We start from the raw sequence: 57,671 nt of genomic DNA on the forward strand, positions 1-57,671 counted from the left end.
TACTTTTCACAAATTCGGCGTCTGCCAACTGAGTGCGAACGAATTCTTCGTCACGTTCTGCCAATAATACTTTACCAATCGCAGTCGTATGCAGAGGATTTCTTCGACCAACGCGTGAGTGCATGCGCAGGGCGAAGCTAGAATCGATTTTGTGTATGTAGATGATAGAGCCATGGTCCAACGCACCTAAGTGAATGGTTTCATTGGTCTCTTCTGAAATCACACGCATCTCTTTCTCGGCGATTGTGATCATATCAACCCACTCGAGTGACTTTGAGCCAAGCTCAAACATCTTTAATGTAAGTGAATATCGGTCAGCTTCGCCTTGTTGAGATACATAGCCAAGCATTTTCATTGTTTGTAGAAAGCGGTAGGTAGTGGCTTTAGACATCATTAGACGTTGTGAAAGGTCTGATACGCCTATTTCCTTCTGTTCCCCCAGAGATTCAAGAATATTAAAAACTTTTAATACCGATGAAACGGCTTCTGGTTGGGTGGACTTCTCCATTTTTCTTCCTTTGGGCTATCTAATATCAAGACAAAATACCACTTTTCGTAATTTCTAAAAAGCCTTTTCAAAAAAATAAAAAACGAGAACGATCAACTTCAAAGTTTTAACTTAATTAGAAATTATTTTTGAAATGTCGTTTCAAAAATAATTGTCAGCAACGAATTTATGTTTTATTGTATGACTAAATCGAGTGGGCGACATTACAGAAATGCCACAACACTAAACGTAATTGAGGAAGCGAACATGATGTTAGAGTCATTCAATCTGGAAGGTAAAGTAGCGATAGTGACGGGTTGTGATACCGGCCTTGGTCAAGGTATGGCAATTGGTTTAGCTGAAGCTGGATGTAAAGTGGTTGGCGTAAATCGTGTTGAGCCAACAGATACCATTGAAAAAATGAATGCAGCGGGTCATACGTTTTTAGACGTACGTGCTGATCTTCTAAAGCAGGAAGATATTCCTGGAATTATAGATAAAGCGCTGACTGAGTTTGGTCACATCGACATCCTTGTTAATAATGCCGGCATTATTCGCCGAGAAGACGCGATTGAGTTTTCTGAGCAAAACTGGGATGACGTAATGAACATCAATACTAAGACCGTTTTCTTTATGTCTCAGTCGGTTGCGAAGCAGTTTAAAGCGCAAGGCACTGGCGGCAAGATCATTAATATTGCATCAATGCTCTCTTTCCAAGGTGGTATTCGTGTTCCTTCGTATACTGCGTCTAAGAGTGCTGTAATGGGTATTACCCGTGCGATGGCGAACGAATGGGCACGCGATAATATCAACGTCAATGCGATAGCCCCCGGTTATATGGAAACGAACAATACTCAAGCATTGCGCGAAGATGCAGATCGCAATCAAGCGATTCTTGAACGTATTCCTGCCGAACGCTGGGGTACACCGAAAGATGTGGCTGGCCCATGTGTGTTCTTAGCCTCATCAGCATCGGATTACATCAACGGCTACACCATTGCTGTTGACGGTGGTTGGTTAGCTCGCTAACGACTTTTGTAATATAAGATGGTTAACGAGATCGTTGCACAAGCTGTAGGGCTACTAAGTTTCCTTCTGGGCCTTTCGACCTTTTACCAGAAGGACGACAAAAAGCTCAAAGTGGTCATGTTGATGTTGAACGTTAACCATCTTATCCACTTTTTATTATTGGGTTCTATTACATCGGCAATCGGTGCTTTGATTTCAGCACTCAGAACTTGCACTGCTATGTACACCAAATCGCTGTGGGCTGCAGGGTTCTTTATTGCCCTCGCAGTTGGTAGCGGAATCGGTTTTGCTCAGCATTGGTATCAACTTCTGCCTTTAGCCGGAACGATTATTGGAACGTACTCAATATTAAGATTGAATGGTATTGCACTAAGAGTCGGCTTTTTATTGGGAGCTGCATGCTGGCTAACTAATAATCTGATTATTGGTTCAATTGGTGGCTCGCTGATGGAAATATCAGTGATAGGGATTAACCTCGTTACTATTTTTCGTCTATACCAAGATAACGCCAAGTGCAAAATTACGCCGCAACAACAGGAATAAAAACGACATGTTTGTGTATAACGAAGACGTGAAAATGGAAGATCTTGGTGCGGGAGTTTCCCGCAAGGTGCTTGCTCATAGCGAGAACGTGATGGCTGTAGAAGTTCATTTCGAAACAGGCGCAGTTGGTGCGTTGCATACCCATCCTCATGAGCAGCTCACATACGTTTTGTCGGGAGCCTTTGAGTTCACGATTGGCGATGTAACGAAAGTGGTGCGCGCAGGCGACACTATGTACAAAGAGCCGGGTATCGAACATGGCTGTGTTTGCCTAGAAGCCGGCGTATTAATTGATAACTTTACGCCAATGCGTAAAGACTTTGTTTAAGCTCTAAATTTTTTAGAGCGAACATTTGAGCACTAATTTTTAAATTTGCAGTAATGCTGCGGGAGAAAGTAAATGAAAATCGCATTAATGATGGAAAATAGTCAAGCAGGCAAAAATGCAATGGTATCAGCTGAACTAGAGTCAGTTGCTGGTGGTTTTGGTCACGATGTTTTCAACTTAGGAATGACAGACGAGAATGATCACCACTTAACGTATATTCATCTAGGTATTATAGCGAGCATTCTGATTAACTCAAAGGCTGTTGACTTTGTTGTGACAGGATGTGGCACTGGCCAAGGTGCTTTGATGTCGCTGAACTTACATCCAGGCGTGGTTTGTGGTTACTGTTTAGAGCCTTCTGATGCGTTCTTGTTTAACCAAATCAACAACGGTAATGCTATCGCGCTCGCTTTTGCGAAAGGTTTTGGTTGGGCTGGTGAACTGAACGTTCGTTACATCTTTGAAAAAGCCTTCACGGGTGAGCGTGGTCAAGGTTACCCATTAGAGCGAGCTGAACCTCAACAGCGCAATGCTGCACTTCTTAATGAGGTGAAAGCGGCAGTGGTGAAGGATAACTTTATTGATTCACTGCGCGCAATCGACCAAGATCTTGTGAAGACTGCTGTGGGTAGCCCTCGCTTCCAACAGTGTTTCTTTGACAACTGCCAAAATCAAGAAATTGCGGATTACGTTCGTTCACTTCTGGACTAATTCTACCGCTTGATTTGAGAGAGCCAGCCCTATGAGAGGCTGGCTTTTTTTTGGTTCATCGCGGATTAGCGGGAACTAAAAACAAAAACGGTAGTAAGTGATATGGTTTAGTCGCCAAACAAAAATCATACACAAACTACCGTTTCTATGCCGAATCATACTTTCCTATCTTCATTCTGGGAAGGCTTTCAAATAGTAAAGTCTCTCCAGACAGCATCACTTATTACCCTGACTCTTAAACCTAGCTCTGAGGCTAAATGCCTTTGTGGTCTTGAGGCCGAGGCTATCCATGAGTATCAATGGCGTCACGTAAAGGATGCCATGTTGCTCGGTGTGCCTGTTGAACTTTCCGTTCAAACTCGAAGGATTAAGTGTCGTGACTGCGGCATAAAAACAGAATCTCTCTCTTGGTTAGAGCCTTATGCTCGTATAACAAAGCGCCTAAAAAGCTATATAGAACAACTGCTACCCCTGCTTCCCATTAAGCATATATCCCAAATTACGGGCGTTCATTGGCACACCATTAAAGAAATAGATAAACGCCGACTTCGACAAGTGGTGCCGCCAGTGAAATGGGGTGAGCTAAAGCAGCTCGTGATGGATGAGTTCGCCATCTTTAAAGGGCATCGATATGCCACCGTCATCGCTGATGCGAAGACTCATCAAGTCATTTGGGTTGGATTAGGCCGCAGCCGCAAGGACATACGGCCGTTCTTCGAGCAGCTAGGCGAGAATGGGGTAAATATCGAAGCAGTAGCGATGGACATGAATACGGCTTTTGACCTTGAAGTTCAAGCGCACTGCCCGAACGCAAAAATCGTTTACGACTTATTCCATGTTGTTGCTAAGTTCGGTCGCGAGGTGATGGATAGAGTCAGAGTCGACCAAGCCAACAAACTCAAGCAAGATAAAAAAGCGAGGCAATGGGTGAAGCGCTCACGGTGGGTACTGCTGAAAAATAGAGGCAACTTAAATACACGTCAAGATAGCTATCTTACTGAAATATTGAATATCAATAAGGACTTAATGACCACTTATATACTCGGAGCCCAACTCAAAGAGCTTTGGTATTGTGAATCCGAAGGGCACGCGAAGGGGCTCTGGGACACGTGGTGGGAACAAGTGCAAGAGAGTGGAATTAAGCCATTGAAAGAGTTCGCACGAAAACTGAGTCCTTATCTTCACGGCATTATCGCATCGGCAAGTTATCCGTTGAACACCTGCACACTGGAAGGGATAAACAACAAGATAAAGTTAATCAAGCGAATGGGGTATGGGTATCGAGATACAGACTACTTCTTCTTGAAGATAAAAGCGGCTTTCCCCGGAAAGCCGCGATGAACCTTTTTTTTATCAGGTGTTTGGCTAATTCGTGGCTAATGTTTGGGAAATGGCAAAGTATTAGACGCACGAATAATAGCTTTGTACGCCCATCTAGGCTCGTATTTTTGTCGCCTTAACTCAAGGTTTCGGGATCAATTTGTGGCTGCTTGATCCACTATGTATCCAAATATTGATCAGTGATCTCTAGAACACAAAAAAACGTCGCTCTCGATAATTCAAACTCGATCTAATTTGTATGACTTTTACATTGTTTAGATCACAAAAACCATAGAACACCCTTAAATAAAATGTCGTTAATGTAATAATGAAACGGTATTTTAAAAATTAAATCATTCAAACAGAACAATAATGAAAAGGGGTTCGTAATGAATATCGACATGCTCGTTGTTGGTGTCTACTTTATCTTTATGATAGCGATTGGCGTCATCTTCAAACGTTTTGCAGGCAGCTCTACCAGTGATTACTTTCGTGGAGGAGGCAAGATGTTGTGGTGGATGGTTGGCTCTACCGCATTCATGACGCAGTTTAGTGCTTGGACATTTACTGGCGCTGCGGGTAAAGCTTTTACCGATGGGTTCCCAATCATGGTTATTTTCATGGCGAACGCATTTGGCTTTCTACTTTCGTGGTTGTTCTTTTCATACCGCTTTCGACAAATGCGTGTTGTTACACCTATTGAAGGTGTGCGTCGTCGCTTCGGTGCAACGAATGAACAAGTGTTTACGTGGGCGACAATGCCGACAAGTGTGGTTTACACCGGTATTTGGCTAAATGGTCTCGCACTCTTCGTTAGTGCTGTGTTTAAAGTGGATATCGAAACCACGATCGTTGTGACTGGCTTGATTGTTCTCTTCATTTCAGTACTGGGCGGAGCATGGGGGGTTGTTGCTTCAGACTTTGTACAAATGGTTGTGATCATGGCGGTGACGGTGGTTTGTGCTGTGGCTGCATTGGCAAAAATTGGTGGTCCAGCGAATCTTATCGAGCAATTCCCTGCCGACAGTGTCATGGGCTCTGATATGAACTATCCATTGCTGTTCGTATCTTGGTTTATCTTCATGTTCGTTAAGCAGCTGCAAAACATCAACAACATGCAAGATTCATATCGTTTCTTAACGGCGAAAGATTCTGTTAACGCACGTAAAGCGGCACTCCTTGCGTTTGTATTGATGCTGGTAGGACCTGCAATTTGGTTCTTACCACCTTGGGTAACGGCAATTATCTATCCTGAAGCGGCAACTGTACACGCGGCTGAACTTGGTAGTAAAGCAGCTGATGCAGTCTACTTAGTGTTTGTCGAAAACGTCATGCCGGTTGGTATGGTGGGACTGCTTATGTCGGCTGTATTTGCAGCAACAATGTCTTCAATGGATTCAGGTCTAAACCGAAATTCAGGTGTGTTCGTGCGTAACTTTTACGCACCAATCATAGACAAAAACGCGGATGACAAGAAGCTGATGCGAGTGAGTCAATTCATGACTATGGTCTTCGGCATATTGATCATCATGGTGGCTCTGTTCATTAACTCTCTTCGTGGCTTGAGCCTTTTCGACGCAATGATGTACGTAAGTACTCTGTTACAGATGCCAATTCTAGTGCCGTTATTCTTCGGTATGTTTATTAAGAAAACGCCCGACTGGGCAGCTTGGGCCACATTGGCTGTGGGCATGCTGGTGTCTTACATCGTGAGTTTTGTGCTTACAGCAGACGTTGTTGCCAATTTATTAAACTTAGAGGTTCCGTTCACGGGACGTGAAGCGAGTGACCTAAAAGTTCTGCTTGGGGTTATTGGGCACCTTGTGATCACGGGTGGTTTCTTCTGTCTAACAACTAAGTTCTACAAAGAGCCAGTGGGCAAACGAAATACAGAACTTAAAGAGTTTTGGAGTGATGTTGCGACTCCTGTTATCGAAGAGGAAGGACAAGATGAAATGGATCGCCAACAACGCGATATGCTAGGCAAGCTCATTCTGGTTTTCGGTGCACTTGTAACGGCGATGGTACTAATCCCGAACCCGTTCTGGGGTCGCATGGCCTTTGTCTTCTGTGGGGCGGTAATTGTGACTGTGGGTTCTCTGTTATTAAAGAGTGCGAGAAAAACGCCTCGTTTAGAAATGTCTACATCCAAGTAATCAGCAACAACTAGTTAGATAAAAGTAACACGAGTATAGGTCAGAGAGAGTGTCTCTCTGGCCTATATGAACCACCTCGTAGAGGGGCTTTAGGAAACAATTTCATGACTGAGTTTTTCCCTAAAGTTTATCAATACAGTTTTTTATAAGAGTTTGAATTATGTCTTCATACATACATAAAGATTTTCTATTGCAGGGGGACACTGCCAAGCGTTTATATCACGATTACGCGGCAGGGCTTCCCATTATTGATTATCACAACCATTTAGAGGCCAAAGAGATTTATGACAACCATCAATACGACAATATTGCTCAGGCTTGGTTGAGTTGCGATCACTACTTGTGGCGTGCATTACGAAGTAACGGAGTCGATGAGCATTACATCACAGGTGATGCGAGTGATTATGAAAAGTTTCAAAAGTGGTGTGAGACCATGCCGTATCTGATCGGCAATCCGCTGTATCACTGGTGTCACTTGGAGCTTAAGAAATACTTCGATCTCGATTTACTACTCAACTCAGAGAATTGCGAGGTTATTTGGCAACACTGTAATCAAAAACTCAGCCAAGAGTCTCACCGATTCCAAGCTCTGCTTAAAGAGAGTCGAGTCGATACCTTGTGCACCACTGATGATCCACTGAGTGATTTGAGCTATCACGATAAGCTCAATCGTTCAGAATTTACTGTACAAGTCTTACCGACATTCCGTGCTGACAGCCTGATTGAAATAGAGAATCAAAATAGCTTTTTAAAGGTGCTTAATTTACTGGCTTCGATCACCGACACTGATGTGGTAGATTTTGCAACCTACGCTAAAGCAATTACCTTTCGCGTGGATTATTTTGCACAGCACAACTGTTGTTTATCTGATTTAGGGTTAAAAGTTGTGGACTTTTCACACTATCACCCTGACGTACTTGATCAAGCTATAGCAAAGGTCAAACGTGGTGATGCGTTGAATAGTGAAGAAATTTCGCAGTTTAAGACGGCCGTTTTTGAAGTGCTTGGCAAGGCTTATCATAAGCACGGTTGGTCGATGCAAATTCACATTGGAGTTTTAACAAATGTGAATAAGCGCCGCTTTGATGAGTTAGGTGGCGGTACGGGGTTCAGTGTTATCAGTGACAACCCAATTGCAGAAAACCTGAGTCATTTATTGAGTTTGTTAGATCAAGACCGCCAACTCCCTCAGACCATCGTATATAGCCTTAACCCGAAAGATAGCCCAGTGCTTGGGTCAATCATAGGCGCCTTTCAAGACAGTGATGAGCAGCCCGGTAAAGTGCAGCTTGGTTCTGCGTGGTGGTTTAACGATCATAAGGCGGGTATGGAAAAACAACTTCAAGATCTAGCAAATTTAGGGGCGCTAGGACGCTTTGTCGGAATGTTAACCGACTCTCGCAGCGTATTGTCACTCTCTCGTCATGACTATTTTCGTCGCATTCTATGTAACTTACTCGGTAAGTGGGTCGATGACGGGGAATTACCGAATGATGAGCCTTTGCTTAAACAGAGTGTCGAGAATATCTGTTATCAAAACGCCAAACAATACTTCAATTTTCATCCATCTAAAGATTTAGTATAGGTATCCATTATGCTGCAGTTTACCTCTCAGGAAATGGCGGTCATTCGTCAAAATGCCAGCCAAGAGATCATCGAACAAATTATTCAAGATAATCAGGTTGTGCTTACTTCAGACACTCTCGTTCCACCTGATGCCCGCGCAACATGGAATTTATATTATTTTTGCCCCACGCATGGGGTTCGCTTAAGTTGGGATAGAGACCGACCCACTGAACATGTATGCCCTGTTGATGGCGAGGTGCTTACTGGGGAACCTTATGACGGAGCATGGTGGCGTTGGCTTAATGGGCTCAATTCGAAAGCGTGTAATGACCTAGGCTTGCTTTGGCACATTACTCAAGACCGCAAATACTTCGAAAAAGTTCGTGAGATCTTATTGGGTTATGCTGAATACTACCCGAATTACGAAGAACACGGCGGTATTCCATATAACGGTCCAGGAAAAGCAAATGCGCAGACTCTTTGCGAAGCGAATTGCAATATTGATTTTGCCCGAGGCTATGATTTCGTTAAAGAGCAGTTGAATACCGAAGAGCAATTGTTTATTGAACAGCGCTTGTTACGCGAAGGCGCTGAGTTCCTGATGCAACATCGAGCTGATCAATTGCATAACCATGAAATGAAAATTTCTGCGACTATTGGTGTGATAGGCTTGATACTTGGTGACCGAAAATTCATCGACTTTGCGGTGAGCACGCCTTATGGCTTGAAGTATCAGTTAGAGTATGGTGTAAAGGGGGAGGGCTTATGGTTTGAAGGTTCTATCCATTATCATTACTACGCTTTACAAGCACTTCTGAATTTCGAAAAAATGGCATGTAAAACAGAGTACTCACTACAATCGGTACCAAACTTCCATACCATGTTGGCGTTCCCGCTCAAGCTACTCATAAATACGGGTGACTTTCCACGTCTGAACGACTGTATTGCGGGTCAAGAGAAGTTAACTCATAGCCACTTGTTCGAATTCGGGTATCGCGAGTTTCGAGACCCTTTATTTGCATCGGCGTTGCAGAGCATCTATCAAGATAAGCCACGCAACAATATCGACGCACTGTTGTACGGTGTTGATGCATTACCTGTGGCAGAGCTGCTCATGTGCCAGTCTATTCATGCAGAACAATCAGGCGTCACGATCATGCACGATCGAGAGCACGATAACATGCTATTAATTAAGCACTCTCCGTATGGTGGTGAGCATGATCACTATGATCGACTAGGGATGATCGTTACTCGAAATGGTAAAGAAATTTTGCCTGACTTGGGAACAACAGGGTACGGTGCTGAACTGCATTATGGGTATTATAAAAATACGGTGACGCACAACACCTTGGCGGTGAATCAGAAGAATCAACCGCCAGCCAACCCTCAGGTGAATACGTTTGTAAAAGAACAGTCCTACGCATGGTTAGACACACAAACAGATTGGTGTGGGGAGTTACCGACGGTCGATAGCCATACTATTGTTCAGTGGGATTTAGCCGCGTACAAAGACGTTGTGTTTCGTCGTCAAATTCTGTGGTTAGGGGATGTGGCGATTGAATTCAATACAGCGGTAAATCCTCACCAACAACAATTGGATTTGGTCTGGCATATCAGAGGACAACACTGTGCTTTGGCACAGGCACAAGGTTGCGACAATCCACTAGATGGGCCTTTAACAAGAATGACGAGTTGCCATGAGATACCACTTAAAGAGTCCATCGATTTACGTTATTCGATTGATGGGCAAACCGAGTTTAATCAGCAGCTGATAACGGATAGTTCAGCAACTTTGTTGTTGGGGTATGCGCCAGACAACCCTGCAACTAGTGATTTAGCTTACACGATTTTGCGTAGCCAAGAAGCGGTTCTTAAAGTTGCCACGGTACATAATTTGACGCAAAACGATGAGGTTCGAGTTTATGATATCGAGTGGCGATCGGACGTTATCAATTTAAGGTTGGTAAGAAATAGAGTGGCACAATCTATTTCAATTAACCAAGAAACGGGTGTTACTTTATTCGTTTGATCGAACAACAGTATTAATGAAATATAACTCGCTGAATTTCACGAGTTCACCCCAAAATAAAAATCCCCTCAAGAACCTTTCTTGAGGGGATTTTTTATCAGTCGGTGATTAACTTGTTAGCTGTTAGCCATCTACTCTTCACTTTCAGCCTCTTTAGAAACGTTCGCTCTCATGTCTTTCTTCAGCCAGTTATCGAGTACATGTTGCAGTGCTTTCAAAGAGGTTGGCTTCTCTAGGCGACCATCCATCAGTTTGCTGATCATATCTAACTCGTGTTGTCCCGACTCCCCAGACAAAGCAATGATGGGTGTTTGAGGTGAACGCGCCTTGATGATCTGGCTTGCGTCAAAGCCATTCATTATTGGCATTTGTACGTCCATTAAGATCAAATCAACTTTGTGTGATCTGAACAGATCGACAGCATTTCCCCCGTTTTTGGCTTGCAAGCTATTTACGCCAAGTCGGCTCAGGTACATCTGAACAAGTGTGCGTTGTACCTCTTTGTCATCAACGATGAGCACGGTGGGGGCGAGATGGTCTAATTGTTCTTGAACGCTACTTGGAGCATGTTGACTCGTTTGTAAACCTGCCTGTATATCCGCTTTGGTTTTATCTTCAGTCGTTGATTGGCTTTGTTTCCAATCATTGAAATCAGGCGTACGAAGCGCGTCTGCTTTGGGCGCATTAGGTACCACTGGGAAATACAGGTGGAATTCAGTAAATTCATCCAGTTTAGAGTGGCACTCAACTCGACCGCCAAATGAGCGCATTACGCGTTGGCAATAACCTAATCCTAAGCCGCTACCACCACTTTTTTGATACGAGAAAAAGTCATCGAAAATCTTATGAGCAATGGTTTCGTCAATGCCCGGACCTGTGTCTCGGAATATGAGAATGTTCTCGTACGATCCGGTTTTAGTGCTGATCTCAATTTGGCTCTCTGGATAAGAATCAAAGTAATAGATCGCATTACGTATCAGGTTGAAAATGACAAAATTGAATAAGGTCTCATTGAGTTTTGCGACAAAATCAGCATGTTGTGGTAAACGAATTCGTTCAATAATCTTCTCGTTTTCAAAACCGTATTGGCTTACTGCTTGATCCACAGCTTTGTGAATAGAGGTCATCGCAACCGGCCCATGCTCCGGTGAGCTGTCACTGACCTCACGCAAGATGATGTCAATCAATTGTCGCCCACGTTGAATGGCAGCTTGGCCGTTCTCAATATCAAGCAGTATCTGTTTTGCTGGTGCTTGGTTATCAATGTGCTGCTTTAGTACTTCAAAATGCAATTGTACTTGAGCGAGCGGGTTACGCATCTCATGAGCAATTGAGTTCGCTAGTGCTCGGCTTTGACGAATGCGTCTATCAGCTTCGATGGTACTTTGCACACGAGTTAACAGGGTTTGCAGTGCCAAGATCTCTTCATTAGAAAACATTTGGTCGTTGCTCTTGTGTGATGATATCAATAAGTGCGAGACAGACAGCCCTTGACCAAACAAAGGCATAACTAAGGCTGTGTTATTTGAGCTCATCTTGTCATAAAGCGCCTTGATCGAGCTTTTCGTGGGCTCTGCGTAATCTAACTCTTCAGAAAGTTCATCGAATAACAAAACGGACTTATTTGTTGAAAGGTAGTCTTCGTAGAAGGTCTCGTTGTAGTTGCTGTTAACGAGGCGCAATTTGTCTTCTGGAATTTGCAGTAGGTTACCCAAGCGACGCATCGCGTCATCAATAGATAGTTTGAAGTCTTCTTCTAAAGCAAGGATTTGCTGTACAGGCGTTTTCTTGTTTCTGTAAACCAATAAAGAGGCGTAATGGCTCACGCGTTTGTAGAGTACATGCCAAGTGATGCCGATAAGCGCACAGATAGGTATTGCGATTAGCCATTGGTTGTTGTCGGTCAATGGGATGAATATTGCGCCGAAAGGTATCACTAAAATTGCACACACCAATAGCGCGTTAAGGCTCATATAAGCTAGGTATTTAACACTGTAGAAGCGAGAGGTCAGCAGGGCATAACCAACGAACAGCATCTCACTAATAGACAATGCTGGTGGTAACCAGGTTAGTGAGAAATCATGCATGAAGTATGTCATGCCAAGGTGAATGGTTGCGGTAGAAAGCATGAAAACTAAGATGCCCGCAATCATGTAACTGGTTTTGGCGAGTATTAGTTTGCTGCTATTAGCTCGCATGGCCACAAGGTTGGTTAAGGTCAGGACAACAAAGCTCACCAGCCCGATAAAGAAATATGGCGTATGAGGACCAAACTCAATAACGAATTGGCTTGGGCCGACAATGTCGACGTGTTCAACGGTTAACCCCGGACTTAAATTAATAAAGAGGGCATAGACTGATGAGCCGACAAAAATAGCCTGTTGCCATATGTGTACTTTACCATTGCGTTGCTCGGCTGCGAGCTGACACGAGAAGTAGTAGGCAAATGCAAACGCAAAGAAAGAGGCGAGATTGGCAAATTTTGCCGCCAACACCGCGGCCGAAGCGCCAAGCTCCGGTAATAAGTCGGTATGGAAATACGCGTTGCTGCTGATCCACGCAACAATGCAAACCGAGTAAGCAATGTAAGGCACATGGTGCGTGCCCGCGATGGCTTCATTTTTTTGCTTCAGACGATAGTAATAGTAGAGTAACCACATTACTACGATTGCTGCCGTCATAAGAAGCGTTATTGCTTTGGCATAGATGATCGCCTCTAGGCCGAAATCAAACATGTTCATCTCTTTTTACCGAACTTAGTTTTTCTATCGAGTTTACTTTTTCTGCTGAGCCTAGCTTTCTACTCTCACGTACTGCGCGTTTGTAGCGACGAAAATCGGTGTTATTAAATACTTTGACCATCACTTCGAAATTCCACAATCCACGATAAATGGTTGTACCGTCATCATTTAACTCGCAATATCCGGAATGGAAATACGCTTTGGGATCGGTAGCTTGATAAAACTGGAGCATGAAAGGCTGCTCGATAATGGTGAAGCCGATTTTGTACCCTACTTGGTGCAATACACTCATTAGTTCTTTTTGGGCGAGATAGAGGAAATAGAGTCTTTGTTGAGTATTACCGCTTACTGTCAGGCGGAGCACTTCACATATGGCACTTTTGTCAGACAATTGTAACTGAAACTTATTATCAAATTCTAGGAGAGAATGACATTTTGACAGTGTAGACGGTGTGAATATCTGTAACTCAGCGAAATCATCGTAACCATGATCGGGTAAACAGTATTGCCACTGTTCATTGCTGAACGGTGGCGCGTAACTTAACCAAGTTTCATTCTTAGACCAATCTTGAATCAGCGCAGAGGAAACCAGTGTCGGAAAGGCTTCATCAACGGGATGTTTGAGTAGAATAAAATGCTTACCTGCCTGGGAAAGGTGTAATAAAGGCAGCATCTCAAACCATTTTTCACCCTTGATGAACACCTCAAGATTGCTTAAAGCAATGGCATCGCTGATTGACATTCCTTGTGGGTGACAGGGTGTTTGCACTACAAGTTGAGCATCTTCGATGTGTTCAACGATTGCACCGTAGTAGGCACTATCTTTAATGGGCAGATCGACAGGAGAAGGGGACTTGGTGTTCAATGGCGATTTTGCTTTGATCGCAGCAATTTCGCACTCACACCAGAAATCTAGCCAATGCATATAGCACTGTCCTGCGGCCTGCTCTAGAAGAGCAACCTCTGTAGATAGTGTAGTTGGATAGCGCAGAATCAGATCGCGGTAGTCCATCACCTCAAACAATACCGAATAGCTTTTGTTTTGATGCTCAGGGAAAAGCAATTCTAATTGGCTTCTACGATATTCAGTCACGCTTTGGAAAAGAGCAGTGCGCTCTTGTGGCTGATAAGTACTGATAACGAGCTCTATCAGCGCTCGCTGTTTTTTTTCGATAGACAGACTGCTAGCCAACAGTGAGCCTAAAGACGACGTTATTTTCATTTGATTAACCGAACCTAGCCTAGGTTTATATAATTATTTTTATTCGATTTGCACTGTCTACAGGACACAAATTTTTTAGTATTTTTTTGAGTCATGTTACTTGGAGCGAGTCTGTCGTAACGTTACTTGAGCCTATGAATTGAGAGATAAGTTGCATAATTGGTCGCAAGTTTACTACTTGCGGTCATCCTTAACAACATAGCCTTGCCATATCTAAATCAATTAATGATCAAATAAACTACCTTATTATCAGTAGCTTGTATTGTTCGATAGTGTTTTGAGCTTATGAGTTCTTGTCGAGCATAAACCTTTGAATTTATAAAATAACGCAAAATATCTATTTTTTGAACCAACCTCATAAATCATAAGCAACTGAATTCACCTTGTTAATCGTAAGGAATATAACGGCGACCCAAAATATATAATTAACTAATGAGTGTTGTATGTCTCATACCTGTTTATTCCCACGTCATCGTTTGGCGATCGCTTGTGTGCTTGCTGGTGTTTCCAGTTTCTCTTTTGCCGAAAATCAATGTGATGTTTCTGATCTTAAGTTGGCCTCTGATCTCGCTCTTTCCGTCTCTACGGCGGACTACAGTCGCTATGGTTCTTGGTTCTCTGCATCTGAGAATGCATTAAACAATATTTATAGTGAAGCGAGCTTAAGCCGCATTCAAGCCACGCTGAGCCTAGAAATTGCCCGTTATCGAGGTGAAGAAGAACAAGCTCGTAAACTAGAAAACCTTGGCGAGTTTGTTCGTGCGGCTTATTACGTTCGCTATAACGCGCAAGCACAAGACTTCAGTGAAGCGTTGAGCCAGCGGTTTGCTCAGTCAACCATTGCCTTCTTAGCTAATCCTACTGCGCTAGACCAAGGTCGTGAACAAGTTGGAGCAATGAAAAGCCTGACGCTAATGGTTGATAACGTAAAGCAACTGCCACTCACAATGGATGCACAACTTGCGGCACTGAGCCACTTCAATAGAGAGACCGCGCAAGACTCACAATGGGTCGACGGGCTAAACAATCTGTTTCGAGCAATGGCAGGTCATGCGGCTAGAGATGATTTTTATGATTACATGGCAAGCAATTCTCAACATATTGATACACTTGCAGCGTTCGCTCGTGATAACTCATGGGCACTGGATACTGATGCCGGCTTTCTTGTTTATAACGCAGTCCGTGAAACAGGTCGCTTACTTGCAAGCCCAAACAAAGAAACTAAAGACAAAGCGTTGCGAGTTATGCAGCAAGTGATGGCACAAAACCCGCTTGGCAGTGAGCACGACAAACTTTGGTTAGCAGCGGTTGAGATGATGGGGTATTACGCTCCTGAAGGCTTAAACGGATTGGATCTTGAGCAAGCAAAACGTGATTTAGCGATGCGTGTTCTTCCTAATCGTCATGAATGCCAAGGGCCTGCAATTATCCGCTCACAAGATTTAACGCAAGCACAAGCGATGGAAGCTTGTAATGTGTTGGCCGTTAAAGAGGCCGATTTCCACCAGGTCGCGAATACGGGTCAACAACCTGTCGCCGACGATAACAACAACCGAGTTGAAGTGGCGGTGTTTGGCAGCAAAGGCAGTTATATCGATTACTCGTCGTTCCTGTTTGGTAATACCACAGACAACGGCGGTCAGTACTTAGAGGGTAACCCTGCAGAGGTGAGGAACGTGGCGCGTTTCGTTGCTTACCGTTACGCCAATGGCGATGACCTCTCTATTCTTAATCTTGAACATGAATACACTCATTACCTCGATGCGCGCTTTAACCAATACGGCTCCTTTAGCGACAACTTGGCACACGGTTATGTGGTGTGGTGGTTAGAAGGTTTTGCCGAATTCATGCATTACAAGCAAGGCTACGATGCTGCGGTAAGCTTGATTAACAGCGGGAAGATGAGCCTATCGGATGTGCTTGCGACCACCTACTCTCATGATTCCAACCGTATTTATCGCTGGGGCTACTTGGCGGTGCGCTTTATGATGGAAGAACATCCTCAAGAGGTGCAGAGCTTATTGACACTGTCTCGTACTGGTCAGTTTGCCGAATGGGCGCAGCAAGTGAAAGTCCTTGGGCAACAATACAATGGTGAGTTTGAGCGTTGGTTAGAATCTGTCTCAACCGAGCCTGAGATACCAAACCCGGATCCGAACCCAGGAGAGCCAACTGATCAAGTCACTGTACTTGTCTCAAACCAAGATGTGCTGTTAACCGGCACGGCTTATAGCGAACAGCTTTTCTACATTGATGTACCAGAGAACACCACGCATTTTGAGGTTTCGATTGAAGGTAATGCTCTGGGCCAAAGCCAAGGTGATGCTGACCTCTATATGAGTTACAGCAAAGAGGCGCATTATTACGACTTCGAGTTTAGCCAATACGGCAACGGCAGCAATGAGCATGTGACGTTTGAACCAGAGGCATCAGGTTATATCAAACCGGGACGCTACTACATGAGTATTGCGGGGCGTACCGATTTCAATGATGTGACACTGTTGGCTTCGTTAGAAACAGAAACGCCAACACAACCAACACAAGAACAAGATGATTTAACGCCTGTAGTATTGGAATCCGGTCAGGCCCAAGTATTGACTGTGCACCAACGACGTTATGCAGCAGTCTATGTACCACAGGGCGTACATGAGGTTCGAGTGTGGTTGAACGATAAGAATACAGAGCAACCAAATCGAGGCAACGTCGATCTGTTCGCCAGTCACTCATATTGGCCAACGGCAGGACAACATGACTATGCGTCTGATTACCGTGGTAGCAATGAGTACCTACAAATCCCTGTAACAGAAGAAGGCTATGTGCACTTCTTGCTCAGTGCAGAACAGCAAGGGGATGATGTCGAAATGTTGGTGTACTTTCATTAAGACACTAACCTCAATGGCTTTTTATCATCAATGATATTTAAGCCATTGAGATAAAAAGCTGAGCATGAGTGCTCGGCTTTGTTTTTCTGACAGTGTTCTGTGTTTAGGGGATCGTTACAGCATAATTTCTGATGAAGTGATGACATTCGAGGTTTAAGCTTGTCTGCATATGAAACATCATTGTGGGTAACGCCTCGTGAATGACAGAGGTAGAGAGAATTTATGAAGAAAGTACGATTAACATCATTACTTGGAGTAGCAACCTTGTTTAGTGTCGCTGTGTTAGCAGGATGCAGTCAGCAATCTGAGGTTCCAGCTCGATCACAAGAGAATGCGAATCCGATTTGTAGCACTAAAAATCTGACGGGTGGTTGGTCGCAAAGTGATATCACACCACAAGCTAAGCAAGCGTTAGACGTCGTTCTTGGCCAAATGGACACCTCTGCTAAGCTCAAACAGATCTTGAGTGTTCGAACTCAGGTCGTCGCCGGTTTGAACTATGCTATCGAGTTTGAAATGGATAATGGTGAGGTGTGGAATACCGTCGTTTATCGTTCGCTACAAGGTGATATCGAAATGATGCAAGCTGCGCAGCAAGGCCGTCTGTGTCTATAGTATAGATATTTTCAATACCTATATTTTTAGGTAACTTATTTTTGTATACAGAAAGTAGAAATGGCTCCGTATTGGGAGCCATTTTTAATTCTAATTAAGGTCGGTTGATTGAACGGTATTAGCTGGTCAGTTCAGGTTCCAATAACTCTTGAACACAAGCTCGGCTGATGTTTTCATCAATGTAGGCCATCCCAAGTTTATTCAGATAGTCCATGCGATCGGCAGTGCGAAGCTCGATGTCGGGGCCTGCAATGTTGTTCTCTTGATAGATCTCGGTGAGGTGAGACATGAATTGCTCGCCAACACTCATCATCAACAGGCTCATTGCGCCTACATCCGGTCTGACTTTTGCTTGTTGTTTGTCAGATAGATTGACGGCTAACACGATAGGTTGCTCTTCACCCTCAAAACGAGTGCTGCGCTCGCGAATGGTTTGCTGAGCCCAGTAATACGCCAGTTCTTTACTCTGAGTTAAAAAGACGGGTTCAACGGATTCTGTGTAGTTGTTGCCAATGGTCGCCATGGTTTTTGAAGCCGCTTCGTTGAGCGCTTTGTCTCCAGAGCGCTTTAGCCCTTGACCTTGAATAGACGCAAGTAAAGCTGAAGATGTGCCGTGATACCAAGTATCACCCGTTGCGAAACCATTTTCTGATAACAGTGTTTTTGCATCTTGTAAGTGTGTCGGTATTGAAGTCATAGGCACTCTCAATCAAAAGGAATATCAACGAATAGGAATCTGAGCAAATATGTACACAGTTAGCTTAAACAGAAGTTGTTCGGTTAACCGTGGTGTGGAACACAAATCTGAGGCTTTGAGATAAAGCTGGCAGTAGTAGCTTTATCTCAAAGCCTTCCCCCGGATCTTACCTAAGTAAGAGAGAAGGGCGGGGGAGGCTTTAGTCTTAGCGATTAATCAAAAGTGTTAGCGACTAATCAAAAGTGCTAGCGATTAATCAAATTGATTCGATGTATTCGCTTCACCTGCTGCTTTTAGTGCATTCTCACCAGCAAAGTACTCTTTGTGGTCATCACCCATGTCTGAACCAGACATGTTTTGGTGTTTAACACATGCAATGCCTTGGCGGATTTCTTTACGTTGAACATTCGCCACGTAACCCAACATGCCTTGGTCACCGAAGTACTCTTTCGCAAGGTTGTCAGTAGACAGCGCTGCAGTGTGGTATGTAGGTAGTGTAATCAAGTGGTGGAAAATACCCGCTTCACGTGATGCATCGGCTTGGAATGTACGAATCTTCTCGTCAGCGCTTGCAGACAGTTCCGTTTCATCGTATTCCGCACTCATTAGGCTTGCACGGTCGTAAGCTGATACATCTTTACCTGCTGCTGCCAGTGCATCGTATGCTTGCTGACGGAAGTTTAGCGTCCAGTTGAATGATGGAGAGTTGTTGTATACCAGCTTAGCGTTAGGGTGAACTTCACGTACGCCGTCCATCATCTCTTTGATTTGACCGATGTGTGGTTTCTCAGTCTCAATCCAAAGAAGGTCAGCACCCGCGTTGATTGCTTCAATACAGTCGAATACGCAGCGGTCTTCACCTGTACCTTCGCGGAATTGGTATAAGCCTGAAGGCAGACGCTTAGGACGAACTAGCTTGCCGTCGCGGTTGAAGCAAACATCACCTTCAGCCATATCTGCAACATCGATCTCTTCAACATCTAGGTATGAGTTGTAGATGTCACCTTGGTCGCCAGGTTCTTTCACTACTGCGATTTCTTTTGTTAGACCAGCACCTTGTGAATCGGTACGAGCAACAATAACGCCGTTGTCGATGCCTAGTTCAAGGAAAGCGTAACGAAGTGCGCGAAGTTTTGCGTGGAAGTCAGCATGCGGAACCGTTACTTTGCCGTCTTGGTGACCACATTGCTTCTCATCGGCTACTTGGTTTTCGATTTGTAGACAACATGCACCCGCTTCAATCATCTGCTTAGCCATTAGGTAAGTCGCTTCTGCGTTACCGAAACCTGCATCGATATCGGCAATGATTGGCACTACGTGTGTTACGTGGTTGTCGATTTTGTCTTGGATTCGGTCTTGTAGATTCACATCGCCAGCTTCACGTGCCGCATCTAGTTGACGGAATAAGCCACCTAGTTCACGAGCATCTGCTTGGCGTAGGAAGGTGTATAGCTCTTCTACTAGGCCAGCAACTGACGTTTTCTCATGCATAGATTGGTCTGGAAGTGGACCGAAGTCAGAGCGAAGTGCCGCGACCATCCAACCTGAAAGGTATAGGTAACGACGGTCTGTCTTGCCATCAAAGTGCTTTTTAATCGAAATCAGCTTTTGTTGGCCGATGAAACCATGCCAGCAACCCAGAGACTGAGTGTATTGAGAGCTGTCTTCATCGTAAGCCGCCATGTCTGCACGCATAATATCTGCCGTGTATTGCGCAATATCCAGACCTGTTTTGAATTTGTTTTGAGCTCGCATACGGGCTGCAGATTCTGGGTTAATTGCATCCCATGGAGCACCAGCAGCGCTTTTTGCAACTTCAATCTTTTCGATATCTTGTGTAATTTGCGACATAACTATTCCTTAGTTTCACGTGGACATGTTGGCCAATTTGGCGAGGTCATTTGATTTGGATTAAATCTAACCATGGACAAAGAATAACCATGTATGTGATAATTTTGTTAATTTATAGTTATTATATTCGGTATTTTTCTTATGAATATTGCTCGTGTAGACCTTAATTTACTTGTGTATTTAGACATGTTGCTACGTGAAAGAAACGTAACGCGTGCAGCAAATCAACTGGGTATTACTCAGCCAGCCATGAGTAATGGCCTACGCCGATTGCGTGATTTGTTTGAAGATCCGCTATTGGTGAGAACAAGTGAAGGGATGATACCGACCGAACGAGCACATAAGTTGCAGCCACTGATTCGAAACATCTTGGTTAATGTAGAGAAGACACTGCAGCCGACCACGGAATTTAATGCAGAAGACAGTGAACGGGTGTTTCGTATCATGGCGAGTGATTATGCTGAGTCGACCATTATTCAACCTCTTTTGAAAAGGTTAAGCGAGATTGCGCCGAAAATACGACTGGATATCATGACGCCAAGTGACGTGAGTTATCAGGATGTAGAGCAAGGCACTGTTGATATTATTATCAACCGTTTTGACGATATTCCTCAGTCGTTTCACCAGATGAGCCTTTGGCACGACGGGTTTTCTTGTCTATTTAGTTGTGACAACCCAATAGCCGACAACTTCGATATTTTGTCTTATCTAAAGGCGCAACATATCTGGGTAAGCAAGACAGGTATGGGAACCGGAGTTGGGATCAACCCAAGCGAAGCACAAAAGCTGGGTTGGATAGATGAAGCACTAATGCGTATTGGTAAAACACGCAATATTACGGTGTTTACTCGACACTACTTGTCGGCGATTTTGTTCGCTCAACAGAAAAATTTGATTCTTACCATTCCAACCAAAGCTGCACAGTTGCAGCGTAATAATCCTAGGTTGTTGATCAAACCTGCGCCATTTGCGATTGAACCCTTTGAGGTGAAGATGGCATGGAGCCCATTGTTACAAACCAATCCAGACCATCAGTGGATGCGTCGATTGATTAAAAGTGTTGCCAATGAAATAGAGAGTGGTGTGACGGAATAACACAGTTTTTATGGTATTTTTTGTATGAATATCCAGTATAAATGGCATAAATTAGCTAAATTCATGCCTGTTAAGTAAGTTTAAGCTAGTAACGTAAATTTGAGCTAGGAACGTAAATTTAAGCCAGTTACGTAGAATTATTGAGTAGTCATCAGTTAGTTTGAGAGAGATTTTATGAGCAGTCGTATTCAACAGGGAAGCTTGAACATTGATAGCACCCTCTACCAATTAATTAATGAGCAGGTCATTCCTGGAACGGGCATTATCGCAGAAGACTTTTGGCAATCTTTTGCAGATATCCTTGCAGACTTGGCTCCAAAGAATCGCGCATTGCTTATTAAGCGTGAAGACCTTCAACATCAAATTGACGTTTGGCACCAAGAGCGTGCGGGACAAACGCTAGATGCGGCAGAGTACAAACAATTCTTACAGCAGATTGGCTACTTAGTCCCTGAGGGCGAAGACTTTCAAGTAACCACCGCAAGCGTTGAACCTGAAATTGCAACACAAGCGGGCCCGCAACTCGTTGTGCCTATTATGAATGCACGTTTTGCACTTAACGCGGCTAATGCGCGTTGGGGCAGTTTATATGATGCGCTCTACGGCACCGATGTCATCAGCGAAAATGATGGTGCAGAAAAAGGGGGCAGCTTTAACCCTGTACGTGGCGCTAAAGTAGTGAGCTACGCTCGAGGTTTCCTTGATGACGCAGCGCCTCTCAACGGTGTCTCCCATAAAGACGTAACCAAATACAGCATCAGTAACGTCAGCATTGGCAATACATTGACAGCGACCTTAGATAACGGCGAAGAAGTCACTCTAATTGATCGCAACCAGTTCATTGGTTACCAAGGTGATGCAAGTGCACCTTCAAGCATTCTGCTTAAGCACAACAACCTACATATTGAAATTCAAATTGACCCGAGCGCGCCAATTGGCAGCGTTGATGTAGCTGGTATTAAAGATGTGCTGGTGGAATCGGCTCTCACCACCATTATGGATTGCGAAGACTCGGTAGCTGCCGTTGATGGTGAAGACAAAGCATTGGCTTACCGTAACTGGTTAGGCTTAATGAAAGGTGACTTACAAGAGTCGCTAGAGAAAAATGGCAAAACCATTGTTCGTAACCTCAACCCAGATCGTCAATACACCAGTGTGACGGGGGGCGAGATCTCGCTTAAAGGTCGCAGCATGTTGTTCATACGCAATGTGGGTCATCTGATGACCAACCCTGCCATTATTGATGCTGACGGTAACGAAGTCCCTGAAGGCATTATGGATGGCATGGTCACCTCTCTAATCGCAATGCACGATTTAAAAGGGAACAGTGCTTACCAAAACTCGACCGCGAACAGCATCAACATCGTGAAACCTAAGATGCATGGACCAGAAGAAGTCGCGTTCACCAATGAGCTGTTTGGCCGTATTGAAGATGCATTAGGGCTAGACCGATTCACGATTAAAGTCGGTATCATGGACGAAGAGCGTCGTACTTCAGTTAACCTCAAAGAATGTATTCGCGCCGCCAAAGACCGTGTTGTATTTATTAATACCGGTTTCTTAGACCGAACCGGTGATGAAATTCATACCAGTATGGAAGCTGGCCCGTTTGCGCCTAAAACACAGCTGAAAACCATGACTTGGATTGGTGCATACGAAGATCAGAACGTTGATCTTGGCTTAGCTTGTGGCCTGCAAGGTAAAGCCCAGATTGGTAAAGGTATGTGGCCAGAGCCAGACAATATGGCGAAGATGATGGACGCGAAAATCGGACATCCACAAGCGGGCGCAAATACTGCTTGGGTTCCTTCTCCAACTGCCGCGACTCTGCATGCCTTGCACTATCACAAGGTGAGTGTACCAAGCCGCCAGAAAGAGCTTCGTGAGCGTGTGAGAGCAAATGTTGACGATATTCTTACTATCCCATTGCTAGGTAATCAAAAGCTGACCGCTCAAGATATCCAAAACGAATTGGACAACAATACGCAAGGTATTCTTGGTTATGTAGTGCGTTGGATTGACCAAGGCGTCGGGTGTTCTAAGGTGCCAGATATTAACGATGTAGGTTTGATGGAAGACCGCGCTACGCTGCGTATTTCGAGCCAACACATTGCGAACTGGTTACGTCATGGGATTTGTAATGAAGCCCAAGTAATGAAAACCATGAAGCGCATGGCCGCAGTGGTTGATGAGCAAAATGCTAGCGACCCGAGCTACCGCAATATGGCACCTGACTTTGAAAACAGCATCGCATTTTCAGCAGCGTGTCAGTTGGTATTCGAAGGCTGCGCTCAACCTAGTGGTTACACCGAGCCAGTGCTGCATGCTATGCGTCTAAAACTGAAAGCGCAGGGATAGAGAAGCAACCCAATAACAAAAACAGAGAATGTAAAATACTAAAAAAAAGAAACCCCCTTTAACCGAGCCCAAGGTGCCGCGCTTTTATAGCGCGGCTTTTTTTTGGTTCATCGCGGATTAGCGGGAACTAAAAACAAAAACGGTAGTAAGTGATATGGTTTAGTCGCCAAACAAAAATCATACACAAACTACCGTTTCTATGCCGAATCATACTTTCCTATCTTCATTCTGGGAAGGCTTTCAAATAGTAAAGTCTCTCCAGACTGCATCACTTATTACCCTGACTCTTAAACCTAGCTCTGAGGCTAAATGCCTTTGTGGTCTTGAGGCCGAGGCTATCCATGAGTATCAATGGCGTCACGTAAAGGATGCCATGTTGCTCGGTGTGCCTGTTGAACTTTCCGTTCAAACTCGAAGGATTAAGTGTCGTGACTGCGGCATAAAAACAGAATCTCTCTCTTGGTTAGAGCCTTATGCTCGTATAACAAAGCGCCTAAAAAGCTATATAGAACAACTGCTACCCCTGCTTCCCATTAAGCATATATCCCAAATTACGGGCGTTCATTGGCACACCATTAAAGAAATAGATAAACGCCGACTTCGACAAGTGGTGCCGCCAGTGAAATGGGGTGAGCTAAAGCAGCTCGTGATGGATGAGTTCGCCATCTTTAAAGGGCATCGATATGCCACCGTCATCGCTGATGCGAAGACTCATCAAGTCATTTGGGTTGGATTAGGCCGCAGCCGCAAGGACATACGGCCGTTCTTCGAGCAGCTAGGCGAGAATGGGGTAAATATCGAAGCAGTAGCGATGGACATGAATACGGCTTTTGACCTTGAAGTTCAAGCGCACTGCCCGAACGCAAAAATCGTTTACGACTTATTCCATGTTGTTGCTAAGTTCGGTCGCGAGGTGATGGATAGAGTCAGAGTCGACCAAGCCAACAAACTCAAGCAAGATAAAAAAGCGAGGCAATGGGTGAAGCGCTCACGGTGGGTACTGCTGAAAAATAGAGGCAACTTAAATACACGTCAAGATAGCTATCTTACTGAAATATTGAATATCAATAAGGACTTAATGACCACTTATATACTCGGAGCCCAACTCAAAGAGCTTTGGTATTGTGAATCCGAAGGGCACGCGAAGGGGCTCTGGGACACGTGGTGGGAACAAGTGCAAGAGAGTGGAATTAAGCCATTGAAAGAGTTCGCACGAAAACTGAGTCCTTATCTTCACGGCATTATCGCATCGGCAAGTTATCCGTTGAACACCTGCACACTGGAAGGGATAAACAACAAGATAAAGTTAATCAAGCGAATGGGGTATGGGTATCGAGATACAGACTACTTCTTCTTGAAGATAAAAGCGGCTTTCCCCGGAAAGCCGCGATGAACCTTTTTTTTGATTCATTTTTGTGGTGGGAAAGGTGGAGAGTGGGGCAGGTTATTGATCACTAAGACTTAATTATTTCCGAGCCCTAATCACTGCCAGAACCTAGTTACTACCAAAACACAGATATTTAATGTCCATGTACTCATCGATGCCTTCTTTGGCACCTTCACGGCCAATACCTGATTGCTTAACACCACCGAAAGGGGCGACTTCGGTAGAGATCAATCCATCATTGATGCCGACCATTCCGTACTCAAGCGCTTCTGCGATTTTCCATACACGGTGGATATTCTGGCTATAGAAGTACGACGCTAATCCATAAATGGTGTCATTTGCCATCTCAATAAGCTCTTCGTCTGTCTCGAATCGCATCACAGGAGCGACAGGACCAAAGATCTCTTGCTGAACAATGTCCATGCTGTGTTTTACATCTTTAAGAACAACGGGCTGAAGGAAGAGTCCATCAAGTTGTTGAAGTGGCGTCACAGGTTTAGCACCTTGTTCAATAGCTCGATTTATCAATCCTTGAATGTTTTGCTTAGCACCTCCATTGATAACAGGGCCAACCGTTACACCCTCATCTAAGCCGTTGCCAATCTTAAGTTGCTGTACCGCTTGGTCGAACTTAGCCACAAACTCATCGTGTACTTTACTGTGTACGTAGAATCGGTTTGCACATACACAGGTTTGCCCTGCATTACGGAATTTTGAAGCCATTGCGCCTTGAACTGCAGCGTCGATATCTGCATCGTCAAACACGATAAACGGTGCGTTGCCGCCCAGTTCCATTGAAGTACGCTTAATGCCTTTCGCCGCTTGAGCCATCAAGATACTGCCGACTCGGGTAGAACCAGTAAAAGAGATTTTTTTAATCAGTGGGTGTGAGGTGAAAAGACCACCCACTTGCTCTGGGCTTTCACCGAGTACGACTTGAAGTAGATCTTTAGGGATGCCCGCTTGATAAGCCAGTTCAACCACAGCAAATGCAGAAAGCGGTGTCTCATCTGACGGCTTCACGACAAAGCTACAACCCGCGGCTAAGGCAGGTGCGGCTTTACGCGTGATCATCGCCGTTGGAAAGTTCCATGGGGTAATGGCACAAGCCACTCCAATAGGTTGCTTGATCGTAACTAAGCGTTTACCCGCGACTGTACTCGGGATTGAATCGCCATAGGTTCGCTTCGCTTCTTCAGCGAACCATTCTATAAAACTCGCACCATAAACAATCTCACCTTTTGCTTCGGCTAACGGTTTACCTTGTTCAATTGTCATTAGCCGAGCAAGATCATCTGTGTTTTCAAGGATCAGTTGATGCCAGCGATGAAGTAATGCGGCGCGAGATTTAGCAGGTACTTGAGCCCACTCTTTTTGTGCCATGTGAGCGCGTTCGATAGCACTTGTTAATTCAGACTCAGATAAAATAGGTGCGTGCCCTACGAGTTCCCCAGTTGCCGGGTTTGTTACCGAAACAGCGTTTGTTGGTTCTGTCACCATAAAAGAGAGTAAGTGCTTGTTGTTAATGCTTAGCATCGTGTTTCCTTTGTCGTGATTACTTTATTATGTTGCTGTTTATGATAAATGCGGGCGTTAAAATGATTTCGACCAAACATCGTTTGGCCGAATACAGTGACAACGGGGCAACTGGCTTCAATATGTACTTAAAGCCAGAACCTACTGTTAAGCTGAAACTATCAAAACTAACCCCAATTATCAGATTCTATTTTTGCGAGCGCTTTTGCTGCTTTTTGAAGCGCCGGTAAGAATTTAATCGCTTCATCTGGTCTTAATCGAATGACAGGTGCTTGTATTGCGAGGCCGAGGTTTGATTGACCCGTAGATGACGGGATCAGCACGGCGATACAGACTAAGCCCGGCAAAAACTCTTCGTCATCAATCGCAAAGCCTTGGATTTTCGCTTCTTCGATGTCTTTCTCTAATGTCGAATAGTCGGTAATGGTATTTACGGTGTATTGAGTCAATGGCACGTTTTCAATCAGTCTTCGACGCTGTGACTTAGACATGTGCGCTAAAAACAATTTTCCGCTTGCTGAGCAATGCACTGGGACGCGAGAGCCTGGGTGTAGGTGAAAACGAAGGGGCGCTTCGGTTTCTGCACGATCAAGATAGATGATCTCGCCACTTGATAGTGCCGTTAGGTTACAGCTTTCACCAACTTCTGCTCGAAGGTTTTCAAGAATAGTGCGTCGGGCACTGTGCATGGTGCTATTCAACAGTAGGTTTTCGGCAAGCTTTCTGAGTCGAATACCAGAGCTGTAGTGTTTCTCATCGCCGTCTCTTTGAATGATGCCTGCTGCTTCTAACTGCTGAAGCATTCGGTGCAGGGTCGGTTTTGGCAGTCCAGTTTCTTCGACTAATCCCTGAAGAGAAACAAACTCGTCTTTTTGCGCTATCACCTCTAATAGTGCAAAAAGTCGGAGAGTCGGTGTATCCCCTTGAACTTGTGGTGTTTCTGTTTGCATATAATGATCCATCCTTGCGATATGTCTATGCCTAAGAGTGTACATATCAAATCATTATTCTTCAATTATCTGAATAAAATTTGACCTTTTTTATTATTTCAATAATATAAATGTAAATTATGGAACAATTAATCTCAATAAATGGAATTTTAAAATGAAGGCGATTGAACGGATTATTGATAGAGCTCACTTAGATCGTAAGCGAGTGGTTTTGAGTGAAGCTGAGGACCCGCGAGTACTAGCAGCCGCAAGAATGGCGATAGACAAACAGCTCGCTCACATCACATTAGTCGGTGATGAACCGGCGATCATCGCTGCTGCAGAATTGCATCACATTGATCTGGTAGGCATTCATATTGTTTCCCCACAGGCGTCATCACTCAAAGAAGTGCTCGCTGAGCGGTTGTATACGCTAAGAAAAGCGAAAGGTATGACTCACGACGACGCGTTAGAGTTGGTTCTAGACCCACTCGCTTTTGCCAATTTGATGGTCAGAGAGGGGCTGGTCGATGGCACAGTTAATGGTGCGGTTTATACCACGTCTGATGTGGTGCGAGCTGCGCTTCAGATTATCGGCCCCGCGCCAGACAGTGAATTGGTGTCTAGCTTCTTTCTGATGATGTTGTGTGAGCCTTTCCATAATCTCAAAGGTGGCATGATTTTCAGTGACTGTGGTTTGGTGATTAACCCCAATGAAACCGAGCTGGCATCGATTGCCGTAGCGGCATCAAACAGTGCTCAAACACTGCTGATGGAAGAACCTAAAGTCGCAATGTTGTCATTTTCTACCAACGGCAGCGCTAAACACGAATCGGTCGATAAGGTTCGTAATGCCGCTCAGTTAGTGAAGCAACGCTGTCCTGGAATAGCTGTCGATCAGGATGTTCAACTCGATGCCGCGATTGTGACTGAGATTGCCGCGAAAAAGTTGCCAGATTCAGAGGTGAAAGGTCAATCGAACGTGTTGATATTCCCCAATTTAGAAGCAGGCAATATTGGTTATAAGCTTGCGGAAAGGTTAGGTGGGGCAGTTGCGATTGGACCGTTATTACAAGGCCTGAATCAACCTGCCAATGATCTATCGAGAGGGTGTAGCGCGCAAGATATCTTTAATGTGATCGCGGTGACCGCGGTACAAGCGCAGCAAGGGAAAGTGTCTGATTCTAACGCTGATATTGATATTGATATTGATACTGAAGCTGATGTTGAAGAAAGAGAAGAGTCGACGTTTGATTTTAGGTATTAACATTTAGCTCCCGAAGTTAATACTGAATCTTGCACTCAAAATAAAACCCTAAACAACTTAATTAGGATTGCTGATGGAGTTACCTGTTTTACTCGCCATTCTTGCCACCATCGCGGTGGGTACCTATTTCCAAACCGTCACGGGGTTTGGTCTTGGGATCATTGTAATTGGTTTAACGGTTAGCCTTAATTTGGTTTCTTTACCCGTGATTGCCGCTGTGGTTAGCATCGTGACCTTGTTCAATTGCTTGGTCGCGTTGATGGGTAAGCCACTGCTTGGGGAGCTCAAAATTCTGGTGGTGTTAGTCATCGGTATTATTCCCGGTGTATCGATGGGGGTGTACTTGCTGGATGAGTTAAGCGATTCGGCAACGCATATTCTCCGAGGACTATTGGGTGCGATGGTGCTATTCGCAGGTTTGAGCTTTATGTTCAAACCTAAAACCAGAAAGGATCGTTCGGCAACGGTATCATTCCTTATATCAGGATTTAGCTCTGGTTTAGCGGGCGGGTTATTTGGGATGGCGGGCCCTCCGATTGTTTATCATCTCTATCGGCAACCTTTTACACTCGATCTGGTGCGAAGCACACTGCTGATGGTGTTCGCTTGTACGTCGATGTCGCGTACTGTCAATGTCTACGTTGCAGGCGACATGGAACCGAGCATACTGTGGCTATCCGCTATTGCTGTCCCCTTGGTGGCGCTTGTCACGATGTTTGCTCGGCGCTTTCCACCGCCGTTGTCTAATGACCAATTAAGAAAGCTGGTGTTTACGGTGCTGATGTTGATTGGTGGGTATCTGATGGCTGTGTCTGCATGGTCGTTGCTTGCTGTCTTTTAGTTGCTTGCTATCTCTTAGTTGCTCGCTATTTCCTAGTTACTTGTTATCTCTTAGCTGCTGCTATCTCTTAAGAATATCCTCTAGAAAAGGCTAGCGGCCTGCTAGCCAATACTTCACTGCTCCCCGAAATTTCACTTCTCATTGAGTGCACGTATAAACAAAAAGCCTAGCGCTTTAGCATTTCAAATACGTTCTTACATAACCCGAACAGGCAGCTCTCCTGCACATCTAAGGTGATGTTACTGCGGTAGTACGGGCTTAAATCGACGCCCATCCCTACGCCATGAATCTCAATACCGTTTTTGGTCGACTCACGTTCAATGACTTGTTTGAGGTGGTTATCCAAATAGAACTGATCGTTGGCGGTGCTGGTGGCGGTATCCATTGGGCAGCCGTCTGAGAACACGATCAAAACCTTTCGTTGAGCAGCGTGCTGTTGCAACCGCTGGCTCGCGAACTGTACCGCTTCGCCATCAATCCCTTCTTTAAAGACGTCTGCTTTACGAAGACTCGCAATGCCAAGGCGAGATCGTCTCCAATGCGTATCAAAATCCTTAAACACGATGTGCCGAACTTCGTTCAAGCGGCCTGGGTGCTTTGGTTGGCCTTGTTTAAGCCACTGTCGATAGACCTTGCCACCATTCCAGTTGTTGGTAGTAAAGCCAATGATCTCAAATGGGATATCAGCCAATCCTACAGATTTGAGAATGGTGTCCATCAACAAACTTAGCTTGTGACTGTGCTTTTGCATTGAACCTGAACAATCCATCAAAAACGTGATAGCACATTGATGAGATGCACCGATGTCAGGTTGATAAAAGACAGTGCGATCCAATGGCGACGTGATGAGCTTGGTTATGGTGGTGGTGTTAACAATGCCTTCTTCTAAATGGTCCTGACGTCGGTTCCTCTGTGGCGTGGCAACAAAACTAGTGAGCATAGCGGCCAAACGGCGAGTGTTTACTTGTCTCGCCATGATGTCATCGGTGAGTTTCTGTCTCAGTTCGAGTAATAGGGCGCGCCTGACGAGTTTGTCTGCGGCGATGACTTGATCAAATTCTGAATTAAAGACCTGATAATTCGCGCCCGAAAGCTCGAAGACCTTGCTACTGCCCGTGATGTCAGTATCGACGTCTTGATCTTGAATGTCGCCATCAACGATAAGGGCAAGTTGCGCAAGGATCTTGATGTCTTCTTCAACGGTTGGCGTGGGCGAGTTATCGCTCTCTTGCTCTTGGTTGATGAGCTCTTGTGCAAGGGCTGCCAACTCGTTGGCGCAGTGTGCAAACAGTTGTTGGTCGGCTCGATGTTGCTTTAAACGTTTTAGGCTGTGCCCAAAAGTAGGCACGATGCCGGCGCGAGTCGATTCAATGGTTTCAGTGATAGGCTCAGAAACGGGAACACCAGTTAAACGGGTGTGGATGACTTGCATCAGAGTAAACAGCAACATGCCTATTCGTGATTCGGTAAAGCCATTCTGATGGTACTGGTCGCTCCAATACGCAAAGTTGAATTGAATACTCTTAGTGACGCCTTTTAGGTAAGACGGGACTTGTGATTCGATTCGTACCTGTTCGCAGAAATCATATAACAGACGTTCGACTTCGTTTTTCGGTCGCAATGAGTAATGAAGAACAGCATCTGAAAGCAAGAGTCGTAATGCCGATGAATCGATCTTGCCTTGCATCGAAAGCTTGCTGTTCTTCAACTCATGGCGAGAAACAAAGGTGAGATCGTTAGTATGTGCAGACTGATAATAACAAGGGCTATTGCCTTTATAGAGACGCTCTCCCCGATAATTCAGACTCAACTCGCCACTGATTGCTCTGGCGACAGACACACCAATATCGAGGATCTTTTTCTGCTGGGAAGAAACATTGGCCATGGTTTACGACTCCGAGTGCGAATAGTTTTGAGTATGCGTTTCCAAGGCTTCACCAAAGCAACGGAAATAGTATTCGCTAACCAGTTCTTTCTCTTCGTCTTCACAGCGATTCAAGAATGACAACCTAAATGCGGTGGCTACATCATCGAATATTTGGATGTTTTCGGCCCAAGTGAGCACCGTTCGCGGAGACATCACCGTTGAAAGGTCGCCAGCCCGAAACCCGTTACGCGTTAATCCTGCGGTAGCGATCATTTTCTCAACCAGTTGTCGGCCACTTTCATTATTTAGATCTGGAAGCTTGGATAACACGATCTTAGTTTCATGCTGTGGATCTAAATAGTTAAGCGTGGCGATGATGTTCCATCTATCTAATTGACTGTGGTTAAGCACTTGAGTGCCAGAATACAAACCTGAGAAGTTACCCAAGCCAAGCGTGTTACAGGTAGCAAACAGGCGGAAAGAAGGGTGAGGTGTGATCACTCGGTTTTGTTCTAAAGAGGTGTATTTTCCGTCTTGCTCTAATAGCTGTTGAATCACAAACATCACGTCAGGGCGACCAGCGTCGTACTCATCTAAAACCAGTGCGATGGGTTGTTGAATGCTCTGAGGAAGAATGCCTTCTTTAAACTCTGTTACCTGCATTCCGTCTTTAATGACGATGCTATCTTTACCTATGAAATCCAAGCGACTTAAGTGTCCGTCTAGATTGATCCGCAAGCATGGCCAGTTCAATCTCGCGGCAATTTGCTCAATGTGAGACGACTTGCCCGTCCCATGTGTTCCTTGAATCAATGTGCGACGATTGGAGGTGAACCCCGCCAATATAGCCAGCGTCACTTCAGGGTCAAAACAGTAATTAGGATCGACTTTCGGCACATATTCGCCCGCATGTTCAAATGCCATCACGGTTAGATTGCTGTCGATCCCAAAGCGTTCTCTCACACTTACTGGTTGCGTTGGTATCAATTCCGCCTCTTTCATCATATTTCCCTCTATATAGCTCATCACTTGTCGCTGCTATCGCGATATGACATCGATTATTAACAGCTCCTCTTAAATTAATGGTACTTTTTGTACGAAAAACTACCAATAATGTGATCCAGTTTTATTAATTAGAATGAATTGTTCCAATTTAATATAAAAAGTTGACGCGCAAAAATTCTACTACTAAGGTGAAAATGAATTCGAAAAAGAGACAATTCATTCCGAAAAATGAAATTTTGGTTAACTCAAGGAGAATGGAAGAATGAGCGAGCAAGAAAAACGTACGGTTGTTTCCGGCACAGTAACAATGACACCATCAGAAGCGTTCGTTGAAACTATGGTTGCTAATGATGTTACCGACATGTTCGGCATCATGGGGTCAGCATTTATGGACGCAATGGATATCTTTGCTCCTGCTGGCATTCGATTGGTCCCAGTGGTACACGAGCAAGGTGCTGCTCACATGGCAGATGGTTACTCTCGTGTATCTGGTCGCCACGGCGTAGTTATCGGGCAAAATGGCCCAGGTATTAGTAACTGTGTGACTGCGATTGCAGCGGCGTTCTGGGCACATAGCCCGGTCGTCATTGTGACGCCAGAGACAGGCACTAAAACAATGGGCTTAGGTGGTTTCCAAGAGTGTAACCAGCTTCCAATGTTCCAAGAGTTCACTAAGTATCAAGGACACGTAACGCACCCAGACCGTATGGCGGAATACACGGGTCGATGCTTTGACCGCGCGATGAGCGAAATGGGTCCGACTCAACTGAATATTCCACGTGATTACTTCTACGGCGAAACTCAAACCGAGATCCCTAAACCTGCGCGTTTAGACCGTGGTCCAGGTGGTGAGAAATCTCTGAATGAAGCAGCAGACCTGATAGCTGAAGCGAAATTCCCAGTCATCATTTCTGGTGGTGGTGTGGTAATGGCTGATGCAGTTCAAGAGTGCGCGGCATTGGCAGAACGACTAGGCGCACCCGTAGTAAACAGCTACCTACACAATGACTCTTTCCCTGCGAGTCACCCATTATGGTGTGGTCCTTTAGGCTACCAAGGTTCGAAAGCAGCAATGAAATTGATGGCTCAAGCGGATGTGGTTATCGCTTTGGGTACACGTCTTGGTCCATTTGGTACCTTGCCTCAACATGGCATGGACTACTGGCCGAAGAACGCGAAAATCATTCAGATTGATGCCGACAACAAGATGCTTGGCCTCGTTAAAAAGATCTCTGTTGGTATCTGTGGCGATGCGAAAGCAGCTGCGGTTGCTCTATCTGAAAGATTGGAAGGCCGTGCACTGTTGTGTGATGACAACAAAGGCGCTCGTCAAGATACAGTAGCAACAGAGAAAGCACTGTGGGAAAAAGAGCTTGATGAGTGGACACACGAACGTGACTCGTTCAGCTTGGATATGATTGAAGAAAACTCACACGAGACTCCGTTCTCTGGTGGCGAATATCTACACCCACGTCAAGTACTGCGTGAGCTAGAAAAAGCGATGCCTGAAGACGTAATGGTCTCGACGGATATCGGTAATATCAACTCAGTGGCAAACAGCTACTTACGCTTTGAAAAACCACGTAGCTTCTTTGCTGCAATGAGTTTCGGTAACTGTGGTTATGCGTTCCCGACCATCATTGGTGCGAAAGCTGCGGCACCTCATCGTCCCGCTATTTCTTATGCAGGCGATGGTGCGTGGGGCATGAGCTTGATGGAAACCATGACATGTGTTCGCCATAACATTCCAGTGACAGCCGTGGTATTCCACAACCGTCAATGGGGTGCTGAGAAGAAGAACCAAGTCGACTTCTACAACCGACGCTTTGTTGCTGGTGAACTTGAAAACCAAAGTTTTGCAGAAATCGCAAGAGCTATGGGCGCTGAAGGTATCACGGTTGATAAGCTAGAAGATGTAGGTCCAACCCTGCAAAAAGCCATCGACATGCAGATGAACGAAGGCAAAACAACCATCATTGAAATCATGTGTACTCAGGAATTAGGCGACCCGTTCCGCCGAGATGCACTATCAACACCGGTTCGTTTCCTAGATAAATACAAAGATTACGTATAAGTCATAGGAAGTTTGTCCGGCCATCGCATTATAAAGAGCGTGGTCGGGCAATATTAACGGGTATTGGCAAAGTGCTTAAGTGAAGAACGTAAACGCTTAGTTCAATAATTTCTACTTAAACATTAGAACACTAATTAAATGTTCCATCGGTACATAAGTGGTTCTAGCTATATAAATTTTGTCACTCATTATTATTGTTCGATCCTTAACTAATGGATCCATAAATGGTCATTTTTGACGAATATATATACCTATTATCATTTTTCAATAATTACAACGATACCAATTGAACCATTGATTAACGTGATTATTAATGCTTTAACTTTACCGAATATAAATTAAGTGATTTATTGTATGAATGTTGTGAAAAATAAACGTTATATAAACTCACTCGACGAGCTGTATGAAATAATCGATTCACTCATTGCTGAGTGTAGTGGGTATCGTGATTTGATTTATAACGTGTGTAATTATGAAAATAATAACTTGATGCCAAGCTTAGGTCGCTCAAATCGAAAGAATATTCGCCGTGTCGAACAAGAACTTCTCTCGACCGTGAGAGTTTATGGCGGGCATTCGTTGAGTGCACACGAGATAAACGATTGGTTATTGATGTGTTTAGCCAAGAAGCAGGGGTTTCCAACCCGTTTACTTGAGTGGACAGATAACCTAATTAATGCGCTGTGGTCTGTATGTCATAGCCAAAGTAAAGACTGTATCAATATTATTAAAGCCATTGATTATCATAAGGTTAGTGTTTTTAACTCACCCTGTGACTTCAATAAGACTCAGATATTCAATGTGGCTGATTGTGATCAGCAAGAGCAACGAAAAGATAAGTGGTATTCCATTCACCCATTTAAGGAAGGTGGCAATGATGCCATTCAGCCTTTGTACGATGAGAAAGAATATTCAAACGGTCTAGTGTCCGTTCATATTCTTCCATCAGCGAAAGTAAACCTGATAAAGGAATTAATCTCCATGAATGTTTTAAATGAACCGACAGAATATATTGAAGAGACACTGGCTGATTTAAAAAATGAAGCCCATGTAGATAGCAATCAAGCAATGAATAAAGGTGAGAGTAATATCGAATTACAAGTTAATACTCATGATCGCCAGCTTGAGCAGTATGGCCGAAAGTACCATCAAGATTTTGATTTCGACTAAAGTCTAATATTTCTACTGATTTTATTTAGAGCTCATATAAATCTAGTGATTACGAGATAAATAAAATTAGAACACCAATTGATTTATAAAAAGATGAAATCTGTGAGCTTAAAGATTGTTTATAAAGTAACTCGAAGTTAGAGTGACGAATCTTGTTATCAAGTTGTTAAATTTTCACAGATCTAGTTTAAACACTCTAATAAAAAGTGGCGCAAAGCTACTGAAATTTAAACCAATAACGAAAACATAAAGGATTCTGGAATATGAATATGCAAACCAATGCAGCGACATTCGTGCTGGAAAACCAAGTCGACACCGCCTTTTTACAGTCTTTTAGTGATGCATGGAATAACCATGATATTGAAGCGCTAATGTCGTTTATGACCGAAGACTGTGTCTTCCACACCGTGGCAGGAGAAGGCGAACTTGGCAACACTATCGAAGGGTACGAAGCCGTTCGCAATAGCTTTGAATTGGTTTGACAGAACTTTCCAGATGCAGCCTGGAGCGACCCTGTCCACTTTGTGTGTGGCGACCGCGCGGTGAGTGAATCAACGTTCTCTGCGACTAACCCTGATGGCACTGTCATCGAAGCTCGTATGGTTGATGTGTTTACCCTGAAAGAGGGAAAAATCAGCGTAAAAAATGCCTTCCGTAAAACACGACCTCTTTTGACTCCTAACAACACTCCCAAGAGCTAGACACGAAACCACAACCCGTTCACGTGTTATGACTAGGAGAGTCGAATTATGAGTTTAGTAATGGAACAACCGGCAGCCGATGTGCCGCCAAAGGTGAAAAGCACCCAAGCAAAAGAAAGCACCCAAGCACAAGATAAATACGATCCAAAATACGATCCACTTAAAGACAAGAGCCCAGGTCACGGTAAGGAATACGCCCCGACTTATTGGGTAGATACCGCAGGCGCGCCACCTGAAGATGATGGCCCAATTACATCGGATATGGATGTCGATGTAGCGATAATCGGTTCAGGCTACACAGGCTTAAGCACCGCGATACACCTTGCTGAAATGTACGGTATTAAAGCGACTGTGATTGAAGCTAACCGTATGAGTTGGGGTTGCAGTACCCGAAATGGTGGTCAGGCTCAGTGTGCGTCAGGACGTTTGAAGCGCTCTCAGTGGATTGAACGCTGGGGACTCGAAACCGCACTGAAAATGCACCGTGAATGCGTCGATGGTATGAACACCTTTAAGTCTCTGATCAAAGACATTGATTGTGACCCACAGCCGGGCGGCCACTTATACGTTGCCCATCGTCCCAAAGTGATGGCAACACTCGAGAAAGAAGCCAAGTTGCTGCGTGACACCTTCGATTACGATGCGCAGATCTTAGATGCAGAAACCGTAAAACGTGATTACGTTGGTGACCAAGAAGCGGCAGGCGCAATGCATGAGCCAGAAGGTATTGGCATCCATGCAGGGAAATTGGCGTTTGGTTATCTAAGAAAGGCGAGAGCACTCGGCGTAAAAGTTCACCCAGCAAGCCCTGTGATGGGTTGGGAAACACGCAACGGTGTGCACTACCTAAAAACACCAGGTGGTGTGGTTAAGGCTCGTTCTGTCGGTGTTTGTACCGGTGGTTACACCAGCCAAGGTTTGCATTCAGAGCTTAAGAATCGCCTATTACCCGTACTTTCTAACTCGATGGTGACGCGTCCGTTAACTCAAGACGAAATCGCAGCGTGTAACTTCAAAACCAATCAGGTGATTACTGATACCAGAATTTTGCGTCATTACTACCGTTTGTTACCCGATAACCGAGTGCAGATAGGTACACGGAGTGCCATCAGTGGCAAGAACGCACCTGAAAAGAAATACGAAGATATGTTGAGATCGGATTTAACCCGAAAATTCCCTTCTCTCGATCAGATCAAAATCGATTATTCATGGTGGGGTTGGGTTGATGTTAGCCACGACATGATGCCAAGAATCTATCAGCCGAATCCAAAGCAATCCATATTCTACGCACTAGGGTATGGCGGCAATGGTGTGATGTACTCCGCTCAAGCAGGCAAGCGCCTTGCTCAGTGGATCGCAGGTGAAGGTCATAAGCTTGACTTGCCAATATTTGAATCAAAACTTCCGTTCCCCAACGTGAGGGAAGTGGTGGAATCTGAGATGTTTGCACCATTTCGAAGGGTAGGGCAACAGTTCCTTTATCAGTGGTATTCGTTAAAGGATGAAGTGCTTTAACTACTCGAACATTGTTTCCAAAATAGGGAAATAGAACTACGACCAGGAAAGTTGTACCAGGTCACCTTGTGAGCAAAGTACAGGCAGGACGTCTGTATGATATAAAAGGTTAAGACTATGAAATTTATTAAAAATAAAATTATTGCTGGCGTCACAATTGTAGCAACAGCGATGCTATCTCATGCCGCGGCAGCAGCAAATTTTAAAATGGCTATCGGCGATGCTGCTGGTGGTACTCAATGGGAATTAGCGACATCATTTTCTGAATTGATGGAGCAAAAAACAGACGGCAAAGTCAAAATCGACCTGTTCCCGAATGGTCAATTGGGCAATGAGCAAGATACCGTCAACGACGCGGCAATCGGCCTTCTCGACTTCTCTGTATTGGCGATCAACAACGTGACGCCTTTCTCTCCAACGGTTGGTCTACTGACCATGCCTTATGTTATTCAAAGTGCAGAAGAAGCGGTGCTATTAACTCAAGGCCAAGTCGGTCAAGACCTTGTCGACAATACTATCCGTGACGCAGGCGTTCGCATCGTAGGTTGGGCTTATTCTGGTTTTAGGGTTCTGACTAACTCGAAAAAAGCCGTAGCTTCGCCAGCAGACCTTAAAGGGTTAGTGATTCGCGTCCCTCGTAACGAAATTATGATTGCTTCGTACCAAGCATGGGGTGTAAACCCAACACCAATGGCATGGTCAGAAACCTTTACTGGATTGCAACAAGGTGTGGTTGATGGTCAAGATAACCCATACATCACTGTTCATGCGATGAAGTTTAATGAAGTGCAAAAGTACGTCACAAACCTTCGTTATATCTTCTCTCTTGAGCCGCTTATCGTCAGTGAAACAGTCTTCCAACAACAAACGCCTGAAATGCAAAAGATCATTCTTGAAGCGGGTCAGGAAGCGACAGAGCACAGCTTTGCATACTTAGAAAATACTGAAAACAAGATCCGTGAAGAATTGCAAGCAAAAGGCATGGTCTTCACTGACCCAGCAGACAACGAGCAAGAGTGGATCAGTAGGGTCACTAAGTCAGTTTGGCCTAAGTTCTATTCAAGCATTGGAGGTAAAGACAAGCTAGACGACGTTCTTGAGTTACTAGGTAGAAAGTAACGATTAGATTCGCCCTATCTGCTGTTCTTCGCGACTTAATCACCTCGCGATAGAACGGTTAGATAGGGCATTTACATGGCTTTACTCGTTGATCTGTCCAGTACCTGATCTTTTTAGTACCGCGAGCGACTGGTTGTCATGTGGAAATCAACATTGGAGGTTATATGTCAGTCGCTAAAACAATAAAAAAGCACCTTAACAACATTGAGGAATATACATGTTGTCTGTTGCTAGCAAGCTTTGTCCTATTGCTGTTCACACAAATCCTTACTCGTCAGCTTTTCGATTACTCCATACCTTGGGGTGATGAAGTCGCTACTTACATGTTTGTTTGGTTTGCCTATTTAGGGGCGGTTGTTGCGGCAAAAATGTCAGCCCATAACCGAGTCAGTTTTCATTTCAAGTTCTTCCCCCCGATTGTTCAGACCGTCTGTGAAACCATCGCTGACTTCTTATGGCTGCTGTTTAACGGCTACTTTGTTTATCTCAGCTACGATTTCGTGTTCAACAAAATGAATTTGTTCTGGAAGTCTCAGACGACAGGCATCCCAATGAAATACTTCTATATGATTTTGCCGATCGCATTTTCTCTAATGATGCTGCGCATTATCTGGAACAACTACGAGCGCTTATTTAAGGGCGCTAAGAACGAAGATCCTGAAGTCAAAGAACTGCGCAAAATGACGGCACAAAAGTCATCACAGTAGTCGTCACAGAGAATAGCCGTAATAGAGAGATGTAATAATGGAATCCTATTTAACTCTAATTTTATTTGGTGGCTTCTTAACCCTGTTAATTCTGGGTGCACCAATCACCGTATCACTGGCCGGCGCTTCAATGGCGGCCTATATGTTGCTCGACAAAAATCCCATCGCTTTAGTACAAATCGCGTTTACTTCGGTGGGTAACTTCCCGTTAATGGCGCTGCCGGCCTTTGTTCTTGCTGGCGCATTAATGGAGGCGGCAGGTATCTCCAAACGCCTGGTGGATATTGCAGAGAGCTTAGCCGGACCCGTGACGGGCGGCCTTGGCGCTGCAACCGTGATGGCCTGCCTTTTCTTTGGAGCTATATCAGGTTCAGGCCCAGCCACGACCGCTGCGGTTGGTATGTTGATGGTACCAGCAATGGTTAAGCGAGATTACGATAAGAGCTACGCCTCTGCGGTGACTGCCGCTTCAGGGGGATTGGGTATCATTATTCCGCCATCCATCCCGCTAGTTATTTTCGGCATCTCCGCTATGGGATTAATGGCACCGCCAGAGGCCATTGCTCAACACGGACAGTTTGCCTCTTTATCTATTCCAAAATTGTTTGTTGCTGGGGTTGTACCGGGTTTCATTATGGCGTCGACGCTAGTGGTCACTAACTACTTTATTGCTAAACGTGAAGGCTACAAAGGGCTGAGTGAAAACTGGTCATTTGGCGAAGTAAGACACTCGTTGCGCCGAGGTATATGGTCGATACTGGCTCCGTTTTTGATTCTCGGAGGTATCTACAGCGGTATGTTCACACCCACAGAATCGGCGGTTGTGGCTATCTTCTATTCACTGTTTGTCGGAGTGTTTATTCACCGAGAGTTATCGTTCAAAAGCACGATTAAGTCATTGTCGACAACGACATGGATCACTGGACGTGTGTTGCTGATTCTATTCGCGGCAACGGTATTTGGTCGCTTGTTAATCGAACAAAAAATTCCGGTTGTGGTGGCGGAGTCATTGTTAGGGTTCACTGACAACATGTACATGGTGTGGGCATTGACTATTGTGTTACTGCTTTTCGTTGGCATGTTCATGGAAACCTTGGCCGCGATCATGATCATCGTGCCGGTCTTGTTGCCAATCATGTACATGCTCGGTGCGGATCCAACGCACGTAGGAATCGTGGTGGTGTGTACGTTATCGATAGGATTTGCTACGCCGCCGCTCGGTGAAAATATCTTTGTTGCCTCGGGGATAGGCGGAGCCACGGTCGAACAGATCACCGCTAAGATCCATCCCTTTGTGCTTGCATCCGTTATTGGCGTGTTCGTTATCGCTTTCTTCCCGCAAATTACACTTTGGCTACCGTCCTTGGTGGGCTATTAGGAGAGGTCACTATGAATATATCAAGAATTATCCTTATTGGTTGTGCCGTATTTGCAGTGATCAGTGGCATTGGGTTGCGTGCCGAACATTCAGAAACAGCGAAAGAAAACGAGCCAGTTAATGTGCTCGACATTTCAGAACCACATGTTGTCAGTGACGCTGAAAGAAGAGCCAAAACCCTGCTTGCGAAGGCGGTTGTCCATGTGCAAAAGGATGGCGATGAGAGTGTGAGTGACTTCATGAGCGACCCTGAATATACAGACGGTGAGCTTTATGTGTTTGCTTTAGGGATTGATGGCCAATTCCTCGCCAGTGGCGGATCTTCAATGGTGTTGGTGGGCGACAGCGTTTTGGACACTCAAGATGTTTATGGCAATCCTTTTTTCCGAGAAATGATCACTAAGGCTGTGCATAACGGTTTTGGCGAAGTTCAGTACCATTGGACAAATCCGACTGACCGCATGGGTGAGCCTAAGACCACCTTCTTTGAACGAGTGGGCGATGTGATTGTGGCTGTGGGTTACTACCCTGAACGCTCAAGTGCCGCAGAAGCTAAGCGATTGTTGGCAAGAGCCATGACGGCGATAGTCGAATCCGAACAAGACAGCATTACCGAGTTCAATAATAGCGAAGGTCGCTTTGTTGAAGGAGACTTGTATGTGTTCGTGATGGACATGAGCTCTGGAAAGCTGCTCGCACACGGTGTATCCCCTGAGCTTGTTGGGCGTTCACACAACGAAATCCTAAGCCCTGATGATAAGCCAATTCTCACTGAGATGTTAAACCTAGCGAAAGAAAATGGCCGAGGCGTTTATACCTATCAATGGTTAAACCCGCTGTCGAGCAAGGTGGAAACCAAGCACACTTACTATCGAGTGATCGACAATAAGCTGGTTGGTGTTGGTTATTACACAAATTCAAACAACACGTAAAAGTGTTTCTACTGAGCCCTCAACCCAGTTAGATAAAGGGCTGGGGGCTCAAAATGCCAGTTTGTGTAAAAAAGCAATTTAGTAAAATTAACACTGTGAAATTTTTGTTGTGAAATTGTTTCTAAAATACAAGTAGTATGAAATACATGGAAGCAACACAGTAAAGAACAATTTTGAAAAGGGTCAATCAGGATTTTTGACCGACATGAAATTCAAAGCCGTAAGAGGGAAAGACTATGAATATGCTGACACTAGACAAAACAGAACTTCACAGAAACCATTCAACATTTATTGCTGAAGCTGTCTTTGCCGTAGAAATGGTGAAAGCAGACAAGCAGCTCGAAAAACAAAAAATGGCGAAACAGTTGCTTGATACTCTATTTCCTCTTGAGGCTGGTTCACACGAAGACGCAGTGAGCTATGAGATTGACTACCGACATGTTCAGGTTTACTTCAAAAATGGCGAACATACTGGCCTAAAACGAGCGAAGCATTTTGTTGCTTTCACGGGCGATAAGTCTAAGCCTTCAGCAATCCTATTTCGTGATGAAAGCGGTACACACGTTGAAGTGACAATCGGTGCTCGTAAAGGCACCGGCTACTTAGAATTGGTTGATATTCAAGATATCCAGTTAGAGACATGCACCACGTTTGGCCAAACTGAGGCGAGCCGTTCTTCTGGTATCCGTCACTGGGTGAGCTTAGTGAAAGGCGATGAAAGCGGTCGACCGAACGCTTCAAGTGAAGATAAAGAGTTCACGGCAAAAAATGGCGAAGACTATAACCTAGGTTTTTGCTTCGCGATCTAATGTGCTGTCTTTGAAATGTGAAGTGCTGCTCTGCTAGACGTAGCACTGACATTTGAATACTGATTTCTCTTTTACCTTTGGTAATTTCCCCGCCCCTATAGCGGGGCTTTTTTGTTAGAGCTATAAATAAATTGGGCTGTTGTTGATTTTATCTTTAGAAAGTTTGAATGAGATTTTACAGTGCGTTATTTTAATTTAAAGCACTGTATTTAAACATTTTTATTTGTTTATTTTATTCTGTTTTTATTGGCTTAACTATCACTATTGACGGTGGTTTGGGTGACTATTGAGCTAAAACTCAGTCAAAATGCTTTGAGCTGTGCTATAATTCGCGCCTTGGGATTGAGCCAATAAGTCCATTTGTCACCAATCATTGTGATTTTTATCGCCTTTTTATTTAGGTGGTGCGGCGAGCCAATCAAGTAGTAATTGGATATGGAGAGCGTCCTTATATTCGTTGATTCGGATATGCGAACATCATAATTTATGAGTTTTAAATCAAAAAAATACAGTATTGATTCTACTGACTATCAAGTTGGTCAAGACAACGTCAGTAAATGGGGCATGGATGTTCATAACACAGTCTTCGTAGCCTCAGTAGGCTTATCTCTTCTCTTCATCATCACTCTTCTTGCTCTTCCTCCTGCAGATGCTAAAGCTGCTATTGATTCTATTAAGGGTGCTGTTTTATCAAAGTTTGACTTCCTCTTTATGTGGGGAGCTAACATCATGCTAGCGTTTGCCGTTGTTCTCGCGTTTTCACCGTTGGGTAAAATTCGTCTAGGTGGCGAAGACGCGACGGCGGATTACTCCATGTCATCTTGGATAGCAATGCTATTCGCAGCGGGTATGGGTATAGGACTTATTTTTTGGGGTGTTGCAGAGCCAACCGCGTTCTTCACGAACTGGTTCGGAACGCCACTAGGTGCAGAACCTTTTACAGAAGCAGGCCGTGAACTGGCTCTTGGCGCGACACTGTTCCACTGGGGTTTTCATGCATGGGCTATCTATGGCATGACGGCACTTTGTCTAGCGTATTTTGTTTATAACAAAGGCTTGCCGCTATCTATGCGTTCTGTGTTTTACCCGATTCTGGGTGAACGAGTATGGGGCAAAACCGGTGATGTGATCGATGTACTGACGGTACTGGTTACATTGTTTGGTCTAGCGACTTCATTAGGCTTAGGTGGTACACAAGCAGCAAGTGGTATCAGCCATGTATTTGGCTTGGAAAACAACATCTTCCTTCAGCAATCTATTATCGTTCTGATCATGGGCTTGGCTATCATCTCTGTTCTACGTGGTATGGACGGTGGTGTTAAGTTCCTAAGTAACTTGAACATGGTTATTGCGTTCGTATTCCTTGGTCTTATCGCTATTCTGAACTTCACAACCGTGCTTGATTCTGTGGCAACGGCGGTGACGGGTTATGCGAATAACATCGTAGCGTTGAGCCAAAGTTCTGGTCGTGAAGACACAACATGGCTGCATGGCTGGACTGTGTTCTATTGGGCATGGTGGGTTGCGTATGCACCTTTCTTCGGTATGTTTGTAGCGCGTATTTCTAAAGGCCGTACGGTTCGTGAGTTTTTACTTTGCGTACTGATTATCCCAACATTGGTAACGTCGGCTTGGATGGCTATCTTCGGTGGCGTGGCTATCGATCAGGTGATTAATCATGTAGGGCAACTTGGCCTTGACCAAGGCATTACAGACGTATCTCTAAGCTTGTTCTACATGCTAGATGCTTACTCGTTCGGTAGTATTCTGTCGGTTCTCGCAGTTGCACTGATCATTGTGTTCTTCGTTACCACGCTAGACTCAGGCTCTATCGTTATCGATGGCATGACCGCGGGTGGTAAGCTTGAAGTTCCAGTGAAGCAAAAAGTGGTTTGGGCGGTTATCTCAGGTGCTATCGCAATGGTGATGCTGTGGATTGGTGGTACTCAATCTATCCAAGCTCTGCAATCGATCACGATCATTGCTGCATTGCCATTTACGATCATTCTTCTGATTGGTTGTTTCAGCTTGTTGAAAGGTCTACTGACTGAAGTAGATAAAGGACAAGAAAACGTTAGCGAAACCGCTAAATAAAGTAATCAAGTATGGGGAGTAGAGAGTTCGCTAGTTACTCCTTATTAAGTATTATTTCAAAGCTCTCTTGTACTGTGTGCAAGGGAGCTTTTTTATGCCCAAGAAGAAATCAAAGACAAGCAGATAAGACAAAAAAGAGCCACAAGTGAATCGTCACTTATGGCTCTTTTTTAGTTTTAGGGATTCGCTTTAGGAGACTAGTTATTAGGAGACTAGTTATTAGGGGACTAGCTATTAAGTGCTTGGTGCGAGGTCTTAAGTAGTCGCTTAAGCGTTTAATTCGTGTTGAATTACGTAATCCAAAGCACCGACTACCGCAGCGACTTGAGCGTCATTACACTCTTCATCTGTTACTTTATCGCTGTCTGGGTAAACCTCAGTGGTTGTGCCGTACTTACAATCAGTCACACCACCACACAAGCCTAGCTTCTTCATAGGGTAGTTGATCACGCCATGTTGTGTGACTTCAGAACCAATGATCTTGCCGTCTGCATCTGCTGGTGCAATATGGGTCACTTTTTCGACCGAAGCAATAACCGCTGCTTGGAATTCTGGTTGCGGGTTTTCAGTATCACCAACTGTGTAGAAACCGTCTGGGATCATGCCTTCGATGTACTCAATACCATCACGAGCTGCGAGTGCTGGTCGGAATTCAGTTTCATCAGAGTCTGTCGTCTCATGCAGGTCAACGTGAACCAATACTTCTGGCAAAGAGGCCACTAAAGCACGCAGGTTTGCTGATTCTTCTGCTGGCGTACCGTCATAGAAAGAGCGGTTTGGATCAACAGTATTTGGATTCCATCGGTTGATCACTTCGTAACCCCAAGGGCTTACACAAGGTGCTACTACAATGTTGAAGTGCGCAGAGTATTGTTCTGCTTGAGTTGCGGCGAATTTGATCGCGCCATGTACACCACTGGTTTCGTAACCGTGAACACCACCCGTTACAAGGATCGTTGGTTTTGATGCGTCCCAGCTTTTGCTCTTGATTGCAAAAAGCGGGAAGCGAGCTTCGTCGTAGCTCAGTGCGCCGTATTGTTCGATATCAAAACGGTCTGCAAGTGCTTTAATCTTTGGCACAACTTCTTGTTGATATTCACGCTTAACCGTTCTTTGAGCGAACCATGCTTGACGTTCTGCTTGTTGCCATTTTTTTCCAGGCTCACCGATTGGGTAGGAGTATTCACTTTTCATCTATACTTCTTCTTTTATGTTCGTGAAAGATGAAGACAGATTATTCCTGTCTAACAGAGACAGCAATAGAAAACACAACTTGTGACTTTATTTTTTACAGACTCATAACTTTGATGAGTGAATTGATGATGTTACATTTCATCGATGGTTCAATCCGTTAAAAAGAGACAATAAAATGGCTGGAGCAAGTTTATTAACACTGCTAGATGACATTGCAACCGTGTTGGATGATGTCGCACTGATGTCTAAGGTGGCAGCTAAAAAAACCGCAGGCGTATTGGGTGACGATTTAGCCCTTAACGCTCAGCAGGTATCCGGTGTTTCTGCTGAACGAGAAATCCCCGTGGTTTGGGCGGTTGCCAAAGGCTCATTTAAAAACAAGCTGATTTTGGTTCCCGCGGCATTATTGATCAGTGCCTTTATTCCTTGGCTGATCATGCCTTTGCTTTTGATTGGAGGTTTGTTTCTTTGTTTTGAAGGGGCGGAGAAAATCTTAGAGAAGCTGTTTCCTCATTCTCATCAAGATGATGAAAAGGGAGAGGATACGAGTACTGGCGAATCCATAGAGGAATATGAGAAAAGAAAGGTCGCAGGCGCGATTCGTACCGACTTCATATTATCTGCGGAAATCATCGTGATAGCTCTGGGTACCGTGACGGGTACAAGTATCGTCACTCAGATTCTTGTCGTGAGTTTGATTGCGGTTGTGATGACGATTGGTGTTTATGGCTTAGTGGCAGGGATCGTGAAGTTGGACGATTTAGGTTTCTATCTCCAGCGAACATCGAATGGGAGTGCCATTAAAACTCAACTGGGTAACGGGCTAGTCGCATTTGCGCCCAAGTTAATGAAGACGCTTGCGGTGGTTGGAACGGCTGCGATGTTCTTGGTTGGCGGCGGCATTGTGGTGCACAACGTTCCTGCGATTCATCACTTAATTGAGCCGATTATTATGGATTTTCGTGGACACACGATAGCGACAGCGGTTGTTCCAACTCTGTTGAATGGTGTTATTGGTGTCTTAGCTGGACTGAGCGTTGTTGCTGTTTGGACTGTGATTGGAAAAATTCGCGGTAAGTAATCGTGAAATTACTTCTTTGAATAAGACCGTTTTTGATCGAAACAAAAAAGGGTCACCATAATTATTATGGTGACCCTTTTCACTAAATGGAGGGTGTTTATTTAACAGCCCAAGCGCTTATTTTTACCGACTAGGCGTTTATTTTACCGACCAAGCAATCGTCTCGCCGCCACGGATTGGCACAACGATGTCTGAACCGAAAGGCATCGTTTCAGCAACATTCCACTCTTCTTTAACGAGCGTGATAGTGTCTGAGTTACGTGGCATACCGTAGAAGTCTGGGCCATTGTGGCTTGCAAACGCTTCTAGGTTCTCAATCTTGCCTTCTAAATCGAATACTTCAGCGTACAGTTCAACCGCAGCGTGTGCTGTGTAAGAACCTGCACAACCACAAGCTGACTCTTTGGCGCCCTTTGCGTGTGGCGCAGAGTCTGTACCCAAGAAGAATTTTTTGCTGCCGCTGGTTGCAGCTTCGATAAGCGCCAATTGGTGCGTGTTGCGCTTAAGGATTGGTAGGCAGTAGAAATGTGGCTTAATGCCGCCAACCAACATGTGGTTGCGGTTATAAAGCAAGTGGTGAGCTGTAATGGTTGCCGCTACGTTCTCGTTAGCGTTCTTAACGAAAGTCGCGGCATCTGCAGTCGTGATGTGCTCTAGAACGATCTTCAAGTTAGGGAAGTCGTTAACAATCGGTGCTAGAACTGTGTCTAGGAACTGCTTTTCACGGTCAAAGATATCAACATCGTGAGCCGTTACTTCACCATGAACAAGCAGCAACATACCCACTTCTTGCATGGCTTCTAATACGTGGTAAATCTTTTGAGCAGAAGTTACGCCAGAATCAGAGTTTGTCGTCGCGCCAGCAGGGTAAAGCTTGGCCGCTACAACAGCGCCAGACTCTTTCGCTTTACGAATTTCATCAGGAGTTGTGTTGTCTGTTAGGTAAAGTGCCATTAGAGGCTGGAATTGTTCACTTGGCTGCTCTGCCATGATGCGTTCACGGTAAGCAAGCGCCATTTCGGTATCGGTTACCGGTGGGATGGTGTTTGGCATGATTAACGCTCGACCATTGTAGCGGCTGATATCGCGCACTGTATCTTTTAATACGTCGCCATCGCGTAGATGAACGTGCCAGTCGTCAGGACGAGTAATCGTAAGTTGTGTCATTGAAGGCTCCCACCATTTGAAGTGTTATGTAGTTGGAGCCTAAACTCAGCGAAATCTGTGAAAGCAATCGCTTACGTTTAGGCGACAGGATGATAGTGGAAAAGTACTTTCATTTCATCCTATTTTTAACTCTTCAGGGCTAGGAGCTTGTTTTTCTGAGTATTTTATCCGGTATTTATTTTCGGATATGGGTTAACGAGTCGCCACCCACAGACCATGGATCATTCCTGGAACCCAGAAGAAGAAGGTAAGAATGATATTAATCACCAGATCTTTACCTGCACCACGAGCGAAGAACACACCAACAGGCGGAAGCAGTACACATAAAATGATAATGACGAGTTTGTTCATGATAAATCCTTTTTATTCAATGAAAGTTCAATGCAGTAATCGTGTTCAAAGTATAGAACGTATGGAGAGTGTTACTGCATTGCTGCCTTAATGTATCAAAATAGACAGCTAAACATCTCAAGATAATAGCTTAGTATCAAGTGTTTAATGCCTGCCAGTTTATCTATTTATAACCATTTGTTAGCATTGGGACAAATAACAAAACATTGGAATCGTTATGTCGCAGCTACCGTCAGATCAAAAGGCTTCACAGCAAGTGCCTTCTCTATCTCAAATCAATGTATTTCCGGTTAAGTCAGTGGGCGGGATTGCGCTCTCTTCTGCTTGGGTCGAAAAACAAGGCCTTACTTTCGACAGACGCTTTATGTTGGCGTTGGCTGATGGCTCAATGGTGACGGCGCGTAAGTACCCTAAAATGGTCAAGGTATCTTCTAGCTTGCAACCAGATGGTTTGATCTTCACTTATGAAGCTAAAGAACCGCTGCGCTTAAAGTATGCGAGCTTCAAGATGCAAGAAGCGCCAGCAACGGTGTGGAAAGACAGCTTCACGGCATATACGACATGTGATGAAGCCGATGATTGGTTCAGTGATGTGTTGGGCGTGCGCGTTGAGCTACTGTTTTCTGGCGAGCAATCGAATCGTGTTCGTGAAAAGCTCGGTCACAATGTGAGCTTTGCCGACGGTTACCCAATGTTAGTGATCAGCCAAGCCTCTCTTGATGAACTCAATCGCCGCAGCCCTGAAGTTCATTCAATGGATCAGTTCCGCACTAACTTTGTTGTTTCAAATACAGAAGCCTTTGCCGAAGACGGTTGGAAGCGTATCCGAATTGGTGAAGTTGAATTCGAAGCGGTGAAGCCTTGTGAGCGCTGTATCCTAACGACAGTTGATGTTGAGAGCGGCGAATTCAGAGCGACAAAAGAGCCGCTTAATACCTTTTCATCATTCAGAGCTAATGAACGTGGTGGCGTTTTCTTTGGTCAGAACCTTGTGGCTAAAAATGAAGGCTTAGTCAAAGCCGGTGATGTTGTTGAAGTATTAGAAACTAAAGAAAAAGAGCACTACGAAGATACATGGGTAGAATCGCTACACTTAACTTGCGTTGAGCGTGAAGAGATCGCTCGAGACTTTACGACCTTTTGGTTAGAGCCTGCCAAAGAGAACCATTCATTGCCAAGTTATCAACCAGGACAACATCTACCGATTGAGATGGTGATTGATGGCGAGAAGGTGTCTCGTCGTTACACGTTATCTTCTAGCCCTTCACGAGCGGGTCGTTTGGCGATTTCAGTGAAGCGAGTGGACGATGGTCAAATCTCTAACTGGTTAAATGATCACTTCCAAGTGGGTGATACTTTGGTTGCTCAAAATCCAGATGGTGCGTTCTACTTAGAAGCAAATCCAACTCACCCGTTACTGCTTTTGTCTGCAGGCAGCGGTATTACGCCAATGCTGTCGATGCTGCGTTACTTGGCAGACCATGGTCAAATTGATGATGTGGTTTTCTATCATCAATGTAGCAGTGAAGAAGACATCCCTTATCAAGCTGAAATTGATAAGATCGCCAGTGAGCACGCGGGTCTTCGTGTGATTTATTCATTAAGCCAACCAACTAAAGAGTGGGATGGTTTATCTGGGCGTTTGAGCGTGTCGCATGTTGCTAAAGTTGAAGAACTACATAAGCGCCAAGCGTTCGTGTGTGGCCCTGATGGCTTTATGGATAATGCAAAGAAACTACTGATTCAAATGGGGCTTAATCCTCAGCATTACCACCAAGAAGCGTTTGGTGTAGCTCAGTCTACTGAAGAGGCGGTGAAGCAACTACAGTTAAGTGTGAACGGCTACCTGTTCGAAGGTAATAACCAATCCACTTTGCTAGAGCAAGCTGAGTCAGCGGGCGTGTCTATCGCTTCTAGTTGCCGTGCGGGTTTCTGTGGAGCGTGTAAAGTGACCCTTGAGTCAGGGCAAGTTCACCAACCAGATGTACCTGCGTTGCAAGATCATGAGCGTAACATGGGGCAGATACTGGCGTGTTGCAGTGTTCCGCAAACTGATATCGAAGTTGTGGATTAATAGCTCGCTAGATCATAAAGAAAAATGCATTAAATAGAAAAGGCCGGAAGTTCGTGAATGAGCTTCCGGCCTTTTTGATTCTGAGATTAACTCAAAAAATTAATCGTAAATCGTTGGGATAGGCTGACGCTTGTGCTGTGTTGCTTTGTAGATGCTTACTAAGCGATCTGATACGTCTTGAGAAACGGCTTTGCCTTCAAGGAAATCATCGATTTGATCGTAAGAAAGATTCAATGCTGCTTCATCGGCTTTCTGAGGGTCAAGCTCTTCTAGATCAGCGGTTGGTACTTTCTTAACAAGTTGCTCTGGAGCGCCTAGCGTTGCTGCAAGCTCACGAACTTGGCGTTTGTTCAAACCAAACAAAGGTGCTAAATCACATGCGCCGTCACCGTGCTTGGTGTAGAAGCCTGTAATGTTTTCCGCTGAGTGGTCAGTACCGATGACAAGGCCGCCAACGTAACCTGCGATCTCGTATTGCGCGATCATACGAGCACGTGCTTTTACATTCCCTTTCACAAAGTCGATTTTTGCAGAATCTGTTGGTAGCAATCCCGTGCCTTCTAGAGCTACGTGAGATGCTGCGTGGAGCCCATCAACACCGGCTTTAATGTTTACAGAAACGGATTGAGAAGGCTGAATGAAAGACAGAGCAAGCTGTGCTTCATCTTCATCTTTTTGCTCACCATAAGGCAGGCGAACGGCGATGAATTGGTAGTTGTCGCTACCAGCGCTTTCATTCAGGCTATTAATTGCCATTTGTGCTAAACGGCCACAGGTCGTTGAGTCTACACCGCCACTGATACCAAGGATCAGAGACTTGCAGCCTGACTGCTGAAGTTTAGTTTTGATAAAGTCCACACGGCGAGTCACTTCGAAGTGAGGGTCAATTGAAGGTAGTACGCGCATTTCGTCACGAATTAACTGTTCCATTCGTATTCCTTTCCTGCAAGCAAATTAAAAATCTAGTGTTATCATACCTAAATCATCCGATTTAAAAACCTCTTTGCACAAGCTTAGAAAGAGAAGGCAGTAATAAATAATGGAAAAAATAGCCATTTTCGGTAGTGCGTTTAATCCGCCGAGCTTAGGGCACAAAAGTGTGATTGATTCGTTGGCTCACTTTGACAGAATTCTACTTGTTCCCAGTATTGCCCATGCTTGGGGAAAAGAGATGCTAGACTTTGATACGAGATGTCAGTTAGTTAACGCATTTATTAGCGATCTTTCACTGGATCAAGTTGAGCTTTCTTTGATCGAAAAGAGCCTATTTACTCCAGGTGAAAGCGTCACGACTTATGCAGTGCTCAGTGAACTCCAAAAGTTACATCGTGACGCTGAACTGACGTTTGTTATTGGCCCAGATAACTTCTTTAAATTCTCATCTTTCTATAAATCCGATGAGATAACAGAGCAGTGGTCTGTGATGGCTTGCCCTGAAAAAGTAAAGATTCGTAGTACCGATATCCGCCTTGCTTTGCAAAATGGGAGCAATGTGGCGAAATTGAGTACAAAGTCAGTTACAAAGATATTGCAAGATAGTGGACTGTATACAATAATGTAGATTCACTAATTTCAGAGGTCTGATGACTATGCTAAAGCGCGCGATACCAGCGACGATGATCATTGCAGCATGCAGTATGCCTGCTCAAGCTGATTGTGATTTCTTTAGCTTAGATTCGATAATGCTGACTTCTGATGATGAAAACAGCTGCTTAGACTTCTCTTCGAGTATTGAGTCTTTTGGTCAACGCATGATGGAAATCAGCGGGCTAAGTGACGAAGAGCCTGAAGCTCCCGACTATTGGTCTGATTGGGTTATTCAGAGCAAAGATGCGCCTCTATTAACTCAAAGCCTTGAATCTAATTACGTTGGATTAGGTATGTGGTTCCCTGAAGATCTCGAAGATGATCAATATGATATGTCGACAGAGGAGTGGTTGATGAACCATGGTCTTCAATTGAGTATCGGTTTTGGTGAGAAAGTAGAAGGGCAACCGCGCATGCGATTTGATTACCGTTGGCATGACTCACGAGACGCTGACCTCATGATGCAGGTTGAATTGCCGTTCTAGACCGTTAGGTTATTAATCGATGCTAAGAATTAAAAAAGCCGCAAAAACTGAGTTTTTGCGGCTTTTTAGTATCTGGTTTTCTGCTTTCAATATTAACTATAACCTATCGCTAAGCTATAAATCTTCACCAAAAACAAGCATGCACAGCTGTTCAAACTCTTCTTCTTTTCCAGAGAACAAATCATCAATCACAAGTGCACGTTTCTGACCGGACTGCATTCGTTTCTTTGCCTCGCGCATTACCATCACCAAGGTGTGTTCTTGCGGTAGGTTCGAGTCATCGATGTTCCACTGATTGAATCGCTGAGACAAAGCACTTTCGCAAAGCAGTGGCTTAAATGCCAACACTTCTTGCTTGAGAACAGAAAGCATATCTTTAAACGCTTGCTCCGTATTATTGGCATTTGAAGCGCGAGCTTTGGTTAGCTCCAACTTTTCCAGTAACGCAGAAGAGAGGTTGGTTTGCGTGATGTATCCTGCTTGTCTCGGGAATGAGTCGGTTAAACGAACTGAGAAATCGACACGATTAACCTGGGTGTTTGGAAAGTAGGTCAGTGATGTTAGGCAGTCATATGGAATCCATACACTCTGGCCTGGCTCGACGGCATACTCTTGTTTACCCAGCTTTATCAAAACCAAGCCACTTTGAACCGATACAAGGCTATGTTTAAGTACTTTTTTGCGAGGTGTAATCACCAAGTGTGAAAAGTAAGCCGATGTATATTCAATAGCGAAGTTCATAGATAGTACCTTAATTTTGGGGCGTCAAGATTACCGTTAATTTTAAAGAATGCCAACAATAACAGGGTATTTTCAATGTTTCTGGTCTGACCTTGTCAAAAGTATGGGCTCTGTAGCTGCGAGAAGTCAAAACAACGCGTAGAATGAGCCAGCTTTTTATTATATGAATTAAAAAATGACCTCTCCAAGCGATCCATATGTTGATATTCGTCCTTACGGCGATGATGAAATTCCTGCGGCACTAAACCGTCTTATTAATGATGAAGAATTTATCAGTGCGATTCTGCACTACCGTTTTTCAAACCATGCGTCTTGGTTCAAAACGTTAATGAGTCCAATTCTACGCGTTTACTTAAAAATGAAGTGGAGCAAGTTGACCAGCGTTGAATCCATTCAGATTGAAGTTAAGAAATACTTGCGAGATACATTAGCGAAAACCACGAATGGTGTGACATACACAGGTGTAGAGTCACTGGACGCTAGTCAAGCTTACCTGTTTATTTCAAATCACCGTGATATTGCTATGGATCCAGCATTAGTTAATTACGCATTGCATCACAACAATCATCAAACTTGCCGAATTGCAATTGGTGACAACTTGTTGAAGAAACCATGTGCGACTGAACTGATGCGCCTTAATAAGAGCTTTATTGTAAAGCGTTCTTTGAAAGGGCCGCGTGAGATGATGAAAGCACTAGGGCAGTTGTCTTCGTACATCAAGCATTCTTTGGAAACGGGCAATTCTATCTGGATCGCTCAAAAAGAAGGCCGTGCAAAAGACGGCAATGATTTTACTGAGCCAGCAATCTTGAAGATGTTCCACGTTGAAGGTCGTAAGCAAAAAATCGCCTTCCCTGAATACGTGAAGTCGTTGAAGATCGTTCCTGTGTCTATTTCTTATGAAAACGATCCATGTGACATCGCGAAAGCGATCGAGCTTTTTGAAAAAGACGTAAACGGCAGTTACGAAAAGGGTGAATTTGAAGATATCGAAAGTATCATTCAAGGTATCATCGGCAATAAAGGACGTGTTCATGTTGGTTTCGGTCAGGTTATCGACCAAGATTTTGATACGCCTGAAGCGCTTGCTCAAGAGATCGACCGCCAGATCCACGACAACTACAAACTGTTTCCAGTAAATTTGCTGGCAGCGGGAAAAGAAGACGAGTCGATTACAGCAACGGTTAAGCAGGAGTTTGAAGATAAACTATCTGGCTTGCCACAAGGTGCTCGTCAGTACTTAATCGACAGCTATGCGAATCCAGTGAAGAACATTGGTTAACGAGCGTTAGTTAGCTTGTTAGCTGAGTAGTAACTTGATTGAATTGAAAAAGGAGCCTTGGGCTCCTTTTTTGTTTCTGAATTACTACTTGCTGCTGCATTAGAGTTTTAGAGCAATAGAGCAATAGAGCAATAGAGCAATAGAGCAATAGAGCATTAGAGCTTTAGGCTAAATTAGCGAGCGACAGCGCCACCGAGCTCTAGGCTGGTCGGCCACGTGGTAATCGTGTTACCACCGAGGTAGATATTACCTTTGACTGTCATGGTGTCAGGAAATGTTGTAATCCCAGAACCGCCTATATATAAATCGCCATCAATCACTATCCCGTTTGGTAGCTCTGTCAAAGGCGTACGAATCACGCTCAGGTCGCCTTTCACTCTAAAGCCATTGGGTAGCCTCTGGAGGGGAGTATCCGTGAGGTTAATAAATCCGCCCACTCTCACACCTCGTGGCCAACTGGTAATCTGACTACCAATCAAGTCGGCATAGCCTTTTATCTTTACTCCCGAGGGAACCCGCGTGAGTTGGCTGTTACCGCCTTTAAGACTCCCGTTTACTTCCAACCCTTTGGGTAGGCGGGTAATCGCAGTGTTCTCAATATTGAGGTTGCCATCAACGATTAACCCTGTTGGCAGTGATGTGTATGGCTTATTTCGTAAATATAAGTTTCCGTAATTATCCAGATGGTTCAATATTTGATACTGATCGAGTGGTTCAGCAGTCACATTTGTTATGGTTAAGGAACCAATAATAAGTGCAATTATTCGGAGCATAACAAGCTTCTTATTACGATAGACGTTAACACTATAAAGAAAAAATTATTCTCGCATAGTGTTTTACTCATTTGTTGGTAGGTAGAAAGGAATAAGAGACAATGAAAGGTAAATTTTCGGTTCGAATAAAGCATCAAATTCTAAAATGCGTTGTGATTCTGACCTCTGCGTTTTGTTCAATATCAGTAAGTGCTAATAAAATAATATCAACGCCTGCAAAAACGGCAGTGGTTGTCACTCAGAGTACTTCACAGCAACGAGTTTGTTATTACAATGATAAGGCATATAGTGTTGGTGCTATCGTTGAGGTCTCCGGTGTTGTGATTAAATGTGCGGCTGAAAATGACTTTGAGACCAATGGTGCTCTAGGTTGGGTTGAAATAATAAAAAAAGACGAGTAATAAACTCGTCTTTTAATTTTATGAGTGTAAGTGCTTATATTAACGCGCTAGAGAGCGAGTCTTAAGTTCGAAAATAATTTTCTCAGCGCTTACTTCAAATTTAAAGCGTGCGTGCAATTCTGTGCTGTCTTCAGTCATCTCTGATGCTTCAAATTCAACATTGCTAGACACTTGCTTTGCTAACTCAACGTACTTAGCTAATTCAGTTTCAATAAGGGCTTTAGAGTTGCCGTAAACCGTTACCTCAGCAACCTCGTCGCCTTCTTTAATGATGAAGCCAATTTCACCTGCGCAACCGCAAGCCTCACATACATCGTTGTTACCAATATCTTGGCTCATAAATAATCCTCTTACAAAGTCTGAGGTTATTCTAACGAGCAATTAGAACTGTATCTACAAAAATTAAAACCTTTGAACTAATTTATACTGGTATGCTATGTTGTTTGTTAAGGTGTTTAATGAATATCTACATTCGCGCCGATAAATATGTATGTGATTTACCTCACGTTTTGTTGAAAAGGAATGTTATTAATTTGTCAGAATATCATTCACTTAGTTGCGTCAGGAATGATTTTATAAGACTATCTATCGCTTGATAGGTATTTATACAATGAATTTTTCGTTGGGTATTTCATATTCTAAGTCGTTATTTAAAATTATCGACTTAGGATTGTAAGGTGATTTTCGAAGAATAATTAGACAAAGTGTCCAAAGAGACATCACTGTAAAATTGTTCGTACATAGTATTTGTGTGCATTTAGTTCTAAATACTTGCGAAAAAACATCTTGCTCACATAATGCTGATAACGATTTTCATTCTGACTTCATTTGATTGAGTTAGATGGATTTACAAAGAGAAGAGCCTGAATATGCCAAAGCGTAGTAAAGAAGATACAGAAATCACGATCCAGAAGATCATGGATGCCGTTGTGGACCAGCTATTGAGATTGGGTTACGACAAGATGTCATACACGACATTGAGTCAACAAACAGGCGTTTCTCGTACAGGTATTAGTCATCACTTTCCTAAGAAAACGGATTTTACTGCTGCTTTAGACGGTCGTATTTTCAAGATGTTTATGGAACACATTGACTTTGAAAATGGCCTTGACGCATTTTCAGCTAGCTGGGTTGCAGCACTTGAAGACGCTGAGTTCCTAGCAATTTTACGTTTACTTTTCCATCATATCGTTACTGCTGAGAGCGCTCATGAGTTCGCTGCAAACGGTATTGACCGTCTATACAAGCTGACTGAAACTCAGTTTGGTGATACTAGCGGTAAAGAACTAGAGTGGTTGATTGGTAAGTCATTGATTCGCATGAGTCAGTAATCAACACACGATAAAAGAAGCTCCTACGGGGGCTTTTTTTGTGTCTGCAATTTCTCTTTCTCTTTCTCTTTCTCTCTCGAACTCATATCGCTTCTGCTATCTTGCTTTGTGCCAAATGAAGTTATTTCTTTTATTTTTATATGCTTACGCTCGAGTCTTACATTCAACCTCAATTGCGAAAAGCTTAGCAACACTAACTGATTATGTTTATTTCTAGAGCCTCAAACGCTCTGGGTGAGCCGT

47 protein-coding genes and 1 pseudogene (1 of these 48 cut by a window edge) are annotated in these 57,671 nt (G+C 44.3%); 32 read left to right on the plus strand and 16 right to left on the minus strand.

Annotation, left to right across the window (positions count from 1 at the left end; genetic code table 11):
• Nucleotides 1-508: the 5' portion of a DNA-binding transcriptional regulator KdgR gene (gene kdgR / locus AC3CHU_RS20795; RefSeq protein ID WP_488525567.1), read on the minus strand. 278 nt of this gene lie to the left of the window's left edge; the window shows 508 of its 786 coding nt (coding positions 1-508); it begins with the start codon at nucleotides 506-508; its stop codon lies beyond the left edge, outside the window.
• A 246-nt stretch (nucleotides 509-754) separates the two neighbouring features.
• Here kdgR and kduD point away from each other — a divergent pair, with 246 nt between their 5' ends.
• The 8 genes from kduD to AC3CHU_RS20835 all read left to right on the plus strand — a co-directional run bounded on the left by kduD (nucleotide 755) and on the right by AC3CHU_RS20835 (nucleotide 10,169).
• Nucleotides 755-1,516, plus strand: coding sequence for a 2-dehydro-3-deoxy-D-gluconate 5-dehydrogenase KduD (kduD, locus tag AC3CHU_RS20800; RefSeq protein ID WP_488525568.1), 762 nt, complete (start codon nucleotides 755-757; stop codon nucleotides 1,514-1,516).
• 18 nt (nucleotides 1,517-1,534) lie between these two features.
• A complete protein-coding gene (locus AC3CHU_RS20805) occupies nucleotides 1,535-2,059 on the plus strand; it encodes a YgjV family protein (RefSeq protein ID WP_488525569.1) in 525 nt (174 codons plus the stop codon).
• Nucleotides 2,060-2,066: 7 nt separating this feature from the next.
• The gene (locus tag AC3CHU_RS20810) at nucleotides 2,067-2,387 is read left to right on the plus strand and encodes a cupin domain-containing protein (protein WP_010431369.1); all 321 of its coding nucleotides are present in this window, start codon (nucleotides 2,067-2,069) and stop codon (nucleotides 2,385-2,387) included.
• Between the two features lie 72 nt (nucleotides 2,388-2,459).
• Nucleotides 2,460-3,098, plus strand: coding sequence for an RpiB/LacA/LacB family sugar-phosphate isomerase (locus tag AC3CHU_RS20815; RefSeq protein WP_488525570.1), 639 nt, complete (start codon nucleotides 2,460-2,462; stop codon nucleotides 3,096-3,098).
• Between the two features lie 147 nt (nucleotides 3,099-3,245).
• Complete coding sequence (locus tag AC3CHU_RS20820; protein ID WP_488524348.1) at nucleotides 3,246-4,439, plus strand: ISL3 family transposase; 1,194 nt, start codon at nucleotides 3,246-3,248, stop codon at nucleotides 4,437-4,439.
• A 368-nt stretch (nucleotides 4,440-4,807) separates the two neighbouring features.
• Nucleotides 4,808-6,574, plus strand: coding sequence for a sodium:solute symporter family transporter (locus tag AC3CHU_RS20825; RefSeq protein WP_371977443.1), 1,767 nt, complete (start codon nucleotides 4,808-4,810; stop codon nucleotides 6,572-6,574).
• 160 nt (nucleotides 6,575-6,734) lie between these two features.
• Nucleotides 6,735-8,159 (plus strand): glucuronate isomerase, encoded by a 1,425-nt coding sequence (uxaC, locus tag AC3CHU_RS20830; RefSeq protein ID WP_488525571.1) that lies wholly within the window; start codon nucleotides 6,735-6,737, stop codon nucleotides 8,157-8,159.
• A 9-nt stretch (nucleotides 8,160-8,168) separates the two neighbouring features.
• A complete protein-coding gene (locus AC3CHU_RS20835) occupies nucleotides 8,169-10,169 on the plus strand; it encodes a heparinase II/III domain-containing protein (RefSeq protein ID WP_488525572.1) in 2,001 nt (666 codons plus the stop codon).
• A 131-nt stretch (nucleotides 10,170-10,300) separates the two neighbouring features.
• Here the strand turns inward: AC3CHU_RS20835 and luxN are convergent, their stop codons facing one another.
• Nucleotides 10,301-12,904 carry a quorum-sensing autoinducer 1 sensor kinase/phosphatase LuxN gene (gene luxN, locus AC3CHU_RS20840; RefSeq protein ID WP_488525573.1) on the minus strand — a complete coding sequence of 868 codons (2,604 nt, stop codon included), beginning with the start codon at nucleotides 12,902-12,904 and terminating at the stop codon, nucleotides 10,301-10,303.
• Nucleotides 12,897-14,132, minus strand: a complete 1,236-nt coding sequence (locus tag AC3CHU_RS20845) for an acyl-homoserine-lactone synthase (protein WP_488525574.1) — start codon at nucleotides 14,130-14,132, stop codon at nucleotides 12,897-12,899. The genes luxN and AC3CHU_RS20845 overlap by 8 nt, the downstream gene beginning before the upstream one ends.
• Nucleotides 14,133-14,575: 443 nt before the next feature.
• On the opposite strand from AC3CHU_RS20845, the gene AC3CHU_RS20850 reads away from it, so the two are divergent.
• Complete coding sequence (locus AC3CHU_RS20850) at nucleotides 14,576-17,014, plus strand: M9 family metallopeptidase (protein WP_488525575.1); 2,439 nt, start codon at nucleotides 14,576-14,578, stop codon at nucleotides 17,012-17,014.
• A 222-nt stretch (nucleotides 17,015-17,236) separates the two neighbouring features.
• Complete coding sequence (locus AC3CHU_RS20855) at nucleotides 17,237-17,629, plus strand: cystatin family protein (RefSeq protein ID WP_065206969.1); 393 nt, start codon at nucleotides 17,237-17,239, stop codon at nucleotides 17,627-17,629.
• 118 nt (nucleotides 17,630-17,747) lie between these two features.
• On the opposite strand, the gene AC3CHU_RS20860 is transcribed toward AC3CHU_RS20855, so the two are convergent.
• Both AC3CHU_RS20860 and AC3CHU_RS20865 read right to left on the minus strand, forming a co-directional pair.
• The gene (locus AC3CHU_RS20860; RefSeq protein WP_237289362.1) at nucleotides 17,748-18,326 is read right to left on the minus strand and encodes a hypothetical protein; all 579 of its coding nucleotides are present in this window, start codon (nucleotides 18,324-18,326) and stop codon (nucleotides 17,748-17,750) included.
• A 252-nt stretch (nucleotides 18,327-18,578) separates the two neighbouring features.
• Nucleotides 18,579-20,177, minus strand: a complete 1,599-nt coding sequence (locus AC3CHU_RS20865; RefSeq protein WP_061022113.1) for an isocitrate lyase — start codon at nucleotides 20,175-20,177, stop codon at nucleotides 18,579-18,581.
• 141 nt (nucleotides 20,178-20,318) lie between these two features.
• Here AC3CHU_RS20865 and AC3CHU_RS20870 point away from each other — a divergent pair, with 141 nt between their 5' ends.
• The 3 genes from AC3CHU_RS20870 (at nucleotide 20,319) to AC3CHU_RS20880 (ending at nucleotide 25,023) form a co-directional block, all read left to right on the plus strand.
• The gene (locus AC3CHU_RS20870; protein WP_017077357.1) at nucleotides 20,319-21,272 is read left to right on the plus strand and encodes a LysR family transcriptional regulator; all 954 of its coding nucleotides are present in this window, start codon (nucleotides 20,319-20,321) and stop codon (nucleotides 21,270-21,272) included.
• A 174-nt stretch (nucleotides 21,273-21,446) separates the two neighbouring features.
• On the plus strand, nucleotides 21,447-23,630 hold the full coding sequence (locus AC3CHU_RS20875; protein WP_488525576.1) for a malate synthase G: 2,184 nt from the start codon (nucleotides 21,447-21,449) through the stop codon (nucleotides 23,628-23,630).
• Nucleotides 23,631-23,829: 199 nt separating this feature from the next.
• On the plus strand, nucleotides 23,830-25,023 hold the full coding sequence (locus AC3CHU_RS20880; protein WP_488524348.1) for an ISL3 family transposase: 1,194 nt from the start codon (nucleotides 23,830-23,832) through the stop codon (nucleotides 25,021-25,023).
• A 102-nt stretch (nucleotides 25,024-25,125) separates the two neighbouring features.
• On the opposite strand, the gene AC3CHU_RS20885 is transcribed toward AC3CHU_RS20880, so the two are convergent.
• Complete coding sequence (locus tag AC3CHU_RS20885) at nucleotides 25,126-26,553, minus strand: NAD-dependent succinate-semialdehyde dehydrogenase (protein ID WP_488525577.1); 1,428 nt, start codon at nucleotides 26,551-26,553, stop codon at nucleotides 25,126-25,128.
• Between the two features lie 167 nt (nucleotides 26,554-26,720).
• Nucleotides 26,721-27,503, minus strand: a complete 783-nt coding sequence (locus tag AC3CHU_RS20890; protein WP_488525578.1) for an IclR family transcriptional regulator — start codon at nucleotides 27,501-27,503, stop codon at nucleotides 26,721-26,723.
• Between the two features lie 154 nt (nucleotides 27,504-27,657).
• On the opposite strand from AC3CHU_RS20890, the gene pta reads away from it, so the two are divergent.
• Together pta and AC3CHU_RS20900 are read left to right on the plus strand one after the other, a co-directional pair.
• Nucleotides 27,658-28,749 (plus strand): phosphate acetyltransferase, encoded by a 1,092-nt coding sequence (gene pta, locus AC3CHU_RS20895; protein WP_488525579.1) that lies wholly within the window; start codon nucleotides 27,658-27,660, stop codon nucleotides 28,747-28,749.
• Between the two features lie 73 nt (nucleotides 28,750-28,822).
• Nucleotides 28,823-29,590: a TSUP family transporter gene (locus AC3CHU_RS20900; RefSeq protein WP_488525580.1), complete on the plus strand. Its 768-nt coding sequence runs from the start codon at nucleotides 28,823-28,825 to the stop codon at nucleotides 29,588-29,590.
• A gap of 166 nt (nucleotides 29,591-29,756) precedes the next feature.
• Here AC3CHU_RS20900 and AC3CHU_RS20905 read toward each other — a convergent pair whose 3' ends face one another.
• Together AC3CHU_RS20905 and AC3CHU_RS20910 are read right to left on the minus strand one after the other, a co-directional pair.
• A complete protein-coding gene (locus tag AC3CHU_RS20905) occupies nucleotides 29,757-31,475 on the minus strand; it encodes a cobaltochelatase CobT-related protein (RefSeq protein ID WP_488525581.1) in 1,719 nt (572 codons plus the stop codon).
• A 3-nt stretch (nucleotides 31,476-31,478) separates the two neighbouring features.
• On the minus strand, nucleotides 31,479-32,462 hold the full coding sequence (locus tag AC3CHU_RS20910; protein WP_488525582.1) for an AAA family ATPase: 984 nt from the start codon (nucleotides 32,460-32,462) through the stop codon (nucleotides 31,479-31,481).
• A 262-nt stretch (nucleotides 32,463-32,724) separates the two neighbouring features.
• On the opposite strand from AC3CHU_RS20910, the gene xsc reads away from it, so the two are divergent.
• The 10 genes and pseudogenes from xsc (at nucleotide 32,725) to AC3CHU_RS20960 (ending at nucleotide 44,961) form a co-directional block, all read left to right on the plus strand.
• On the plus strand, nucleotides 32,725-34,536 hold the full coding sequence (xsc, locus tag AC3CHU_RS20915; RefSeq protein ID WP_004731917.1) for a sulfoacetaldehyde acetyltransferase: 1,812 nt from the start codon (nucleotides 32,725-32,727) through the stop codon (nucleotides 34,534-34,536).
• A 354-nt stretch (nucleotides 34,537-34,890) separates the two neighbouring features.
• Entirely contained in the window at nucleotides 34,891-35,706 is an 816-nt protein-coding gene (locus AC3CHU_RS20920; protein WP_488525583.1) for an FRG domain-containing protein, read from the plus strand.
• Nucleotides 35,707-35,969: 263 nt separating this feature from the next.
• Nucleotides 35,970-36,407 (plus strand): annotated as a pseudogene (locus AC3CHU_RS20925) (nuclear transport factor 2 family protein).
• Between the two features lie 48 nt (nucleotides 36,408-36,455).
• Nucleotides 36,456-37,922, plus strand: a complete 1,467-nt coding sequence (locus tag AC3CHU_RS20930; protein WP_488525584.1) for an NAD(P)/FAD-dependent oxidoreductase — start codon at nucleotides 36,456-36,458, stop codon at nucleotides 37,920-37,922.
• A 117-nt stretch (nucleotides 37,923-38,039) separates the two neighbouring features.
• Nucleotides 38,040-39,041, plus strand: coding sequence for a TRAP transporter substrate-binding protein (locus tag AC3CHU_RS20935; RefSeq protein WP_488525585.1), 1,002 nt, complete (start codon nucleotides 38,040-38,042; stop codon nucleotides 39,039-39,041).
• Nucleotides 39,042-39,205: 164 nt separating this feature from the next.
• On the plus strand, nucleotides 39,206-39,748 hold the full coding sequence (locus tag AC3CHU_RS20940) for a TRAP transporter small permease (RefSeq protein WP_009845769.1): 543 nt from the start codon (nucleotides 39,206-39,208) through the stop codon (nucleotides 39,746-39,748).
• Between the two features lie 37 nt (nucleotides 39,749-39,785).
• On the plus strand, nucleotides 39,786-41,126 hold the full coding sequence (locus AC3CHU_RS20945; RefSeq protein WP_488525586.1) for a TRAP transporter large permease: 1,341 nt from the start codon (nucleotides 39,786-39,788) through the stop codon (nucleotides 41,124-41,126).
• 11 nt (nucleotides 41,127-41,137) lie between these two features.
• The gene (locus AC3CHU_RS20950; protein WP_488525587.1) at nucleotides 41,138-42,058 is read left to right on the plus strand and encodes a cache domain-containing protein; all 921 of its coding nucleotides are present in this window, start codon (nucleotides 41,138-41,140) and stop codon (nucleotides 42,056-42,058) included.
• Nucleotides 42,059-42,294: 236 nt separating this feature from the next.
• On the plus strand, nucleotides 42,295-42,867 hold the full coding sequence (locus AC3CHU_RS20955; RefSeq protein ID WP_017094519.1) for an aldolase/citrate lyase/malate synthase family protein: 573 nt from the start codon (nucleotides 42,295-42,297) through the stop codon (nucleotides 42,865-42,867).
• Between the two features lie 486 nt (nucleotides 42,868-43,353).
• Nucleotides 43,354-44,961: a BCCT family transporter gene (locus AC3CHU_RS20960; RefSeq protein WP_146456493.1), complete on the plus strand. Its 1,608-nt coding sequence runs from the start codon at nucleotides 43,354-43,356 to the stop codon at nucleotides 44,959-44,961.
• Between the two features lie 267 nt (nucleotides 44,962-45,228).
• Here the strand turns inward: AC3CHU_RS20960 and AC3CHU_RS20965 are convergent, their stop codons facing one another.
• On the minus strand, nucleotides 45,229-46,155 hold the full coding sequence (locus tag AC3CHU_RS20965) for a M14 family metallopeptidase (RefSeq protein WP_488525588.1): 927 nt from the start codon (nucleotides 46,153-46,155) through the stop codon (nucleotides 45,229-45,231).
• 175 nt (nucleotides 46,156-46,330) lie between these two features.
• Here AC3CHU_RS20965 and AC3CHU_RS20970 point away from each other — a divergent pair, with 175 nt between their 5' ends.
• The gene (locus AC3CHU_RS20970) at nucleotides 46,331-47,236 is read left to right on the plus strand and encodes a DUF808 family protein (RefSeq protein WP_372317769.1); all 906 of its coding nucleotides are present in this window, start codon (nucleotides 46,331-46,333) and stop codon (nucleotides 47,234-47,236) included.
• Between the two features lie 138 nt (nucleotides 47,237-47,374).
• Here the strand turns inward: AC3CHU_RS20970 and pyrC are convergent, their stop codons facing one another.
• Both pyrC and AC3CHU_RS20980 read right to left on the minus strand, forming a co-directional pair.
• Nucleotides 47,375-48,403, minus strand: a complete 1,029-nt coding sequence (gene pyrC / locus AC3CHU_RS20975) for a dihydroorotase (protein ID WP_488525589.1) — start codon at nucleotides 48,401-48,403, stop codon at nucleotides 47,375-47,377.
• 192 nt (nucleotides 48,404-48,595) lie between these two features.
• Complete coding sequence (locus tag AC3CHU_RS20980; RefSeq protein ID WP_017059962.1) at nucleotides 48,596-48,754, minus strand: YqaE/Pmp3 family membrane protein; 159 nt, start codon at nucleotides 48,752-48,754, stop codon at nucleotides 48,596-48,598.
• A 217-nt stretch (nucleotides 48,755-48,971) separates the two neighbouring features.
• Between AC3CHU_RS20980 and AC3CHU_RS20985 the strand changes: the two genes are divergently transcribed.
• A complete protein-coding gene (locus AC3CHU_RS20985; protein WP_488525590.1) occupies nucleotides 48,972-50,828 on the plus strand; it encodes an MOSC N-terminal beta barrel domain-containing protein in 1,857 nt (618 codons plus the stop codon).
• A 99-nt stretch (nucleotides 50,829-50,927) separates the two neighbouring features.
• Here AC3CHU_RS20985 and nadE read toward each other — a convergent pair whose 3' ends face one another.
• Nucleotides 50,928-51,758, minus strand: a complete 831-nt coding sequence (gene nadE / locus AC3CHU_RS20990) for an NAD(+) synthase (protein WP_488525591.1) — start codon at nucleotides 51,756-51,758, stop codon at nucleotides 50,928-50,930.
• 109 nt (nucleotides 51,759-51,867) lie between these two features.
• On the opposite strand from nadE, the gene AC3CHU_RS20995 reads away from it, so the two are divergent.
• Both AC3CHU_RS20995 and AC3CHU_RS21000 read left to right on the plus strand, forming a co-directional pair.
• Entirely contained in the window at nucleotides 51,868-52,389 is a 522-nt protein-coding gene (locus AC3CHU_RS20995) for a nicotinate-nicotinamide nucleotide adenylyltransferase (protein WP_488525592.1), read from the plus strand.
• 22 nt (nucleotides 52,390-52,411) lie between these two features.
• Nucleotides 52,412-52,900 carry a hypothetical protein gene (locus AC3CHU_RS21000; protein WP_428783779.1) on the plus strand — a complete coding sequence of 163 codons (489 nt, stop codon included), beginning with the start codon at nucleotides 52,412-52,414 and terminating at the stop codon, nucleotides 52,898-52,900.
• 114 nt (nucleotides 52,901-53,014) lie between these two features.
• On the opposite strand, the gene AC3CHU_RS21005 is transcribed toward AC3CHU_RS21000, so the two are convergent.
• Nucleotides 53,015-53,641 (minus strand): hypothetical protein, encoded by a 627-nt coding sequence (locus AC3CHU_RS21005; RefSeq protein ID WP_017077381.1) that lies wholly within the window; start codon nucleotides 53,639-53,641, stop codon nucleotides 53,015-53,017.
• 175 nt (nucleotides 53,642-53,816) lie between these two features.
• Here AC3CHU_RS21005 and AC3CHU_RS21010 point away from each other — a divergent pair, with 175 nt between their 5' ends.
• Nucleotides 53,817-54,923, plus strand: coding sequence for a 1-acyl-sn-glycerol-3-phosphate acyltransferase (locus AC3CHU_RS21010; protein WP_488525593.1), 1,107 nt, complete (start codon nucleotides 53,817-53,819; stop codon nucleotides 54,921-54,923).
• 173 nt (nucleotides 54,924-55,096) lie between these two features.
• On the opposite strand, the gene AC3CHU_RS21015 is transcribed toward AC3CHU_RS21010, so the two are convergent.
• Complete coding sequence (locus AC3CHU_RS21015) at nucleotides 55,097-55,696, minus strand: hypothetical protein (RefSeq protein ID WP_065206991.1); 600 nt, start codon at nucleotides 55,694-55,696, stop codon at nucleotides 55,097-55,099.
• A gap of 101 nt (nucleotides 55,697-55,797) precedes the next feature.
• Here AC3CHU_RS21015 and AC3CHU_RS21020 point away from each other — a divergent pair, with 101 nt between their 5' ends.
• Entirely contained in the window at nucleotides 55,798-56,097 is a 300-nt protein-coding gene (locus AC3CHU_RS21020) for a DUF1496 domain-containing protein (RefSeq protein WP_065206992.1), read from the plus strand.
• A 39-nt stretch (nucleotides 56,098-56,136) separates the two neighbouring features.
• Here the strand turns inward: AC3CHU_RS21020 and AC3CHU_RS21025 are convergent, their stop codons facing one another.
• Complete coding sequence (locus tag AC3CHU_RS21025) at nucleotides 56,137-56,436, minus strand: YfcZ/YiiS family protein (protein WP_065206993.1); 300 nt, start codon at nucleotides 56,434-56,436, stop codon at nucleotides 56,137-56,139.
• Between the two features lie 530 nt (nucleotides 56,437-56,966).
• Between AC3CHU_RS21025 and AC3CHU_RS21030 the strand changes: the two genes are divergently transcribed.
• Entirely contained in the window at nucleotides 56,967-57,428 is a 462-nt protein-coding gene (locus tag AC3CHU_RS21030) for a TetR/AcrR family transcriptional regulator (RefSeq protein ID WP_004731875.1), read from the plus strand.
• Nucleotides 57,429-57,671 lie beyond the last annotated feature (243 nt).

The organism is Vibrio sp. QJM3NY_39 (genome assembly GCF_057785895.1).

Bases quoted from the DNA above. Each gene is read 5' to 3' on its own strand.
- kduD (WP_488525568.1), top strand. From the start codon at position 755: ATGATGTTAGAGTCATTCAATCTGGAAGGTAAAGTAGCGATAGTGACG.
- AC3CHU_RS20805 (WP_488525569.1), top strand. From the start codon at position 1,535: ATGGTTAACGAGATCGTTGCACAAGCTGTAGGGCTACTAAGTTTCCTT.
- AC3CHU_RS20810 (WP_010431369.1), top strand. From the start codon at position 2,067: ATGTTTGTGTATAACGAAGACGTGAAAATGGAAGATCTTGGTGCGGGA.
- AC3CHU_RS20815 (WP_488525570.1), top strand. From the start codon at position 2,460: ATGAAAATCGCATTAATGATGGAAAATAGTCAAGCAGGCAAAAATGCA.
- AC3CHU_RS20820 (WP_488524348.1), top strand. From the start codon at position 3,246: ATGCCGAATCATACTTTCCTATCTTCATTCTGGGAAGGCTTTCAAATA.
- AC3CHU_RS20825 (WP_371977443.1), top strand. From the start codon at position 4,808: ATGAATATCGACATGCTCGTTGTTGGTGTCTACTTTATCTTTATGATA.
- uxaC (WP_488525571.1), top strand. From the start codon at position 6,735: ATGTCTTCATACATACATAAAGATTTTCTATTGCAGGGGGACACTGCC.
- AC3CHU_RS20835 (WP_488525572.1), top strand. From the start codon at position 8,169: ATGCTGCAGTTTACCTCTCAGGAAATGGCGGTCATTCGTCAAAATGCC.
- luxN (WP_488525573.1), bottom strand. From the start codon at position 12,904: ATGTTTGATTTCGGCCTAGAGGCGATCATCTATGCCAAAGCAATAACG.
- AC3CHU_RS20845 (WP_488525574.1), bottom strand. From the start codon at position 14,132: ATGAAAATAACGTCGTCTTTAGGCTCACTGTTGGCTAGCAGTCTGTCT.
- AC3CHU_RS20850 (WP_488525575.1), top strand. From the start codon at position 14,576: ATGTCTCATACCTGTTTATTCCCACGTCATCGTTTGGCGATCGCTTGT.
- AC3CHU_RS20855 (WP_065206969.1), top strand. From the start codon at position 17,237: ATGAAGAAAGTACGATTAACATCATTACTTGGAGTAGCAACCTTGTTT.
- AC3CHU_RS20860 (WP_237289362.1), bottom strand. From the start codon at position 18,326: ATGACTTCAATACCGACACACTTACAAGATGCAAAAACACTGTTATCA.
- AC3CHU_RS20865 (WP_061022113.1), bottom strand. From the start codon at position 20,177: ATGTCGCAAATTACACAAGATATCGAAAAGATTGAAGTTGCAAAAAGC.
- AC3CHU_RS20870 (WP_017077357.1), top strand. From the start codon at position 20,319: ATGAATATTGCTCGTGTAGACCTTAATTTACTTGTGTATTTAGACATG.
- AC3CHU_RS20875 (WP_488525576.1), top strand. From the start codon at position 21,447: ATGAGCAGTCGTATTCAACAGGGAAGCTTGAACATTGATAGCACCCTC.
- AC3CHU_RS20880 (WP_488524348.1), top strand. From the start codon at position 23,830: ATGCCGAATCATACTTTCCTATCTTCATTCTGGGAAGGCTTTCAAATA.
- AC3CHU_RS20885 (WP_488525577.1), bottom strand. From the start codon at position 26,553: ATGCTAAGCATTAACAACAAGCACTTACTCTCTTTTATGGTGACAGAA.
- AC3CHU_RS20890 (WP_488525578.1), bottom strand. From the start codon at position 27,503: ATGCAAACAGAAACACCACAAGTTCAAGGGGATACACCGACTCTCCGA.
- pta (WP_488525579.1), top strand. From the start codon at position 27,658: ATGAAGGCGATTGAACGGATTATTGATAGAGCTCACTTAGATCGTAAG.
- AC3CHU_RS20900 (WP_488525580.1), top strand. From the start codon at position 28,823: ATGGAGTTACCTGTTTTACTCGCCATTCTTGCCACCATCGCGGTGGGT.
- AC3CHU_RS20905 (WP_488525581.1), bottom strand. From the start codon at position 31,475: ATGGCCAATGTTTCTTCCCAGCAGAAAAAGATCCTCGATATTGGTGTG.
- AC3CHU_RS20910 (WP_488525582.1), bottom strand. From the start codon at position 32,462: ATGATGAAAGAGGCGGAATTGATACCAACGCAACCAGTAAGTGTGAGA.
- xsc (WP_004731917.1), top strand. From the start codon at position 32,725: ATGAGCGAGCAAGAAAAACGTACGGTTGTTTCCGGCACAGTAACAATG.
- AC3CHU_RS20920 (WP_488525583.1), top strand. From the start codon at position 34,891: ATGAATGTTGTGAAAAATAAACGTTATATAAACTCACTCGACGAGCTG.
- AC3CHU_RS20930 (WP_488525584.1), top strand. From the start codon at position 36,456: ATGAGTTTAGTAATGGAACAACCGGCAGCCGATGTGCCGCCAAAGGTG.
- AC3CHU_RS20935 (WP_488525585.1), top strand. From the start codon at position 38,040: ATGAAATTTATTAAAAATAAAATTATTGCTGGCGTCACAATTGTAGCA.
- AC3CHU_RS20940 (WP_009845769.1), top strand. From the start codon at position 39,206: ATGTCAGTCGCTAAAACAATAAAAAAGCACCTTAACAACATTGAGGAA.
- AC3CHU_RS20945 (WP_488525586.1), top strand. From the start codon at position 39,786: ATGGAATCCTATTTAACTCTAATTTTATTTGGTGGCTTCTTAACCCTG.
- AC3CHU_RS20950 (WP_488525587.1), top strand. From the start codon at position 41,138: ATGAATATATCAAGAATTATCCTTATTGGTTGTGCCGTATTTGCAGTG.
- AC3CHU_RS20955 (WP_017094519.1), top strand. From the start codon at position 42,295: ATGAATATGCTGACACTAGACAAAACAGAACTTCACAGAAACCATTCA.
- AC3CHU_RS20960 (WP_146456493.1), top strand. From the start codon at position 43,354: ATGAGTTTTAAATCAAAAAAATACAGTATTGATTCTACTGACTATCAA.
- AC3CHU_RS20965 (WP_488525588.1), bottom strand. From the start codon at position 46,155: ATGAAAAGTGAATACTCCTACCCAATCGGTGAGCCTGGAAAAAAATGG.
- AC3CHU_RS20970 (WP_372317769.1), top strand. From the start codon at position 46,331: ATGGCTGGAGCAAGTTTATTAACACTGCTAGATGACATTGCAACCGTG.
- pyrC (WP_488525589.1), bottom strand. From the start codon at position 48,403: ATGACACAACTTACGATTACTCGTCCTGACGACTGGCACGTTCATCTA.
- AC3CHU_RS20980 (WP_017059962.1), bottom strand. From the start codon at position 48,754: ATGAACAAACTCGTCATTATCATTTTATGTGTACTGCTTCCGCCTGTT.
- AC3CHU_RS20985 (WP_488525590.1), top strand. From the start codon at position 48,972: ATGTCGCAGCTACCGTCAGATCAAAAGGCTTCACAGCAAGTGCCTTCT.
- nadE (WP_488525591.1), bottom strand. From the start codon at position 51,758: ATGGAACAGTTAATTCGTGACGAAATGCGCGTACTACCTTCAATTGAC.
- AC3CHU_RS20995 (WP_488525592.1), top strand. From the start codon at position 51,868: ATGGAAAAAATAGCCATTTTCGGTAGTGCGTTTAATCCGCCGAGCTTA.
- AC3CHU_RS21000 (WP_428783779.1), top strand. From the start codon at position 52,412: ATGACTATGCTAAAGCGCGCGATACCAGCGACGATGATCATTGCAGCA.
- AC3CHU_RS21005 (WP_017077381.1), bottom strand. From the start codon at position 53,641: ATGAACTTCGCTATTGAATATACATCGGCTTACTTTTCACACTTGGTG.
- AC3CHU_RS21010 (WP_488525593.1), top strand. From the start codon at position 53,817: ATGACCTCTCCAAGCGATCCATATGTTGATATTCGTCCTTACGGCGAT.
- AC3CHU_RS21015 (WP_065206991.1), bottom strand. From the start codon at position 55,696: ATGCTCCGAATAATTGCACTTATTATTGGTTCCTTAACCATAACAAAT.
- AC3CHU_RS21020 (WP_065206992.1), top strand. From the start codon at position 55,798: ATGAAAGGTAAATTTTCGGTTCGAATAAAGCATCAAATTCTAAAATGC.
- AC3CHU_RS21025 (WP_065206993.1), bottom strand. From the start codon at position 56,436: ATGAGCCAAGATATTGGTAACAACGATGTATGTGAGGCTTGCGGTTGC.
- AC3CHU_RS21030 (WP_004731875.1), top strand. From the start codon at position 56,967: ATGCCAAAGCGTAGTAAAGAAGATACAGAAATCACGATCCAGAAGATC.